Annotated in this window: 57 protein-coding genes and 1 pseudogene (2 of these 58 running past the window's edge); 36 read left to right on the top strand and 22 right to left on the bottom strand. The window is 41.4% G+C overall.

Going from position 1 to position 57671, the window contains the following annotated elements:
• The 5 genes from V7K98_RS02980 to V7K98_RS02960 form a co-directional block, all read left to right on the top strand.
• Positions 1–154, top strand: the 3' portion of a protein-coding gene (locus tag V7K98_RS02980) for a hypothetical protein (RefSeq protein WP_335019336.1). The gene continues 68 nt to the left of window position 1, outside the view; the window shows 154 of its 222 coding nt (coding positions 69–222); its start codon lies off the left edge, out of view; it ends in the stop codon at positions 152–154.
• Positions 155–168: 14 nt separating this feature from the next.
• Positions 169–960, top strand: a complete 792-nt coding sequence (locus V7K98_RS02975) for a peptidylprolyl isomerase (RefSeq protein ID WP_335019335.1) — start codon at positions 169–171, stop codon at positions 958–960.
• Positions 961–968: 8 nt separating this feature from the next.
• A complete protein-coding gene (locus tag V7K98_RS02970; protein WP_335019334.1) occupies positions 969–2120 on the top strand; it encodes a beta-ketoacyl-ACP synthase in 1152 nt (383 codons plus the stop codon).
• Positions 2121–2242: 122 nt separating this feature from the next.
• Positions 2243–3532 (top strand): Glu/Leu/Phe/Val family dehydrogenase, encoded by a 1290-nt coding sequence (locus V7K98_RS02965; protein WP_335019333.1) that lies wholly within the window; start codon positions 2243–2245, stop codon positions 3530–3532.
• Positions 3533–3852: 320 nt separating this feature from the next.
• Positions 3853–5580: a tetratricopeptide repeat protein gene (locus V7K98_RS02960; RefSeq protein ID WP_335019332.1), complete on the top strand. Its 1728-nt coding sequence runs from the start codon at positions 3853–3855 to the stop codon at positions 5578–5580.
• A gap of 126 nt (positions 5581–5706) precedes the next feature.
• Here V7K98_RS02960 and V7K98_RS02955 read toward each other — a convergent pair whose 3' ends face one another.
• On the bottom strand, positions 5707–6369 hold the full coding sequence (locus tag V7K98_RS02955) for a response regulator transcription factor (RefSeq protein ID WP_335019331.1): 663 nt from the start codon (positions 6367–6369) through the stop codon (positions 5707–5709).
• A 150-nt stretch (positions 6370–6519) separates the two neighbouring features.
• Between V7K98_RS02955 and V7K98_RS02950 the strand changes: the two genes are divergently transcribed.
• The 3 genes from V7K98_RS02950 (at position 6520) to V7K98_RS02940 (ending at position 7813) form a co-directional block, all read left to right on the top strand.
• Positions 6520–6756 (top strand): DUF433 domain-containing protein, encoded by a 237-nt coding sequence (locus V7K98_RS02950; RefSeq protein ID WP_334857289.1) that lies wholly within the window; start codon positions 6520–6522, stop codon positions 6754–6756.
• Positions 6753–7106 (top strand): DUF5615 family PIN-like protein, encoded by a 354-nt coding sequence (locus V7K98_RS02945; RefSeq protein ID WP_335019330.1) that lies wholly within the window; start codon positions 6753–6755, stop codon positions 7104–7106. The genes V7K98_RS02950 and V7K98_RS02945 overlap by 4 nt, the downstream gene beginning before the upstream one ends.
• 134 nt (positions 7107–7240) lie before the next feature.
• A complete protein-coding gene (locus V7K98_RS02940; RefSeq protein WP_335019329.1) occupies positions 7241–7813 on the top strand; it encodes a transposase in 573 nt (190 codons plus the stop codon).
• A gap of 327 nt (positions 7814–8140) precedes the next feature.
• Here the strand turns inward: V7K98_RS02940 and V7K98_RS02935 are convergent, their stop codons facing one another.
• On the bottom strand, positions 8141–8458 hold the full coding sequence (locus V7K98_RS02935) for a hypothetical protein (RefSeq protein WP_335019328.1): 318 nt from the start codon (positions 8456–8458) through the stop codon (positions 8141–8143).
• Between the two features lie 228 nt (positions 8459–8686).
• Between V7K98_RS02935 and V7K98_RS02930 the strand changes: the two genes are divergently transcribed.
• The 10 genes and pseudogenes from V7K98_RS02930 (at position 8687) to minE (ending at position 17616) form a co-directional block, all read left to right on the top strand.
• Positions 8687–8959 (top strand): hypothetical protein, encoded by a 273-nt coding sequence (locus V7K98_RS02930; RefSeq protein WP_335019327.1) that lies wholly within the window; start codon positions 8687–8689, stop codon positions 8957–8959.
• 263 nt (positions 8960–9222) lie between these two features.
• The gene (locus V7K98_RS02925) at positions 9223–10152 is read left to right on the top strand and encodes a hypothetical protein (RefSeq protein WP_335019326.1); all 930 of its coding nucleotides are present in this window, start codon (positions 9223–9225) and stop codon (positions 10150–10152) included.
• Positions 10153–10200: 48 nt separating this feature from the next.
• Positions 10201–10437, top strand: coding sequence for a hypothetical protein (locus tag V7K98_RS02920; protein WP_335019325.1), 237 nt, complete (start codon positions 10201–10203; stop codon positions 10435–10437).
• A 27-nt stretch (positions 10438–10464) separates the two neighbouring features.
• Positions 10465–12093 (top strand): annotated as a pseudogene (locus V7K98_RS02915) (CHASE2 domain-containing protein); the annotation flags it as partial.
• Between the two features lie 240 nt (positions 12094–12333).
• Positions 12334–12831: a DUF29 domain-containing protein gene (locus V7K98_RS02910; protein WP_335019324.1), complete on the top strand. Its 498-nt coding sequence runs from the start codon at positions 12334–12336 to the stop codon at positions 12829–12831.
• 41 nt (positions 12832–12872) lie between these two features.
• Positions 12873–13535 (top strand): hypothetical protein, encoded by a 663-nt coding sequence (locus tag V7K98_RS02905; protein ID WP_335019323.1) that lies wholly within the window; start codon positions 12873–12875, stop codon positions 13533–13535.
• Between the two features lie 56 nt (positions 13536–13591).
• Positions 13592–14914, top strand: a complete 1323-nt coding sequence (locus V7K98_RS02900) for a four-carbon acid sugar kinase family protein (protein WP_335019322.1) — start codon at positions 13592–13594, stop codon at positions 14912–14914.
• 244 nt (positions 14915–15158) lie between these two features.
• Positions 15159–16193: a septum site-determining protein MinC gene (gene minC / locus V7K98_RS02895; protein WP_335019321.1), complete on the top strand. Its 1035-nt coding sequence runs from the start codon at positions 15159–15161 to the stop codon at positions 16191–16193.
• A 289-nt stretch (positions 16194–16482) separates the two neighbouring features.
• On the top strand, positions 16483–17289 hold the full coding sequence (minD, locus tag V7K98_RS02890) for a septum site-determining protein MinD (RefSeq protein ID WP_334832052.1): 807 nt from the start codon (positions 16483–16485) through the stop codon (positions 17287–17289).
• 36 nt (positions 17290–17325) lie between these two features.
• On the top strand, positions 17326–17616 hold the full coding sequence (minE, locus tag V7K98_RS02885; protein ID WP_323199038.1) for a cell division topological specificity factor MinE: 291 nt from the start codon (positions 17326–17328) through the stop codon (positions 17614–17616).
• A 134-nt stretch (positions 17617–17750) separates the two neighbouring features.
• On the opposite strand, the gene V7K98_RS02880 is transcribed toward minE, so the two are convergent.
• From V7K98_RS02880 to V7K98_RS02870, 3 genes are all read right to left on the bottom strand, one after another.
• Positions 17751–17957, bottom strand: a complete 207-nt coding sequence (locus V7K98_RS02880; RefSeq protein WP_335019320.1) for a Txe/YoeB family addiction module toxin — start codon at positions 17955–17957, stop codon at positions 17751–17753.
• A gap of 25 nt (positions 17958–17982) precedes the next feature.
• Positions 17983–18342, bottom strand: coding sequence for a type II toxin-antitoxin system Phd/YefM family antitoxin (locus tag V7K98_RS02875; RefSeq protein ID WP_335019319.1), 360 nt, complete (start codon positions 18340–18342; stop codon positions 17983–17985).
• Positions 18343–18730: 388 nt separating this feature from the next.
• On the bottom strand, positions 18731–20050 hold the full coding sequence (locus tag V7K98_RS02870) for a hypothetical protein (protein WP_335019318.1): 1320 nt from the start codon (positions 20048–20050) through the stop codon (positions 18731–18733).
• An 858-nt stretch (positions 20051–20908) separates the two neighbouring features.
• Here V7K98_RS02870 and fmt point away from each other — a divergent pair.
• Entirely contained in the window at positions 20909–21913 is a 1005-nt protein-coding gene (gene fmt / locus V7K98_RS02865) for a methionyl-tRNA formyltransferase (RefSeq protein WP_335019317.1), read from the top strand.
• A gap of 188 nt (positions 21914–22101) precedes the next feature.
• On the opposite strand, the gene V7K98_RS02860 is transcribed toward fmt, so the two are convergent.
• Complete coding sequence (locus V7K98_RS02860; protein WP_335019347.1) at positions 22102–23910, bottom strand: ABC transporter ATP-binding protein; 1809 nt, start codon at positions 23908–23910, stop codon at positions 22102–22104.
• A gap of 615 nt (positions 23911–24525) precedes the next feature.
• Between V7K98_RS02860 and V7K98_RS02855 the strand changes: the two genes are divergently transcribed.
• The 3 genes from V7K98_RS02855 to V7K98_RS02845 all read left to right on the top strand — a co-directional run bounded on the left by V7K98_RS02855 (position 24526) and on the right by V7K98_RS02845 (position 25822).
• Positions 24526–24963 carry a hypothetical protein gene (locus tag V7K98_RS02855; protein WP_335019316.1) on the top strand — a complete coding sequence of 146 codons (438 nt, stop codon included), beginning with the start codon at positions 24526–24528 and terminating at the stop codon, positions 24961–24963.
• A gap of 225 nt (positions 24964–25188) precedes the next feature.
• A complete protein-coding gene (locus V7K98_RS02850) occupies positions 25189–25407 on the top strand; it encodes a hypothetical protein (protein WP_229560327.1) in 219 nt (72 codons plus the stop codon).
• Positions 25400–25822, top strand: a complete 423-nt coding sequence (locus V7K98_RS02845; RefSeq protein WP_335019315.1) for an aspartyl protease family protein — start codon at positions 25400–25402, stop codon at positions 25820–25822. The genes V7K98_RS02850 and V7K98_RS02845 overlap by 8 nt, the downstream gene beginning before the upstream one ends.
• 237 nt (positions 25823–26059) lie before the next feature.
• On the opposite strand, the gene V7K98_RS02840 is transcribed toward V7K98_RS02845, so the two are convergent.
• Complete coding sequence (locus tag V7K98_RS02840) at positions 26060–27190, bottom strand: aldo/keto reductase (RefSeq protein ID WP_335019314.1); 1131 nt, start codon at positions 27188–27190, stop codon at positions 26060–26062.
• Between the two features lie 171 nt (positions 27191–27361).
• Positions 27362–27859, bottom strand: coding sequence for a bifunctional nuclease family protein (locus tag V7K98_RS02835; protein WP_012406891.1), 498 nt, complete (start codon positions 27857–27859; stop codon positions 27362–27364).
• Between the two features lie 340 nt (positions 27860–28199).
• On the opposite strand from V7K98_RS02835, the gene V7K98_RS02830 reads away from it, so the two are divergent.
• Entirely contained in the window at positions 28200–28880 is a 681-nt protein-coding gene (locus V7K98_RS02830) for a riboflavin synthase (protein ID WP_335019313.1), read from the top strand.
• A gap of 81 nt (positions 28881–28961) precedes the next feature.
• On the opposite strand, the gene V7K98_RS02825 is transcribed toward V7K98_RS02830, so the two are convergent.
• Both V7K98_RS02825 and V7K98_RS02820 read right to left on the bottom strand, forming a co-directional pair.
• The gene (locus V7K98_RS02825) at positions 28962–30518 is read right to left on the bottom strand and encodes a M23 family metallopeptidase (RefSeq protein ID WP_335019312.1); all 1557 of its coding nucleotides are present in this window, start codon (positions 30516–30518) and stop codon (positions 28962–28964) included.
• Between the two features lie 90 nt (positions 30519–30608).
• Positions 30609–31430, bottom strand: a complete 822-nt coding sequence (locus V7K98_RS02820; protein WP_335019311.1) for a biotin--[acetyl-CoA-carboxylase] ligase — start codon at positions 31428–31430, stop codon at positions 30609–30611.
• Between the two features lie 78 nt (positions 31431–31508).
• Between V7K98_RS02820 and pgeF the strand changes: the two genes are divergently transcribed.
• A complete protein-coding gene (pgeF, locus tag V7K98_RS02815; RefSeq protein WP_335019310.1) occupies positions 31509–32306 on the top strand; it encodes a peptidoglycan editing factor PgeF in 798 nt (265 codons plus the stop codon).
• A 112-nt stretch (positions 32307–32418) separates the two neighbouring features.
• On the opposite strand, the gene V7K98_RS02810 is transcribed toward pgeF, so the two are convergent.
• The 3 genes from V7K98_RS02810 to csaB are packed head-to-tail and all read right to left on the bottom strand — an operon-like array spanning position 32419 to position 34195.
• On the bottom strand, positions 32419–32814 hold the full coding sequence (locus V7K98_RS02810; protein WP_335019309.1) for an aspartyl protease: 396 nt from the start codon (positions 32812–32814) through the stop codon (positions 32419–32421).
• The gene (locus V7K98_RS02805) at positions 32811–33128 is read right to left on the bottom strand and encodes a hypothetical protein (protein WP_335019308.1); all 318 of its coding nucleotides are present in this window, start codon (positions 33126–33128) and stop codon (positions 32811–32813) included. The genes V7K98_RS02810 and V7K98_RS02805 overlap by 4 nt, the downstream gene beginning before the upstream one ends.
• Positions 33129–33157: 29 nt before the next feature.
• Positions 33158–34195, bottom strand: a complete 1038-nt coding sequence (csaB, locus tag V7K98_RS02800; RefSeq protein ID WP_335019346.1) for a polysaccharide pyruvyl transferase CsaB — start codon at positions 34193–34195, stop codon at positions 33158–33160.
• Between the two features lie 345 nt (positions 34196–34540).
• On the opposite strand from csaB, the gene V7K98_RS02795 reads away from it, so the two are divergent.
• Genes V7K98_RS02795 through hisA form a run of 3 tightly spaced genes read left to right on the top strand, consistent with a single transcriptional unit; the run spans position 34541 to position 36000 of the window.
• Positions 34541–34876: a DUF2499 domain-containing protein gene (locus tag V7K98_RS02795; RefSeq protein ID WP_335019307.1), complete on the top strand. Its 336-nt coding sequence runs from the start codon at positions 34541–34543 to the stop codon at positions 34874–34876.
• Positions 34873–35172, top strand: coding sequence for a DUF3593 domain-containing protein (locus tag V7K98_RS02790; RefSeq protein WP_335019306.1), 300 nt, complete (start codon positions 34873–34875; stop codon positions 35170–35172). The genes V7K98_RS02795 and V7K98_RS02790 overlap by 4 nt, the downstream gene beginning before the upstream one ends.
• A 54-nt stretch (positions 35173–35226) precedes the next feature.
• Complete coding sequence (hisA, locus tag V7K98_RS02785) at positions 35227–36000, top strand: 1-(5-phosphoribosyl)-5-[(5-phosphoribosylamino)methylideneamino]imidazole-4-carboxamide isomerase (RefSeq protein WP_335019305.1); 774 nt, start codon at positions 35227–35229, stop codon at positions 35998–36000.
• Positions 36001–36483: 483 nt separating this feature from the next.
• Here the strand turns inward: hisA and V7K98_RS02780 are convergent, their stop codons facing one another.
• Both V7K98_RS02780 and V7K98_RS02775 read right to left on the bottom strand, forming a co-directional pair.
• Positions 36484–37563, bottom strand: coding sequence for a hypothetical protein (locus tag V7K98_RS02780; protein WP_335019304.1), 1080 nt, complete (start codon positions 37561–37563; stop codon positions 36484–36486).
• Between the two features lie 53 nt (positions 37564–37616).
• Positions 37617–38600 carry a hypothetical protein gene (locus V7K98_RS02775; RefSeq protein ID WP_335019303.1) on the bottom strand — a complete coding sequence of 328 codons (984 nt, stop codon included), beginning with the start codon at positions 38598–38600 and terminating at the stop codon, positions 37617–37619.
• Between the two features lie 465 nt (positions 38601–39065).
• Here V7K98_RS02775 and V7K98_RS02770 point away from each other — a divergent pair, with 465 nt between their 5' ends.
• From V7K98_RS02770 to V7K98_RS02750, 5 genes are all read left to right on the top strand, one after another.
• Entirely contained in the window at positions 39066–39818 is a 753-nt protein-coding gene (locus tag V7K98_RS02770) for a response regulator transcription factor (RefSeq protein WP_335019302.1), read from the top strand.
• Positions 39819–39871: 53 nt separating this feature from the next.
• The gene (locus V7K98_RS02765; RefSeq protein WP_335019301.1) at positions 39872–41191 is read left to right on the top strand and encodes a sensor histidine kinase; all 1320 of its coding nucleotides are present in this window, start codon (positions 39872–39874) and stop codon (positions 41189–41191) included.
• Between the two features lie 28 nt (positions 41192–41219).
• On the top strand, positions 41220–41888 hold the full coding sequence (gene phoU / locus V7K98_RS02760; protein WP_335019300.1) for a phosphate signaling complex protein PhoU: 669 nt from the start codon (positions 41220–41222) through the stop codon (positions 41886–41888).
• A 543-nt stretch (positions 41889–42431) separates the two neighbouring features.
• A complete protein-coding gene (locus tag V7K98_RS02755) occupies positions 42432–43064 on the top strand; it encodes a Crp/Fnr family transcriptional regulator (RefSeq protein WP_335019299.1) in 633 nt (210 codons plus the stop codon).
• Positions 43065–43193: 129 nt separating this feature from the next.
• Positions 43194–44873, top strand: coding sequence for an iron uptake porin (locus tag V7K98_RS02750; protein ID WP_335019298.1), 1680 nt, complete (start codon positions 43194–43196; stop codon positions 44871–44873).
• Between the two features lie 82 nt (positions 44874–44955).
• Here the strand turns inward: V7K98_RS02750 and V7K98_RS02745 are convergent, their stop codons facing one another.
• Positions 44956–45216, bottom strand: a complete 261-nt coding sequence (locus V7K98_RS02745; protein WP_335019297.1) for a hypothetical protein — start codon at positions 45214–45216, stop codon at positions 44956–44958.
• Between the two features lie 269 nt (positions 45217–45485).
• On the opposite strand from V7K98_RS02745, the gene V7K98_RS02740 reads away from it, so the two are divergent.
• Positions 45486–46091, top strand: coding sequence for a DUF3318 domain-containing protein (locus tag V7K98_RS02740; RefSeq protein ID WP_335019296.1), 606 nt, complete (start codon positions 45486–45488; stop codon positions 46089–46091).
• 514 nt (positions 46092–46605) lie between these two features.
• On the top strand, positions 46606–46797 hold the full coding sequence (locus V7K98_RS02735; protein ID WP_335019295.1) for a hypothetical protein: 192 nt from the start codon (positions 46606–46608) through the stop codon (positions 46795–46797).
• A gap of 211 nt (positions 46798–47008) precedes the next feature.
• Here V7K98_RS02735 and V7K98_RS02730 read toward each other — a convergent pair whose 3' ends face one another.
• From V7K98_RS02730 to V7K98_RS02710, 5 genes are all read right to left on the bottom strand, one after another.
• Positions 47009–47413, bottom strand: coding sequence for a hypothetical protein (locus V7K98_RS02730; RefSeq protein ID WP_335019294.1), 405 nt, complete (start codon positions 47411–47413; stop codon positions 47009–47011).
• Positions 47414–47732: 319 nt separating this feature from the next.
• Complete coding sequence (gene cobT, locus V7K98_RS02725; RefSeq protein ID WP_335019345.1) at positions 47733–48905, bottom strand: nicotinate mononucleotide-dependent phosphoribosyltransferase CobT; 1173 nt, start codon at positions 48903–48905, stop codon at positions 47733–47735.
• 184 nt (positions 48906–49089) lie between these two features.
• Complete coding sequence (locus V7K98_RS02720) at positions 49090–49830, bottom strand: DUF2232 domain-containing protein (protein WP_335019293.1); 741 nt, start codon at positions 49828–49830, stop codon at positions 49090–49092.
• A gap of 13 nt (positions 49831–49843) precedes the next feature.
• Positions 49844–50089 carry a hypothetical protein gene (locus V7K98_RS02715; protein WP_335019292.1) on the bottom strand — a complete coding sequence of 82 codons (246 nt, stop codon included), beginning with the start codon at positions 50087–50089 and terminating at the stop codon, positions 49844–49846.
• A gap of 180 nt (positions 50090–50269) precedes the next feature.
• The gene (locus V7K98_RS02710; protein ID WP_335019291.1) at positions 50270–50971 is read right to left on the bottom strand and encodes a Crp/Fnr family transcriptional regulator; all 702 of its coding nucleotides are present in this window, start codon (positions 50969–50971) and stop codon (positions 50270–50272) included.
• 676 nt (positions 50972–51647) lie between these two features.
• Here V7K98_RS02710 and V7K98_RS02705 point away from each other — a divergent pair.
• Both V7K98_RS02705 and V7K98_RS02700 read left to right on the top strand, forming a co-directional pair.
• Positions 51648–55787, top strand: a complete 4140-nt coding sequence (locus tag V7K98_RS02705) for a hypothetical protein (protein WP_335019290.1) — start codon at positions 51648–51650, stop codon at positions 55785–55787.
• A gap of 423 nt (positions 55788–56210) precedes the next feature.
• Positions 56211–56900 (top strand): sugar transferase, encoded by a 690-nt coding sequence (locus tag V7K98_RS02700; protein WP_442940388.1) that lies wholly within the window; start codon positions 56211–56213, stop codon positions 56898–56900.
• A 54-nt stretch (positions 56901–56954) separates the two neighbouring features.
• Here V7K98_RS02700 and V7K98_RS02695 read toward each other — a convergent pair whose 3' ends face one another.
• Positions 56955–57671: the 3' portion of a carbohydrate ABC transporter permease gene (locus V7K98_RS02695; RefSeq protein WP_335019288.1), read on the bottom strand. The gene runs 120 nt beyond the window's last position; the window shows 717 of its 837 coding nt (coding positions 121–837); the start codon falls outside the window, past its right edge — the gene reads right to left on this strand; its stop codon occupies positions 56955–56957.

Raw genomic sequence — 57671 nt, 5'->3', positions numbered from 1 at the left:
CTACCCCTTCTACTATCTCTGCTTCTCATTTTTCCCCACTGGCGTGGAGAGTGGGGACAGGTGGGATAAACCAAGAATTTTTATAATGCCCAATTCCCAATTCCCAATGCCCAGTCGCCAATCCTCCTCAAAACGATTAAGATACTCTGGTTAAATCAGTAACTGGCAATGCGGTTAAAAATTTCACAATTTTTGCTTTCTCTTGTGCTTATCGGTGCTGTGATGCTTGGAGGATGTTCAACACAGCAGGTAGCTTCTAATACGTCTTCTCCAACCTCGACAGCTACCTCGACTACCCAGACGACTGCTGAAGCAACATCTGTATCTCAAACTAGTAGTGAGAGTATTCCTGAAATCGCGGGTTTACCACGTCTTGAAGGCAAGGCTACTGTGGTGATAACGGTTAAAGGTTCGCCCATTACTATCGACGTAGATGGCACTGATGCCCCTATTACAGCTGGCAACTTCGTAGATTTAGTACAGAAGGGTGTTTACAATGGTTTAGCTTTCCATCGAGTTGTGCGCGAACCCCAACCGTTTGTAGTTCAAGGGGGCGATCCAAAAAGCAAAGACCCGAAAATTCCAGCCGATCAACTGGGAACTGGTAGCTATATTGATCCAAAAACGGGAAATGCTCGCTACATACCTTTAGAAGTCAAGCCAAAAGGTTCAAATACTCCGATTTACAATAAACCATTTGATGCTACTGCTCAACCCGTCATATTGCCCCATAAACAGGGTGCAGTAGCGATGGCGCGATCGCAAGCACCAGACTCAGCTTCTGCTCAGTTTTACTTTGCTTTGGCGGATCTAGCCTTTTTGGATGGTAACTACGCCGTGTTTGGCAATGTCACTCAAGGCTTTGATGTCGTGAACAAAATTCAGCAAGGCGATCGCATTGAATCCGCGAAAGTCACCCAAGGGGCTGAAAACCTGAAAACACCAACTCCTAAACCCTAATTTTTAAATTGGTTAAGGTTTGTGTTACCGGTATTGGTTTAATTTCCGCTTTGGGTGGAAGCTTAGAGGATAGTTGGCAAAATTTGCTAGCTGGTAAATCTGGAATTAGTTTACATCAACCATTTCCAGAACTAAAACCACTTCCTCTAGGTTTAATTTCTCAACAACCATCTGAGTTGGCAATGTTAACTGAGATGGTTGTTAATTATGCTTTGCAAGATGCTGGGTTAGTTTCACATGCAGCTGATTGTGCTGTAGTTATTGGTTCGAGTCGCTCTTATCAAGCATCTTGGGAGAAGCTGGCGCGGCTAATGTATGAAGATGCGGAAAATTTCCCCGTTTCTGATTTTGGAAATTGGCTGGATATATTACCTCATATAAATGCGATCGCAGCTGCAAGACAAATCGGTGCATCAGGTATAGTTTTAGCACCGATGGCAGCTTGTGCAACTGGGATTTGGTCTATCGCCCAAGCAGCTTTACTTATACAAACTGGGCAATGTCAACGAGCGATCGCAGGTGCAGTGGAAGCACCAATTACACCCTTAACTTTAGCTGGGTTTCAGCAGATGGGTGCTTTAGCGAAAACTGGGGCTTATCCTTTTGATTTGCATCGAGAAGGCTTGGTTTTGGGCGAAGGCGCAGCTGTGTTTGTCTTAGAATCAGCAGAGTTGGCAAAACAGCGTCAAGCAAAAGTGTATGGTGAAATTCTCGGTTTCGGCTTAACTAACGACGCATATCATAGTAATTCACCGGAACCTGAAGGAAAAAGTGCGATCGCAGCTATCAAACAATGTTTAGAACGTAGTTGTTTGACACCAAATGATATTGATTACATTCATGCTCATGGTACGGCAACCCAGCTAAATGACCAGATGGAGAGTATGGTAATCCAGCGTTTATTTCCTCAAGGCGTGGCAATTAGTTCTACTAAAGGAAGCACAGGCCATACACTAGGAGCATCGGGGGCTTTAGGTGTAGCTTTTTCTCTCATGGCATTAAAGCATCAAATATTACCGCCTTGTGTAGGATTGCAGCAGCCAGAATTTGATTTAAATATCGTTACAGCCGCACGTCTAAGTAAAATTAGGCAGGTATTATGTTTAAGTTTTGGCTTTGGTGGACAGAATGCAGCGATCGCGGTCGCTAAATCTGCATAGCAGAATATAAAATATAAAACTGTAACAAAAACTACAAAATAAATATTTTCCCAAAAAAAAGGATAAGCTAGTTACAGAATGATATCCGGTTCGTAAAGATACCGTGATTAGGAGAAAATTTTATGATTTCAAAGTCATTACTACCATTAGAACCTGCTTCACCAGCGCATATATGCCCATTTGACCAAGCCTGTAGTTACTTAGAAGCAGCAGCTAAAGAATTAAATTTAAATCAGGGTTTGCTAGAAATTCTCAGCCATCCGCGTAAAGTTGTCACAGTTTCCATTCCCGTGAAACTAGATAACGGCGAAATACAGGTTCTTGCTGGGCATCGCGTACAGCACTCCGATGTTTTAGGCCCCTACAAAGGCGGAATTCGTTATCATCCGGCTGTGACATTGCGCGAAGTATCCGCTCTAGCAATGCTGATGACCTGGAAATGTGCATTGCTAGGTATTCCTTATGGTGGTGCCAAAGGTGGCATTCCCATAGATCCAAAACGCTACAGTGTTGGTGAATTAGAGCGAATCAGTCGCCGTTATATCAGCGAGTTGATTAAAGATATTGGGCCTTCCGTAGATATTCCTGCGCCAGACATGGGTACTTCAGCCCGTGAAATGGCTTGGATGATGGACACTTACTCTGTGAATGTCGGTCATGCTGTACCAGGGGTTGTGACTGGGAAACCGCTTTCTATTGGTGGTTCTCTGGGGCGAGAAATGGCAACTGGGCGTGGCACGATGATTATTGTGCGTGAGGCGCTAGCAGATCAAGGTAAATCCTTGGTAGGAGTGCGAGTAGCTATTCAGGGTTTTGGTAACGTTGGTGGTGCCGCAGCTGAATTACTACATCAAGCAGGCGCGAAAATTATTGCCGTTTCAACAGGTGCTGGAGGAATATTTTCCGAAGCTGGTCTTGATATTCCAGCGTTGAAAATCTACGCTGCTGAAAATCGCAAGAGTATTGTAGGTTTCCCACAATCTGTACCAATTAGCAATGCAGATTTATTAGCTTTACCCTGCGATGTCTTAATACCAGCAGCTTTAGAAAACCAGATCACTGAAGAAAATGTGAATCAGGTGCAAGCGCAAATTGTCGCAGAAGCAGCTAATGGCCCACTTACTCTTGAGGCTAGCTTGTCTTTAGAGGGACGGGGCGTGATAGTACTACCAGACATCTTAGCGAATGCTGGCGGTGTGGTAGTCAGTTATTTGGAGTGGGTACAGGGTCTTTCTTACGTATTTTGGGATGAGGAGCGCGTTAACCGTGAAATGGAGCATTTGATGGTACAAGCCTACCAGAGGGTGATTCAGCAGTCGAAAGTGCGACAAATTTCTTTGAGGTTAGCAGCTTACACTTTAGGAGTGGGTAGAGTGGCTCAGGCATTGGCTGATAGGGGTCTTTATCCTTAATTTTTGATAGCGACAATTTATGAGGGAGAATAAATCATCAGTGGGCAAAATTTTAGGCGATCGCTCACTGATGATTTCTCTATAGCAATCATATTTGATTTTTGAACAAAATTAGGTATGTAGGGTGTGTTAGAACGAAGTTCGTAACGCACCATTATCAAGGGTTTGGTGCGTTACGCTGTCGCTAACGCACCCTACTGATGATTTTCTATTAAGTAAGTATTATAAGTATTATTTATGCCGCTCTACTTAAACTTGTTTTAAAAGCTAATACGAGCAAAAACTAACCAGGATTTTTACGAGATATCTATAATTAAATTATGTGGCTAGTAGTAGTTTTTATCTGTTTTGGTTGGATATTATCTTTATGTTTGCATGAATTTGGCCATGCAATAATAGCATATTGGGGTGGTGATACTTCTGTCAAAGATAAGGGCTATTTGACATTGAACCCACTCAAATATACCGAACCGAGTTTGAGTTTGATGATGCCGTTATTTTTTCTCCTCATTGGCGGTATTGCTCTACCTGGGGGAGCAGTTTATATTAATCACAGTCGATTACGCGATCGCAAATGGAAAAGTGCGGTTTCGGCTGCTGGCCCAATTGCCAATTTGATTGTAGCTTACCTGCTATCACTGCCTTTTCAATTTGGTTGGGATGCTTTAGCTCTCGAAAATCCAAATTCAGTTTTATTTGCTTTAATTACTGCCCTAGCTTATATAATTTCCCTAAATATCTATGTAGTTTTGATTAATTTATTACCTATTCCTGGACTAGATGGTTATGGAATTATCGAACCGTGGCTGCCACAACCAATTCAACAGCAAATCAATAAGGTTGCTAAATATGGAATTTGGATATTGATTGGTTTGTTATGGTTTGCCAGACCTTTTAATCAATTTTTATGGAATTTCACTCATACAATTAGCGAATATCTTCATCTCCCAGAAAACTTAAATGTTTTGGCGAATGCAATATTTAGAGAGAATTCGCGGTATTTAGTTATCGGATTAGTTTTAGTTTTATGGATATTTAGAGATCAAAACCAAGAGTTACAAAGAAAGGTTGATAAATTAGTATCATCGCAACAATATGAGCAGGCGATCGCTTGCTATGACAAACTAATTAAGAATAACCCGAAAAATGCTGATACTTGGTATCGGCGAGGTTATGCGCTTTATTCTTTAAACAAACATGACGAAGCGATCGCCTCCTACGATCAAGCAATTAAAATTCAACCAGACTACGCTGATGCTTGGTATTTACGCGGTTATTCACTTTATTTTTTGCAAAGATATGTAGAAGCAGTTGATTCATATAAAAAAGCTTTAGAAATCAAATCTGATGATTCAAACACTTGGTACTATCAGGGTATTGCTCTTACAGATTTAGGACGCGACGAAGAAGCTTTAGCAGCATATAAACAAGCGATTGCAATTCAGTTAGATTTTTATCAAGCTTGGTATAAACAAGGCGAAACCTTGGCAAAATTACAGCGTTATGAGGAAGCGATCGCAGCCTACGATAAAGTAATAGAAATTAGACCAGAAGATAGTAATACTTGGTGGTTACGAGGACAAGCTTTAGCAGCACAGAAAAATTATCAAGCAGCCCTAGACTCATACAATCGAGCAATTACAATCTATTCTGACTTTTATGGTTTCTGGTTAGATCGTGGCAATGCACTCTATTTTCTACAGCAATATGAAGATGCGATCGCCTCTTACGAAAAAGTTATTGAATTAAAGCCAGATAACATCAATGGTTGGGATTACAAAGGTGTCACTTTGATAAAATTGCAACGTTATGAAGAGGCGTTAGTTGTCTACGATCAAGCGATTGAAGTTAAATCTGATTGTGCTGATTACTGGTATAACAAAGCCTGTTGTTACGCACTACAAAACAATGTCAATCTAGCAATAGAAAACCTCCAACAATCAATCAAACTTGAATCAAATAGATTGGAAATTGCGAAAACTGATCCTGATTTTGATGCTGTTAGAGAACATGAGATGTTCAAAATTTTAGTTGACGAATATAGTTAGTGGAAAATAGACACTATTGCATCCCAATTTACTATAGTAGTTTTTTAGACTATATTGCTTGTGCTAGGCGATCGCTACCAAATAACTAGAATCGCCATTAGTGTATTATTACAACCACAATCTAAATCAGAATGATAATAGTTTTTTCTGAATTGCTGTCATACATAAGGCAATACGAGAATTGATATCTTTTTGCTCAATTTCATCGATACCCAATTTTACTTTCAGGCGTTGGATATGATTTTGAACAGCCCTGAGCGATATGTGAAGACGATGAGCGATCGCTTGGTCTGTTAAGGATTCATGACACAAAAGCCTGAGAACTTCCAACTCTCTCTCATTCAAGTGTAATTCTTGACGTAACTCTCTAGGCAGTTTCAATTCTCCATTCAGGGCACTTTCAACCCCTTCTAAAAAAGATTTGCGCCGTTCCATTTTATTCACTACTACAAACCCACCGCAGTGATGATTAATAGATTTGACAAGTTTTATCAACCAACTGGGTTCACTACTATAGATGAGGATATTTAGAGAGGGATAAGCATTAAAAATTAACTCTAACAATTCTAAAGAAGATTTAGCTGACTGAGAGCCAGAAGGAGAAACAAATTGTAAATCAAGGACAATTAAATCTGGTGTCTCTATTTGTAGACGTTGTAGTGCTTCTTGCGGAGTATTAGCGATCGCACAAATAGCAGAGGGGTCGAATTTTCTGAGAAAATCACAGTTATTTTGGGCTACCTCTGGGTGATCTTCTACAACGAGAAACATCTGTGGCTTGGCTTTCATATTTTTAGCGATTTAAACGAAAATCCATATATTGAAAAGTGCCTAGTTTAGCCACATAGGCATCACTTTACCTATATCCCGGAGAACTTTTACGAAGTTGGAGATATAAACTAGACTATATAAATATATGCTTTACAAAAAAACAACAATATGAGCAGCAACCTTTTACAACGCATTACCTATAATCCTGACATTTGCCACGGCAAGCCTTGTATTAGGGGACTTCGTTATCCTGTTGAATTGATACTCGAATTACTTAGCTCTGGCATGACAATTGATGAAATTTTAGCAGATTATGACGATTTAGAACGGGAAGATATTCTCGCATCTCTCCAATTTGCCGTTCGCTTGAGCCAAGTTAAAAGTATATATAAAATTGCTTCATGAAATTTCTTGTCGATGCTCAATTGCCTGTTCGACTGGCTCGATTATTAGAATCTGCGGGTTATGATACAATCCATACAAAAGATTTACTTAACAAAAATGCTACGTCAGATACAGAAATCAATGCCGTTTCAATACGGGATAATCGTATAGTAATTACCAAGGATTCTGATTTTTTAAATTCTTTTTTGACAATTCAAGAGCCTTACAAATTACTACTTATCACCGCAGGTAATATTAATAACTTAGAGTTAGAAGCATTATTCACAGCTAACTTGCAATCCTTGGTGGAGTTATTTAATAGTCACTCTTATATTGAAATGACTCGTGATTCAATTATTGCTCACTTGTAAATAAAATAGAGCGATCGTCTAAAATCATCATCTCATCTGGGAGACTAGATCCCCGACTTCTTAAAGAAGTCGGGGATCTGAAATCCTCACTCTTAATAGGGAATACTAAAGGCAACATCTCATATTCCAAGCTTATGCCGCAAAGACCGGTTTCCCTGCAAGTTGGGAATTTTTACCATGTTTATAATCGGGGTAACAATCGCCAAGCAATTTTCTTTGAGCGTGAGAACTATATTTATTTTCTCCGGTTGGTAAGGGAACATCTCATCAGCAATGCAGTAGATATTGTTGCTTACTGTTTAATGCCCAATCATTATCATTTTTTGGTTTATTTGAGAGATGAAACCCTGTCTAATGCTATGAAATCTCTCTCCCTTTCCTATACAAAGGCAATTAATAAGCGTTTTAATCGCTCCGGCGTATTATTTCAGGGAAGGTTTCAAAGTATTGAAATTTTAGAAACTGATTATCTTGTCAATCTTTCACGTTACATTCATCTAAATCCAGTGAAAGTAGGACTGGTAGAACAACCCGGAGAATGGGAATTTTCCAGTTATTTAGAGTATGCAGGATTACGAGCAGGAACACTACCCAAAACAGAGTATATTAAGACCCAGATTGAGCAAGAGTCAGCTTATCAGCAATTTTTGGTGGATCATAACCTACCTGCTAGTACTGGCTTCAAAAGACTGTTGCTAGATGATTAGCCTGGGAAACTAGATCCCCGACTTCTCCAAGAAGTCGGGGATCTGAATGACCTACAAATAGCTTTAATTAACTCCGACTCTAATTGTTTTGCCACCGCCACCAAGATTTAGACCATCTGGGCTTAGATACACTAAACCGTTTTCAAAAGATGTAATTACTTGATCGTTATTACATACCATACGGTTAACTTTCACAGAGCCTTTATAAACATTTTTGGTTCTTAAACTACCGTCAAGACCTTAACCATCTGGGCTACGATAAATGTATCCTCCACTGTATGCAACAAAAAGAGCGCCTTGGCAGGCTAACATGGCTCTGGCTGTCTGTCATCCCGAATAGACTAACGTAGTCCTTCCACTACCGCCAAGACCTTGACCATCTGGACTACGATAGATTCTACCTCCCTCAAACGCTGTGTAAATTGCACCATTGTAGTTAATAATCTGCGTAGCTTTTCCTGTGCCTTTGTAGACCAGCAATGGATCTCCTCCGGTTGCTGGATAAAATAATATCTGAGTTCCCTGAATTTCATACCGACCGTCAGGAGCTTGTGCTTTGGCAGATGAAGGAATCAAAGAATTTAAAGAGCATATACTCATAGCAGAGATAGCTCCAACAGAGAAAAGAGTTTTTAACAATTTCATACGCTTTTTACTCCGAAATTACTGTGAATTACTAAGTTATTGATTGCGAACTGCGATCGCTCTAAGCTTTTACTGAGATTAGTTTTACCCACCCCAAAAATCAACGAGCATCACCGCAGAAAACTTTGCGAACTCCCGCAAAATAATTTGCAGACTTACGAACCCATCTAAAAACCCAATTCTGATAAGTGTGAGAACATCATTTATCCACCTGTTCAGATTCCAATTATGAAATTCCCCATACAAAGATTGCATATCATCCTCACCACAGTATCTTTGCTGTGGGGACTCAATTCACCCGCCTTTGCTCAACAAATTTGGTCAGGAACAGGCAAAATTGTCAGTGGTGCCGGTGAAGGTGGCACGGTTGGTTTAAAATTAGAAGTTAAAGATAACAATGTGCAATTTCTCTCTGGCCCCTCAAAAAATGAACCACCATTTCAGCTAAATAACTCTACAGATATCAATGGAACTGTAAAGCTGAATGCTGGAACTTGGTAGTTTGTCCAAACAGGGAACGAGTTAGAAATCAGCTTGTCTCAAAATAATCCTTATCGGATTATTCGCTATCGTCTCTTTCCCAAATCGTAACCAGATGTGTGGAGCAACTAATTAATGATAAGCCTTGAACAATAAGAACCCTGACTATCCGTAAATAAATTATAAATTGATGTCAGAAGTTGGGGGTTTTGGTATTGCGATTTAATCGCGCATCAACAAAATATTAAATTAATTTTTTCCTCATTAAATCAAATTAGAATTGAATGACTCGTTTTATCCATGACCAATTTGCCAAACAATATCTCACCGAACTATTAACACCTTATGGTCAAGTAGACATGAGCAAAGATATTACCTCAGAAGTTAGGCAAATTGATGTATTATTTACTCCCGCATCGCCATCTCAAGACAGAATAGAAACACTAGGACTGCTAGGAAGAATGGCTACAAATTCAAGTTATGCCATATTTGAACCATTCCGTAATCCTGTCAGTAAAAGTGAAATTCGCAGTTGCATGGGTAAATTATTTGACATCCATGCAGACCCAGAACGGCAAGGAAAACGCAATAATACACGAATAAATGAAGAAGAATTACCCTATTTATGGATTTTTACTCCTACAGCATCAGTAGACATCCTAGAAAGTTTTAATGTGACTGTAGATGAAAAAAATTGGGGTCAAGGGGTTTATTTGCTGGGAAAAGGATTAAAGACTGTAATTATTGCCATTCATCAACTACTCAGTACACCGGAAACACTGTTTTTGAGAATTTTAGGTAGAGGAAAAGTACAAAGACAAGCAGTAGAAGAATTAGAAGCACTGTCTGATAATAGTCCTTTCCTGACTAATATAATACAATTAGTACATGACCTAATTGCTGTGTTATCTGCACGTCAAGAAAAAGAACGAGATATCGATCAAGATGATCGGGAGTTAATTATGAAATTATCGGAAATGTATCAACAACAATTAGAAGAAATTAAAAAACAAGAACGACAAGAAGGAGAACAACAAGGTTTAGCAAGAGAACGTCGCGCTATGATTGAAAGTATTCTACAAGTACGTTTTGGAGAAGTTGATTCAGAATTAGCCACAATTATTGATCAAGTAATTGCCATCACGAGAGAAGAATTCACTCCTTCCCTTTTGCAATTATCTCGTGAAGAGTTATTAGCCAAGTTTACAAAGTAATGTTGCAACTAGATCCCCGACTTCTTAGAGAAGTCGGGGATCTGAATCATGAATGAACCACCGTTTCAGCATAACCAAATGTTGTGGAGTAAAGGTTGGCAAATTAAGTTTCTCAGCTTAGGAATTAGTTGCAGTGTATTTTACAATTTTATTTTCTCCCAAATTCCTTTAGTTCAAAAATTGGAGTTACAGCTTCAAGATACTTTACTGAGATTGCATCACCCAAAATATCCACCCATAGAAATCATTTTGGTGAAAATTCAAAGCAAAGATTTGGCAAATTAAAAGCTATCTTTAGGGCGAGTTTTCTATGCAGATTTAGTCAACCATCTTTTAGAAGCAGGTACATCTGTCGTCGTTTTGAACCTCCGCAATGACTGGCGAGAACCACAAGAGTTTGAGTACCCAATTAATATTACTGAGCCAATAAATAGACCTCTAAAAAAATTGGTGCAAAATCATGGCAATCAACTTGTTTTAGTGACGCGCACCAATTCAATCTCTAATTATAATAAACCAAAGTTTTTAATCTATAATCATCTTCTCCCTTTTAATGGTGAGCAACTTCAACCTTTAATACCCCCTGAGACTATTCAGGGCTTTTTTGAATACGAACCAGAAGCAGAACTTCCTAGAGATTTAAATAGTACTGCTCGTCGCGCTCATTTGGTTGGTCGATTCTTTGTCTCGGAAGAAATCAATCAAGTTCAAACTTTTAAATCTGCTGCACTTCTAGCTTTGGAAAAGTTTGAAAAGCAAGAGCCAAAAGTTTATCTATCCTCACGATTTACTACAATTCCAACTCAGGTAGAGATTAATTTTTGGGGTAGGACGGGGACTTTTCCTTCTCTGGAACTAACATCTATTTGTCAACCTACTAAAGACAAGAAATGTTTGGTTGTGTCTCGGAGTAAGCTATCTCAACAAGTACGCCATAAGGTCGTTTTCATTGGTTTTGCAGAAGGGAACAACATACACACAATGGCCATGCTGTCGCCTTTCGGCGACAGCATGGCCGGCGTAGAAATTCAGGCCAACCTCATGGCCAGTTTGATGACAGATTCATTTTTACAAATTCCGCCGCAATGGATCGAATTGATAATCGTTATCTTCGGGGCGTTTTTGATCAGTTTTGGTATTTATAATTATCGAAGTTGGCGTTTATTAGGGTTAGTTTTGGCAATATTTTCAGGTTATTTAGGAGTATTTATAATTGCCTATAAATATAATTGGATATTAGCAATTATTCTGCCTTTATTGGTGTGGACAGCAACGGGAATATCTATTTTTCTCTATTTGATTTTGGGACGACAAAAAGAGGTTATTACTCTACAAAACTATCAAATTAGCCAAATAAAGGCGGCTGAACAAGAAGCTATCCTTTGTCATACACGCAAAATCCTTCATCGCACTGCTTCTGATATCCATGATGGGGCTTTGCAAGATTTGAAGCTGGTGATGGACAAAATTGAATTGGAATCTGATTTAGATGTAGATGCAATTTTAAACAAGTTGGCAGCATTAGGACAGGAAATTAGGGAGAAATTGTCTAACATTCGTCGTTTAGCTGAGAAAATGCAGGTGACTCCAGCATTACGAGAAGGGTTAGATGTAGGAATTAATGCTACGCTGCAAGATTTTGTCAAGTCTGGAAAGTTAACTTTAACAGTGATTACAGAAGTTCAGCCTCTCCAAGAACCAGAGTTGAACAGTGTTTGGATTGAACACCGAGAGGAAATTTACCGCTTTTTCCGCGAAGCACTGAATAATGCGATCCAACACGCCCAACCACCTCACGGAACTGCTACCCAAGTGTGTATTAGTTTAGGGCAAGAGGGGGACAGATATATTTTAGCGATCGCCAACAACACCCCAATGGTAAAAAATACCACCTGCGGACGCGAAAAAGGTGGCTATGGCACTAAGATGATGAATGCGTAGACGCAAAGCGGCTTGTCGCAAGACATCGCTTCTGAACTTCCAGATGGTACATGGGAGATGTTAACTTTACCTGATGGACAAGTGCGAGTCACACTGAGTTGGCGTTTATCCTAAGTCGCTCTGGCTAAAGAAATTCATCCACACTAAACCCAATTAAAATAAATACGCAACTTGGACTTCCAATTGCATCAAAGCTCAATTGAGCTAAATTAAAAAAAATAGTAGAAGTTCAGATAGTGTATGGTCAAATCAATAATCCAATCAACAACTCAAACCTTATACGACCAAGATTATTACCTGTGGCTGATGACAACTATAAACCAACTTCGTACTGGTCAGTTTTCATCTGTGGATTTAGATAATTTGTTAGATGAATTAGAAACTATGGGTAGAAGCCAGAAGCGAGCGGTGAAAAGTTTGTTAATTCGACTTTTTGAACATTTGCTTAAGATAACATACTGGGATGTGGAACGGGAGCGCAATGAAGGGCATTGGAAAGCGGAAATTAGGACATTCCGTAGAGAGATTAAGGATGAACTCAAAGATAGTCCTAGCTTAAAGCCTTACATTTTAGAAATATTTGATGAATGCTATCAAGATGCAAGGAAAGAAGCAAGCGATCGCTCTCAACTTCCCATTGACATATTCCCCTTGATATCCATTGGCTCTTTAGAACAAGTTTTAGATGAAAACTGGTTTCCTGAATATAACCACAATCATCAGACCAAACCCGATTAAAATAAATACGCAACTCGCGCTTCCTCAAGGAGTATCAATCCGTGCAGCCGGACTTAATAGGCTTGGAAATTAGTAAGGGGGAACTGAGACGTTTGACTGGATTCGATCCTGAAGACGTTTTCCGTCCCTCTGTTTTGCGAGATAGCAAGAAGCGATTAGGGTTTTTCCTCAATGAAATGCTGGTGACGCTGGCGCTAACACCCATAATTGTGGGCTTTATTTATGCGTTTATTATTCTGCCGACAATCGGATCTTCAATTAAATTCGGAATTCTTTTACTAATTTTAGTGCCAATGCCGATATTAGTGGGGCGATGGCTTTGGCGGCAGTTGAGCTTTCCCGAAGGACTGACAATACTTTTAGATGAAGTTGATAAATATCATGACCTGATTAGCGCTATAGATATTAATGACCAATTGGCAGCATCAGGAAACGTACAAAGCAGCATCCATGACCGAGATAAAGTCACCGCAGCCCTGCAACTGATTAGAGAAGATTTAGTCCGCGCTCTGAAAACGGAACGAATTTTGCGAGATAATAAAAAATTGCTTGCTAATAACCAAGAGTTATTTGTGAATAATTTAGCCAGTCTGCAAGCTTTACAACTTAGTAGTCAGGCTGGCGAATATGCTCAACTGCTAAATCAATCATTGCAAATTGCGATCGATGTACAAGCAGAAATCAGAAAATTGCACAAAGGCTGAGTAGAGTTTTTCTTGACTGATGAATTTCTTAAAAAACAATCGCCCCGTTGACTTAAATGAGCAACAAACCCAAAATAATTGTCCTGGATGATGACCCTACAGGTTCTCAAACAGTCCACAGCTGCTTGCTGCTAATGCACTGGGATGTAGATACTTTACGCATTGGATTGCAGGATGATTCGCCGATTTTCTTTGTGCTGACTAATACTAGATCGCTAACGCCAGAGTCAGCGACATCTGTCACCAAAGAAGTTTGCCAGAACCTGAAAATCGCTTTGGATGCTGAAGGAATTGAGGATTTTCTGATTGTTAGCCGTTCTGATTCTACTTTGCGAGGGCATTATCCTGTTGAAACTGATGCGATCGCAGAAGAACTCGGCCCTTTTGATGCTCATTTTCTCGTCCCAGCATTTTTTGAAGGGGGACGCATCACCCGCGACAGCATACATTACTTAATTATTGCTGGTGTCCCCACCCCAGTCCATGAAACCGAATTTGCCCGTGATTCCGTCTTCAGCTACCATCACAGTTACTTACCCAAGTATGTTGAAGAAAAAACTCAAGGACGAATTAATGCCGAAGCTGTAGAAAGGTTTCTCCTAGACGATATTCGCGCTGGTAGTTTGGAACGCTTGTTAAAACTTAATGGTAATCAGTGCGCTGTCGTCGATGGTGAAACTCAAGCCGATCTCAACCGCTTTGCAGTAGACATATTAGCAGCAGCAAGTCAAGGAAAACGCTTTCTGTTTCGCAGTGCCGCAAGTATTTTAACGGCTTTGGCCGCTTTACCACCCCAACCAATTGCCGCCGAAAAGATGGCCCAGTATGTGCGACAAGGCAAACCAGGTGCGGTGATTGTTGGTTCCCATGTGAAAAAGACTACTCAACAGCTAGAGGCGCTATTGCAAGTAGAGGGAACTCTGGGAATCGAAGTAAATGTGGGGCGATTACTTGATGATGTAAATCAATCTGCGGCACTACTAACTGAAATTCAGGAAAGTACACGGGCGGCACATGAAGCGGGCAAAACACCTGTAGTTTATACTAGCCGTCAGGAACTGAATTTTAAAGATGTCAACACCCGATTGGAGTTTGGGGCAAAAGTTTCAAGTTTATTGATGGATATTGTCCGTGGTTTACCATCTGATATAGGATTCTTAATCAGCAAGGGTGGCATTACCTCAAACGATGTCTTGAGTACTGGTTTAGCTTTAACTTCAGCCCGCTTACTCGGTCAAATTTTAGCTGGTTGTTCAATGGTGTTAACGCCATCCGATCATCCCCAGTTTCCTGATTTGCCTGTGGTATTGTTTCCTGGTAACGTTGGTGATGCTGATGCCTTGGGGACAGTTTATCAAAGGTTGACTAAACAATCTTGAGTGTTGAGTGACGATCGCAATTCTGAACTAGACCTTTTCTGCTAGAAGATAATTTTTTACGTAGACCAAAAGCGGCTTGCTAAAGGCTACCGCAAAGAACGCAAAGGAAGATACAAGTAATCTTATGGTGGGAAGGGAGTAATCTATGCTCCGCATTTTCTGGTCTGACGATGTTGTTGGATTTTCCAACTGATCTAATATTGGTAATGATTCGGAGTGTCCTTTGTCTTTTGGCTAGTACTGCATGACTTCTGATTCTGCAATTCCCGATCTAAAGTCAAATTCTGCACTTCCTAATGCAGAATCAAACTCTATCCTTTCGGAGGTAGAGGTAAATCCTACTGTTTCTGATGTAGAGTCAGATCCTATTCCCCCTGATGCGGAGTTAAAATCCGTCCTCCTTTATTTAAAATCAAATACTGTCCTTGGGGATGTAGAACCAAATCCTGCTAACCCAGATGTAGAGTCAAATTCTGATACCGCATCAGATGATTTTATCCTGACTGATTCAAATCCCAATGAGTCAGCAGTATCAGGCTATCGCGTCAATGACAATACTCAAGTCCAGATAAAAAGTAAGGAGGGACGACTTTTATTAATTCTGCCCCCAGAATCTCAAGTATCTGCCTCAGAACTCAGTTGGTCTGATATTTGGCAACAAATTAGGCAACGTCTGAATGCAGGCGATCGCTTCCGCATAGCTAATACCCCCGTGCATCTTATGGCACAAGATCGGCTAGTAGATGCCAGACAACTCCAAGAACTCGCCGAGGCTTTAAGTGAAGTCGAACTACGGCTAATATCTGTATCAACAAGTCGGCGGCAAACTGCGATCGCAGCCGTCACATCCGGCTATTCTGTAGAACAATTGCAGCCCGTAACTTCCCTAAGTACAGAACCAGAAGCTACAGCTACACCCCAGGCAGATGCCCTTTATCTAGAAACAACAGTCCGCTCTGGAGTAGAAATTCGTCATCCTGGTACAGTAGTTATCTTAGGAGATGTAAATCCAGGTGGTATTGTAATTGCAGATGGAGATATTATTATTTGGGGTCGTCTACGTGGAATTGCTCATGCTGGAGCCGGAGGCAATCGTGAGTGTCTGATTATGTCTTTGCAAATGGAACCTACCCAATTGCGGATCGCCGATGCTGTCGCTAGGGCACCAGAAAAATTACCGATGCAATTTTCTCCAGAAGTGGCACATATTATGCCCCAAGGGATTCGCATCGCTAGGGCTAGTGATTTTTCTAGAAACCAATTTACTAAGAGCAATTAGTAGCCCTGAATATTTACCTAAAATATGAAGAATATGAAGGATGAAATATAGCGGTTTTCATGTAGATAGAATAAACTACTCTAATCCCTATCCCCAAGCGTTGTGTATTTCACACGACTGAGCGTAGATGCAAAGCAGCTTGTCGCCAGACATCGCAATAAAAAAATATTCATCCTTCCCCCGAATTAGGGAGATCAGATATTTCTTCATACTTGATACGATACTTCATACTTTATACTGCAATTTACAGTTTTATATTTCCTGAACCCTCATTGACCGCATTTCTATCATGACTCGCATTATAGTGATTACCTCCGGCAAAGGAGGAGTGGGTAAAACCACAGTTTCAGCAAATCTGGGCATGGCTTTAGCCAAAATGGGTCGTCAAGTAGCCTTGGTTGATGCGGATTTTGGTCTGAGAAATTTGGATTTGCTGCTAGGGCTGGAAAACCGCATCGTCTATACTGCGGTAGAAGTCTTGGCCAGAGAGTGCCGCTTAGAACAAGCCTTGGTGAAAGATAAGCGCCAACCCAATCTCGTACTCCTGCCGGCAGCCCAAAATCGCTCCAAAGATGCAGTCACACCAGAACAAATGAAGTTACTGGTGAATGCCCTCGCCCAAAAGTATCAGTACGTGATCATCGATAGCCCCGCCGGTATTGAAAATGGGTTTAAAAATGCGATCGGCCCGGCAAAAGAGGCGCTAGTTATCAGCACGCCTGAAATTTCCTCAGTTCGTGATGCCGATCGGGTAGTTGGGTTACTAGAAGCACAAGGTATCAAGCGTGTTCATTTAATAATTAACCGCATTAGACCCGCAATGGTGCAGGCAAATGATATGATGTCAGTGCAAGATGTTCAGGAACTTCTCGCCATTCCCCTGATCGGGGTAATCCCTGACGACGAGCGTGTTATTGTATCTACCAATCGCGGCGAACCCTTAGTGTTAGCTGATAATCCATCTTTAGCTGCAACAGCCTTTGAGAACATTGCTCGTAGATTAGAAGGGGAAAGTGTCGAATTTCTGGAGATCGACTCGTCCCAAGACAGCATCTTCGCCCGGATACGAAGGTTGTTCAGGACAAAGATTGTTTAACTTACTTTTCCAGTCTCCGCGCCAGACCTACTTGTAATGATTGAACTTCTAGAAAGACTTTTTTCTCGCGGCCCTGATAGCAGTCGAACTCAAGTTAAACGTCGCCTGCAATTGGTGATTGCTCACGATCGCGCTGACTTAGATCCTCAAACGTTGGAAAAAATGCGGAAAGAAATCCTAGATGTAGTCTGTCGCTATGTCGAAATTGAGACAGAGGGCTTGGAGTTCTCCTTAGAAAGCAACCAACGAACTACAGCTTTAATTGCTAATTTGCCCATCCGCAGGGTAAAAGGAGCCATCCCTGAATGGGAAAGAGGTGATAAGTAAGCCTCTATAGTTTTAATCTTAGAGGATCTTTTAAAAGTCGATGTAGGTCAAAAATTATACGATTCGCTATAGTTACGGCTTGTTATGAAGTTAAGCTAATCAGCATTTAAGTTGCATAAAAGCAGGGCTAAAAGTTAATAATGATAACGAGCTTGTAAAAAATTTATTTCATCATCTTTTACAAGATATACAATTCTATGTTCTTGTGTTAAACGGCGAGAGCAAGTATTAGGATCTAAATATTTTAAAGGTTCGGGCTTACCTTTCCCCTTGAAAGGATCTCGGCAAGTCTGTTTGACAAGATCCAAAACTTTAAGGGTAACTCGTTGATCATTTTCCACCCAAAATTTTAAGTCTTCTAAAAATTCAGGTTGAAATACTGTTTTTCTTTGGTTTGGAGTTGCTGGAATTTCTTGTTCTGATTGGTTTTTGAGGTTCTTCTTTTTGGTCAAATCCTAACTCCTTACTAAGCTCATCCAAGCTTTGAGATTTCACAACTCCTGATTTAGCTCGATTTAAAGCTGTTAGCAAACGTTCAGCATTACGGGGAGAACGTAAAAGATGAGCAGTTTCTAGAATACTAGAAAGTTCATCAACAGCTATTAAAGCTACATTTTCAGCATTACGACGTGTAATGATTACAAAATCGCGTTCTGAAGTAACTTTATCGCACAGTTCAGACAGCTTTGCTCGTGCTTCTGTGTAAGTATAACTATCAGAAACCATAAGTATCAAAAGTTCCGTTTTTACTTGTAAATTGAATTAAGTACATTCTCGCTTAACCTGTACACAAAGTCTGTACAGGTTGATGCTTTTATCATAACATAACAGAAATTGATAAAGTAAATTTTTCAAAAAACCTGGTCAAGCAATTATAACTAATTGGGGTCAAAAGTATTGTAGGCTGTGGATTACAGCGTCTACAGTCTAAGCTAGACTTTCTCCATTTTTTGGCAACGCTTAACCTGACATTGAAACCTTTGTGGAACGGTAGTTTTACTTTTTAGAGGGCAAGATACCTACCCCAGAAGAATCATCCCTATTTTATGCAACGCCAAAAAAAATCCCGTTGTCGGCAGTAACGACAACGGGAGAATATAAAGTTTTTTATAAACTATCGGTAAGCAACTTGCGGCCCTGCCCAAATTTCTGTAACCTTCTTACCAAAAGTAATCGGCTGATCGTCGTCTGTTGTAGTGATAGTCTTGCCATCATTAGCAACTTGCATTAAAGGCCAGTTTTCCTCGCCCAATTCGCCTGCACGGAACAGCGCACGATCTGGTTGGCTTTTACTCCAACCTAACAACACTGCGATTTTTTCATGTTGCTCCTGACTAACAGGAGCAACTGTATTAGCCTGATTTTTTTGCCGATCCCAAATCACTGCACTATCTGTAGAATCGCCTGTGTTAAATATACCTTCAAACTTGCGTGCTAAGAAGCGATCGCCTTTTTCTGACCAGCTAACTGGAACTAATACCCCAATCTGACCGTTAGGATTAGCTTCTTCTGACGACGCACCCTTTACAGCCTTTACCTTTAATAAAGGATCGCTAACAGGGGTAGTTGAAGCCATTACCCACAACTTCTTAGTTTGCATATCTTGGACAAATAGAACGCTAGTAACACGGCTGTTGTACATTTCGGGTTTCACTTCTAGTTGCACCCGGCTATAAACAGCATATTTACCGTCTGGAGAAACTACAGGTACGCTGCGATAGTGACGAACTCCAGAACCACCCTTGGAAGCGATTGCTTCTTGAGTCGTTGTAATCCATTTCCAAGGAATCGGATGAGGACTACCTATAGGATCTATTTGTTCTGCTTGGGACTCGTCAACTGGTTCTACAACACGTATTTCAGTCGTTGTGGTTGGTTGTGATTCTCTCGTAGTTGGTACTACTTGAGTTGCTGTCAATGATTCAGTTAAAGACTTTTCTCTCAAAAGAGAATTTTTTGTTTCTCCCAAAGACTTGATATTAGCGGCTTTGAGTTTTTGTACTAAATTAAGCTGACTAACAGGAACATCTGTTAATGGTGCGAGTTCAACTGCTGCCAAAGTATCAGGAACAGTTAAATCGCTGTTTGAGAAAGAACTATCTGCTTGAGCAAAGGAATGAATTTTATCTGCTAGTAATACTTGCGGTTCCTGGAGAGCAGGATTTTGTGTTGTTACAGAGTCAAATTCTTCTGTTAAAGAGTCAATTTGATCTGTTTTTAATATTTCAGCGTTCTCAGGTTCCCCAACTACAGCTATTTCCTTTGGTACAGAGTCAGAATCTCTAGTCATCGAAGTTAGTTTAGCTACTTCGGATTTTACAGGGAACAAGTGAGCCGATGCCCCTAGCAAGGGTGCAATCAGTATCACAACGACAACGTAATTGAGAAATGGTTGTGCGCGGAACCATCCTGACAGCAAAAGGGCTTTAAGCATTTGTAGACTCTCTAGAGGGGGGTTGCTATGTGAGAAGCAATACCTATGCAGCAATGGGGCAGGCAGTAATTATATGTATAACAACAAACTAAAAACTTTGACGAGATATTTCTTTCAAAGTTTGCAGAGTTTTACAAAAATTAAGTATCATTGTCCACACCTTTTCTTACTCAGGTACTGAATGTTTTTTTGCAAAAATATGCGAGTATAGTAAATATGCTGAGAACTCAGTAATTACTACACGAGATTTAATCCTGCTGTTGCTATACTTGACTACACCAATAATAGGTATTAGTCAAGGAACGTGCAAGTTATAGTTGAAGCGATGACGCTGGAAATCAAAAATGAAATAACCTAGTTATTGGGGATCGTACTAGCGATCGCTAGTACACAACAAAAAACCCAGATTATACATTAAATATAACAGCGCAAACCCTCAAAATGGTAAATGTGAGGCGTTACGTGAGAATTGGGGAAAGCAGAAGCACAATAAATCATACTCAGAAAAACTGCTGTCAGCAACCCAAACTATAAATTGCAATCTCAACTACAAAAATAGCTAGAAGACGCAATAGTTTCTTAGAAACCAAACTGCACTTAATGCCAATTTGGGGAACACAATCGGGAACACAACAAAATTTACTCGGTAGATGCTCTAGCGGCTCGTGACGAAATACCACTAAACCATTAGGTTCACCAAAGGCAGATGCAGTTTATGCTACCTGTTACACTTGTTAACTTAACTATTAAGTTAAATTTTGGAGCCTTTTGGTTTGACTAATAAGAAAATATTGTACCACCAAACAGCCGATATTATTTACCATTAACTAACGAGTAACGATTAACAGCTAATTATTAATGAAAATTGTATTCTTTGGTACACCCCAGTTTGCTGTGCCCACTTTGGAAAAGTTATTGAATCATTCAGAATTTGAGGTGTTGGCAGTTGTCACTCAACCAGATAAACGCCGGGAACGGGGAAATAAACTTACACCATCACCTGTAAAAGCGATCGCTACTGCTCACAATTTACCAGTATTCCAACCAGAACGGGTTAAAAAAGACACTGAAACTTTAACCAAGCTCAAAGAACTAGACGCAGATGTGTTTGTTGTTGTCGCTTATGGACAGATTTTATCGGCAAAAATCTTAAAGATGCCAAAGTTGGGCTGTATTAATGTGCATGGCTCGATTTTACCCAAATATCGCGGTGCAGCACCGATTCAGTGGTGTTTGTATAACGGTGAGAGTGAAACGGGGATCACAACCATGTTGATGGATGTGGGGATGGATACCGGGCCAATGCTACAAATAGCCACTACACCTATCGGATTACTGGATAATACTCAAGATTTAGCCTTTATACTAGCTGCGATCGGTGGGGATTTGTTGGTGGACACTCTGTTGAAGTTGGAACGCCAGGAAATTCAACCAATTCCCCAAGATAATTTGTCAGCTACTTATGCACCTCTGATTCAAAAAGCAGATTATGGTTTGGATTGGTCAAAAAGCGCTATTCAATTACACAATCAAATTAGAGGCTTTTACCCTAACTGCACGGCTACCTTTCGTAACAACTTGCTGAAAATCACCGCTTCGGCTCCCCTTGGTTGTGTAAGCAATCGCAATCTGCCACCAGAATTACAAGAATTAATTCACAAATTGCCTGATTTGTCAAATGCATCAGACACACCAGGAGTTGTAGTGAGCATTGTCAAAGGAATAGGAGCGATTGTCCAAACAGGGGAAGGTTTGTTGCTGTTACGAGAGGTTCAGCTAGCTGGGAAGCGTCCCCAGTCAGGATGGGATTTTGTTAATGGAACCCGCTTAACTGTGGGAGAAGTTTTTGGTGCAGGAAGTTGAGGAGAAGTTAGTCAGATGACTGGCTAGGTGGTTTGATAGAATGAGCGATCGCTATTTTAATTCAAAAGTAACTATAGCAGTTCCCATTCAGATGCGATACAAGATTAATCGTGAAGTGTAAGGGCACGGCACTGCCGTGCCCCTACGGGTGTACCTCACTCGACTGAGAACCGCTATAGCCCTATTTGCTATTTATAACCGGCTGCTTGCAACATAAACAACTTGGCATAACGTCCGCCTAGCTGTAATAATTCTTCGTGAGTTCCCTGTTCTATAACTTCCCCGTATTCTATAACCACGATTTTGTCAGCCATTCGTACCGTCGAGAAGCGATGGGAAATCAAAAGTACCATCTGATTTTGAGTAACAGTGCGAAAATGATTAAAAATCTCAAACTCAGCTTGGGCATCGATTGCTGATGTTGGTTCATCTAACACCAAGATATCTGCTTGCGATCGCATAAAAGCACGAGACAAGGCAATTTTCTGCCACTGTCCCCCAGAAAGTTCCTGTCCTCCCTTAAACCAACGCCCAAGTTGAGTCTGGAAGTTTTGGGGTAATTGGTCAATAAAAGATTGCGCCATGCCTTTTTCAGCAGCAGTTTCCCAAAGGGTTTTATTTTCAAGATGTTCTACATCGCCCACGCCAATATTCTCCCCCACAGTAAACTGATAGCGGACAAAGTTCTGAAAAATCACACCAATCCGACGACGCAGTACATCCACATCCCATTCTTGCAAGTCCAAGCCATCTAAGAAAATTCGCCCAGAGTCGGGGGTGTAGAGTCGGGTAAGTAGTTTAATTAAGGTTGTCTTACCGGAACCGTTTTCACCGACAATTGCTAGTTTCTCTCTGGGTTTCAAATGCAGCGAAATGTTTGTCAACGCTGGCTTAAAACTTCCTGGATAAGTAAATGATACGTTCTCAAAACGAATACCATCTTCAGGATTTAAACCAATGGTTGCGTTACCCCAAGACTTTGGTACTTTCTCTTCAAGAAAATCGTAGAGATTTGATAAATATAGGTTATCTTCATACATCCCTCCAATAGATGTGAGGGCATTGGAAAAAGTAGATTGTCCTTGGCGAAAAACGGTGAGATACATTGTCATATCTCCTAAAGAAATCTTACCTCGCATTGTTTCCAGCACAATCCAAGCATAAGCTAGGTAAAAAGCACCAGTACTAACTAAACCCAGGAGATAGCCCCACACTCCTCGCCGCAGAGTCAAATCGCGGTCTTCGCCATAAAGTTGATCGAACAGGTTGCGGTAACGTCCTAGCAGCATCTCTCCCAACTGGTAGAGTTTGACTTCTGTGACAAAATCTTCTCTTGCTAGCAAATTTTCTAAGTAATGCTGTTGACGAGTTTCTGCCGCACGCCAACTAAACAAGCGAAAGCCTTCTCCAGCAAACTTGGTTTCGGCAATGAATACAGGCATAGCTGCCAAAATTAGTACTACGACCGCCCAAACTGAGAAATTTACTAGCAAAATACCGTAGGTGAACAGAGAAAGAGCATTTTGCACCAACCCAAAGGTGCGGTTTACTAACGAAAGGGGACGAACTGATGCTTCTCGTCGCGCATTGGTCAATTTGTCATAAAATTCCGAGTCTTCAAACTGCCTAAGATCCAGTGTCAGCGCCTTTTCTAAGATGAGTACATTCACTCGCTGACCCAGTAGCGCCCGCAATAACGATTGACAAATAAGGATTCCGCGTTGACCTCCTGCTAGTAGAATTACAGCGATCGCTTCTAATCCTACATAAAATAGCGAGGGATAAATATTGACAAAACCATTATTTTGTGAATTAACTTGAGATGCAAATACTACTGCATCAACAATTAACTTACTAATGTAGGATATCGCCGCCGGTAAAAGACCAGCAACTAAAGTTAAACTCGCTAGAAGAATAGTAAGCGATCGGCTAGTAGTCCATACTAAGCTTAGGGCCCGTCCACTATAGCGGAAAACCGTCAGTGATTGCCGTAGGATATTTCTTTTTTTTTAATCTTCATCTTTATTGCCGCGAGATACACCAGCTTGGGCGGATCTTCCTAACTCTATTTAATCTTTATAAATTTTACATTTTTATCAGAATGTTGGCTGAAAACCCCGAAGTTTAAACCTAAAAACTAGTTTTGTAGGGTGTGTTATGCCGTAGGCTAACGCACTAGGTGTTAACTTTGTACCATTTTAGGTGTTCAAAATTCATGCAAAATATATAATATATGCCAGTAGTTCTAATCAAACGGACTACGAGTATAATATCCAAAATAGGGGTTTAAAAAAGAAGTTTTCCGTATATCCAGAAAGAAGGTAGCTGTAATGCTTGATATATTAGGATTTAGAAAAAAGTTATACGGAAACTTTCCGTATAATAAATAGTTGGACTGCTTTCAGTTATCTGTAAGCGCAGTACATAGAGATTTTCTGCTAGTGTCCTTAGTTAAACTACCTTAATAGCGGTGGTGAGAGATAGTTAAACAAATTCATAAACTAAAATTTGGGTTCAAGAATTGGCAAGGTTACTTGCAAAAAGTAAAATAATAGAGAACAAATAAAGAGGAATCATTTGCTTTTCGTACAACTACTTCTGTGGAGAACATTTTGAGCGAAGCTAAAATAGTGTCTCAATGGATGGTAATTAGTATCTCTAGAGACATAATTCCAGATAAGGCTATATCGGCACTTAACTTTTCTGATGAGTCATTAGATTCTGTATTTGCAAACGGTGATTTGAGTACATTCTTAAGTGAGCTTTATAACGAAACTAATCTTCTCCTCACTGAAAGTGGTGAAACCTCTGTTTCTGGTGAGGATTTTAGACGTTATTTAGCTGAACGAAGATTTGAAGAGGGGCTTTTAAAAAGTTGTGACTTTGCCGAACAATTTACTAAATATGCTGTCGAGGCAATTCCTGCAAATGCCTTAGTCAAGACATACAAGCCAATCAATCCAGAGTATTTCTTTTCCAATCCAGTTTTTGGGAGAACACTAAAATACCTTGTTGTTTGGGATAACCTTTGTAGTAGTGCAGCGGATTGACTTAAGCCGCTTGGATTGGATGCAGAGACTCTAGCAAGCGCTGACCCGAACCGTTATGCGGCTTAACCCGTCAATGGAGGTAATACTACCAAGTTGCCTGTTAGCATTTAGAATTAAGGTACAAACAAGATTGCACTTTAAGCTGCAACCGTGGATGCGATCGCGAGGCTAAAATGAGAGGGCGATCGCTTCCTTTCACCAGCCCTCAGACGAGGAGATTCTCAAATGCCATTAGCTGAACTCATGTCACAAATCCAGGAACTTCCAAAAATTGACAAGCTTCGGCTAATGCAGTTCCTTGCCACAGAACTGGTCAAAGAAGAAGATGCAAACTTCTTTGTTGCGAACCAGGAGTATCCAGTCTGGTCGCCGTACAATTGTTCTGAGGCTGCCAATGTCTTGATGAATCTTCTGGCGACAAAGCAGCAAGAGAAGAATGGTTGACACTCAAAAATTTCCCTACAAAATCATTGATAGCAGCCTTGGCATGGTTGATCGATTGCCATACATACCTTTGACGCTCAGTCTTAATGGTCAATCTCTGAACACTGAAGGTTTATTGGATACAGGTGCAAGCGTTAATGTTTTGCCCTATGAGTTGGGTTTACAACTGGGCTTAATTTGGGAGGATGAAACTCTCTCAGTTCTATTGGCTGGGAACTTGGCTCGATTTGAAGCTCGTGCAGTCGTTGTTGATGCTCCCGTCAGTTCATTCCCCACCATTAATCTTGCATTTGCTTGGACACAAACACCCAATGTGCCTTTAATCTTGGGGCAAGCTAATTTCTTCTTTGAGTTTGATGTTTGTTTCTTCCGTGCGCGTTCTGAATTTGAAGTTCGTCCCAAACAAGTTGGATAAAATGAAGACAGGAGCATCAGTTGGCAGCGATCGCTGAGTTACGGTCTAACAATCCCGTTGCACACCGACCGTACAGAGAGAGTCTCTTTGTTGAGTCCGAGAGGTTGCTTGCGGGGGGTGAACGGGGGCGTTATACGTTATACATATAGGTACATAACGCACCCTACCAGATTCAAGCCAATGTGAATGAGGTTTTCCGACTTGTGTGTACACAGTAAGTCTTTAGACCGGAGAGTGTCAACCCCACAATCTCCTACCGGCTTTTTCACTTAATCTTTCATGAGTATCTTCCAACAAAGCTGGAATATCTAACTTTTCTGGACATCTGGGCAAACAGTCACCGCATTCTGTACATCGGTTGCCTTTCATGCCAGGGAACCAGTGACCAGCATTTTCAAACATACCGTAACGATATTGTCCATAATCTTTCATATCGTATGCTACTGCAAGATTACGTAACCGCAATACCTCTGGAATATTGATATTTTCTGGACAGGGCAAACAAGCATAACACTGGCTACATTTATCAGTTTTTAAAGCAACTTTTTGCTGATTTTCTAATCTCTGGAAAGCAGAATTTTCTGCTGATGTTAACTCTCCATCATCGTCAGCAATTCGCAAAGGTTCCTTTAATTCATCTGGGTTGGCTGGCCCGATACTCAAAGTAGTAATACGGTTATCACTCAGTAAAAAACGATAATTTAAGTCTAGGGGTGAATACGGATTACATAGGTCTTTAAGGGTTTGAGGTGGCGTATACAACCGTCCTCCCTTGTCAGCAGGGGAAATAATGAAAATACCCATATCCTTTTCGGCAGCTAGCTGAATCGCTGGTGCGTGCCGTTGAAAAAAATAGTAATAATGTAGATTGACAAACTCAAATAAATTTGTCTTGATAACTGCCTGAATTAGCTCTAGTGACCCGTGGCTGGAAAAACCAACGTGTCGCACTCTACCATCAGCAACAGCTTCCTCTACGGCTTGCATACAACCATTTTTGGCTTGCACCCACTCCAAATGTTGCCAAGTATTCAAGCCATGAATGCCTAAGCAATCTAAATAATCTAGCTGTAATCGTTCTAAGGATTCGTCGATGTATCGACGCATGGTGTCAGCGTCTGCTGTGGCTGAGATTTTGGTAGTGATATAAAGCTTCGTTCTGGATACTGACAACCCAGCTTTTAACGCCCTACCAAGATACTCCTCGCTTTTGCCGTAACCTCTAGCGGTTTCTAAATGATTAATTCCTAGCGCTAAGGCTTTTTCAATGGTTTGATGAGCATTTTCAAAAGAAACCAAGTAGCGCATTGTTCCCAAGGAAAAAACCGAGAGGTGCAGATTCGTTTTCCCAAAGCGTCGATATTGCATAAATTAAGTGCTGAGTGCGGAGTGCTGAGTGCTGAGTAGAAACACAATTAATATTGTCTGTACAAGAGTGAAAAAGAAAGAATAAAGAAATTTATTTTATTCTCTAGATTCTCTATTCTTTCTCAGCACTCAGCACGGGCTGAACGCCCCGCTACCGCTAACAGAACTCTTTTAGCTGTCGCCATTACCAAAGCGCTTGATCAAATCTTCGGGACGGAGATTGGAAATAAATTCACGGAAGGCTTGCTGTTCGGCTTCATCTGCATCGCGATCAACAGGGATAGAAGCATCAGCAATCACTTCTTCCATCACCCATATAGGGGTATTTGTACGGAGGGCAATGGCGATCGCATCGCTAGGACGCGCGTCAATTTCTTTTTTGACTTCGCCTTGCTGAACGATTAAAGCTGCATAAAATGTGTCCTTTTGCAGGGAATGAATGATCACCTTTTCTAGAGTCATGTTCCAAGTCTCTAGAAGATTCACAATCAGGTCGTGGGTTAAGGGTCTGGGAGGCTTCTGATTCTCCAGCGCACCCATAATTGCCCTAGCCTGTTCCTGACCGATGTAAATTGGCAAAGCCCGCCGATCTGAAGAATCTTTCAAAAGGACGATCGGGCTGCGGGTTATGGCATCTAATGCTATGCCGGCAACTTTCATTTCAATCATTGCCTAAGCCTCTACAATGCTTTGAGAGCCTTGATTGCCTTGTAACAAATAGTACACCTTTTGGGGCGACTTGGTGACAGTAATAAACATAAGCATTCGTTCTCTATAATTGCTTCTATTAAACTCCGAACTTGGGGTGAAAACCAGAGTAAGTCAAATTGGTCTTCTTAGACAATAACCTTCTTACCCAAGTATGCCTTGTGAAGGATGCTAATGTGTTAATATTCCTATACGAAAAAAAGTCAGAAAATATACTTGAGTATTTGAAATTTCTGTGACAATTACCAATTCATTTCAGGCAAATTTAGGCAATAAATAGAGTTAGTTTGACAAAAAAGCCGTGTTTACAGGATTAATCCAAGCATTAGGAACGATGGAACCCTTGGGGGGCGATTCTTGGCAAATTACTTGTGTCAGCCAGTCGAGTGAAGTAATTATGCAAGATTTGGCTTACGGTGACAGTGTTGCTGTCGATGGTGTTTGCCTGACAGTAGAAAAAGTTTTAAAAGATGGGTTTATCGCCACAGCTTCACCGGAAACGCTACGCCGGACGACGCTGGGAGGCGAGCAAATGCAACAGAAATATGTCAATTTAGAAGCGTCGCTAAGGGTAGGCAGTAAAGTTGGCGGTCATTTTGTGATGGGTCATGTAGATGGCATTGGTAGATTACTAGTGTCAGAACAAACGGCTAGTTCTTGGGAAATGACCTTTATTGCATCTGATGCGATCGCACGGTACATTGTCCCTAAAGGTAGCATAGCCATCAATGGCATCAGTCTCACAGTAGCCGCTTATGACTCAGAACTCTCCCAATTCAAGGTGGCAGTAATTCCCCTCACATACAGCGAGACAAATCTTCGCTATTTGGTTGCTGGCAGTTTGGTGAATCTAGAAGGAGATATTCTCGGCAAATATGTCGAAAAATTCCTTTACTCTGGCAGCCCACACACCACAGCCCATGACGACAATAGTTTAGATGGCATTACACCCGCATTCTTAGCAGAACACGGGTATTTGTAATTTGTAATTGGGCATTGGGCATTGGGCATTGGGCATTGGGCATTGGGAATTCCCCTTGTCCCCAGTCCCCAATCCCTAACCTCAGCTACCTGGTTGTTGACTTACCTGAGCAGTTTGCGACCCTCTTACTAACTGGCTAAGGGCGCTTTGTAATTCCACGCCTGGGTCAGTAGCAACCCACCCGTTCGGTGTTAGGTGGCGGACTTCGAAGTGCAGGTGAGGCCCTGTGGATGCCCCAGTGCTACCAACTCGACCGATAACCGTTCCAGGTTGTACCCACTGACCAGGTTGAACAAGGATCTCTGACATGTGACCGTAGAGAGTTTGTTCAGCTGATTTGTGATTGAGGATAACGGTTAAACCATAACCGCCCAACCAGTTAGCAGTTTCGACTTGACCAGCAGCAGCTGCCAAAACTGGCGTACCTGTAGGCGCACCTAAGTCTGTACCAGCATGGAAGCGTTGATTACCTGTGATTGGGTGAACTCGCCAACCAAACAAAGAAGTAATGGGAGCGGGAATAGATAATGGATACATCATTCCCGTACCACTATAAGCGACTGTACCCGTGTAGGGAATTTGCGGCAATACTGATGCTAGTGAAAAGTCGTAAGCGACATTGCTAGGACGGGGTGCAATGTTGCCATCTGCCATTGGTGGCGGTAAAGTCCCGCCACTGGGTGCGATGGGAGTTGCACTCACTCTTGTGGGGCTGAACTCGCTCGGATTGGGGATAAATCGATTCGGGCGATATGCGGTTTTGGTGTCACCACTATAACCATTTTGAGTGGCACGCCATCTACTCGTGTTCCCAGTAGTTGCAACTTGCCGCGCAGTTGGTGGAACTACTGGCAATTGGGCGTTTTGACTTCTTCTCAGCCAAGTAGGTGCTGATTTACCATTAGAATCAGCTACATTGCTTTGGGGTACTTTGGCGCAAACGCCGCCTAATACGCTTTGTCCTGAAGGCAAAATAGCTCGACAACCACTAGAGCGTTCTGTGAGAATTACGGAATTTGGTGCTTGATAAGTACCTGTGGCACCACTGTCATAACTATTAGGATCAATGTAGGCGTTATTATAATCCTTGGTTTTCCCTGACGTTGCAGTAACAGGGCTGTTAGAGTTATTTGATGGTTGAGCAACTTCTGGAAGTTTTTCAGGTAAAGAGCGGGCAGGGGTATTGGGTTTTTCTTGTCTCACCCTTACAGGAGTAACCTGGGAGGCTTCTACCTTGGGTTTTTGTCTGATAATAACAACAGGTTCAGCAGTTTCGATTTTGGGCGTAGATTGCCTAACTGGTTCTTTTGATTGAGCAACCTCTGGCTGACGCAATCTCTGTTTGAGTCTGGCTCGCCGTTGGGAAAATTCCGGTTGCGCTTGAACAGGTTCGGGTGCAACAGCCTGTTTTTTAACTGGATTTGTAACTGCTGAAGGCTTGGAAGTTTCAACAGTGGGAACGATATTATCTATTTGTGTTTCCGTTTGGGCAAACACAAAGCCGCCGCTAAGGAGGCTAACGCTACTCAGCCAGCAGAGGCTCTGGGCTGGTAGTGTTGAAGCAAAACGTTTTTTTGTCAGACCTTGCTGCCATAAGTAATGCAAACGATGTGGGGCAGAATTATTGCGCTGCGTCATTTGTTCTCTCAGTTGTGTGTAATTAGCCTAAAGAGATGATGCTAGTGGTTTGTCTTGCCCAAAGAGCGAAATTTTGAACAAACCTCAAATTTAAATGGAAGATTTATGGTACCCCAAACTGATTGTACCGGGTTGAATATAAATTTCCGGTGTAATTAGTTCCTTTGTATCGTATGTTTCTAAATCAACTCGTAAATTTCCTTGAGGAGTTACTCCAACTACTTTACCTGAAAGATTATTGACGTACACGCGATCGCCCATGTTTGTAAGCAAATCTAGATAGCGAGACAAGAGTATGCTTACTCCTTCTTGGAAAAGGCACTCCATACCGGATTCTATTCCCAGCAAGACGGTAGAGGTGAGCATTTCCAGACAAGAAATTGGTCTGAAATCTTGCAAAGCTTGCCACGATTCCAAATTGATTCCAGTTTCGGGTACTGGATTTGTCCAGTTAATACCAACACCGATTACTGCTTGGGTGATTTGTCCTTTGTTTACTTTGGTTTCTGTCAAAATGCCGCCTAGTTTGCGACCATTTAGAACTAAATCATTGGGCCATTTTATCCCAACATCTATACCGCACTGGCGCAATTGAGACGCAATTCCCCAAGCAGTAGCGAAAGTTAGCTGGTAGCTGTCAGTAGCTTCTATTTTTTGGTCAAATGAAATCGCCACGGAAACGTATAATCCCCCAACTGGAGAAATCCACTCGCGTCCCCATTGTCCGCGCCCAGCAGATTGTACGGTTGCGATTACTACTGTTCCTGAAATCGCCCCTTGGTCAACTAATTCCCAAAGGGTTTGGTTTGTTGAGGAGACGCTTTCAAAAAAGTGAAGGGAAAATGGTAAATATGTATTAGACTTTTGCCCTGTTTTCAAGGCTGTTTCCAAGTTTTGCAGATTAAATCCCACAGCAGTTAAGCCAAATTCCGTTGTTCAAGTTAGCATTGATTGGCTAATGAGTGATTTTGTGTTTAGGTTTGGTTGAAGATGCACACTTGGCACTGGCGCAATTCTGAAGGACTGCCTTTTCTAACTTGTAGTATTCTGGAACATTGGCATCACGGCTTCTTTACCCAGCAGTTTTGGCCGCGATCGCCACAAGTTATCACAGAAGTATTGCAACCAGAGGCATCAGTCTATCGCTTAAAGCAGGTTCATGGCAATACTGTTCTCACACCTCAAGAAGTTGAGAGCTTCTTAAGCTCTGCTGAGGAAGATTTAGCATCGGCGGATGGTTTAATTAGCGAACAGCCTCTACAAGCTATTTGGGTAGCTAGCGCAGATTGTACACCCGTGCTAATTGGGGATGTGAAAACTGGACAAGTAGCAGCATTACACGCTGGCTGGCGGGGGACTGCTCAAAAAATTGTGCCCCAAGCGATCGCTAGATTACAATCTCAAGGCAGCAAACTTGATGATTTACGCATTGCAATGGGCCCTGCGATCGCTGGTGAGGTGTACCAAGTCTCTATGGATGTCGCTGCCGAAATTGGGGCTAGTATTATATCACATAATGAAGAACAAAAAATAATTCAAGCATTGCTTGAATTACCAAATTCACCCTTGTTGGCAGATCCTAATCCAGGAAAGGTAAGGTTGGATGTGCGGCGAGTGAATACCTTACAACTGGAAAATATGGGGATTAGTGCAGAACAAATTGCGATCGCACCTTATTGTACTTTCCAAACTCCAGAGCATTTCTTTTCTTATCGTCGGGAGAAAGAGAAAAAAGTGCAATGGTCAGGAATTGTTAGCGGCAAAAGGACTAATACCAGTTCTGTATGAAGGTGGGCCAAACTATATGAGGAACGAACCGCAAAGGACGCAAAGGGCACAAAGGAAGAAAGAAATAAGAAGTAAAGAAAATTTGGCGCAGTTTCACAAAGAAACAGTAAAACTAGTCTATATTCTCATTACTCTCTACCCTTTCAAGGGTTAATATTCCTTTTGGTTTGTTAACGACCAACTGCATAATGTCCAGCCACAACGAACCGATGATGGTGTCAGGGATGTCATCTCCAACATGAACGGGAATCACAAATTCAGTTCCGTTAATGATAAGTTTGCCTTCATAGATATCGAATTGCGCTTCCCCTTGTGCTGTCCGCATTTCAATTTGTGCAGTCATCAATGACCATTCCAATACTTCTAGGTCTTGAGTATTGATAGCTAACCATCCATCTGTAAACCCAGTATCAAGTAAAGCTTCAACAGAAAATTTGTCATTATTCGCAGCAACAAGCTGAATTTCAAATAATAGTTCGCCATTATCTCCAAACGAACCTGCAATCATAAACTGCCGCAGGTTCCTGTATCGTTGAGTCGGAATATGGTAAGTTTGACTTCGTTAGTATTCCCATAAGCATCGTGGATTTTTTGCATTATCCCTAAGAGTGTTGGGTCAATAAGGTACTGTTCTGTTTCAGGGTCGATGGCAATATGCCAGTTGTAATGCATTTCGATTAAAGTTGGACGTAAGCGCTCGAAAACAGGACGACACCGCATAGCGAGAGCATCACGTTGTTCCTGACGCTGGTGTACTTCTTCAGAGACTAAGGTTGATGCTGGTAAAATGCGGGTGCGTCTTGGCTGGGATATCTGTGTCATATCATTCCCTGTTCATCTCTAACAAAAACTTAACTCAAAGCTTCACTCAACAACTCGCAGTGCATTGAAGCACCATCCACCAAAGATTGAATTTTCTCTGATGATAACGGATCGCCATTAGCATAATGTTCCATCCAAGTCAAACTAATCAAATTGGGATCGTCGGGTAAACTTGACAAATCCCACCCAGGCATTTCCAAGTCTTCCATAAGACGATTTACTTTGGGGTCATAACTGAGAGCAAAGCAACGACAACCTTCAGATGCAGCCATAATTAAACTGTGTAGGCGCATCCCAATTGCCATTTCTACGCCGCGAAATACACCTTTTAAAAGTTGCGGATCTTCCAGACACAAAATCTTGCTAACATCTTTAAGATATGGTTGAATAGATTCGGCAATACTTAAATCTTCACTTTTTTGAAACGGTAGTAGCAAAATAAAAGCCTGCGTAGCTTTTTGAAAGTCAACCAAAGCGCGAGTTAAGTTTGCTAAACGTTTTTCTGTAAGTTGGGGATGCGATCGCAAAGTTACTGCAACTCTCGGCGCAGGTAAATCCCAAAGTCCTGGTACTGGTTGAGATTCCAACGCCCAAACCGGGTCAGGAGCTATAATACAAGGGATTTGCCAATCAGATAATAAAGCAGCACTGGCGCGATCGCGGACACTAACTTTGGTACAATTAGCAAAGGTCTGCCTTGCTAACCAACGAGTTTGGGGACGTACTAACGGCCCAATACCCTGCGCCCAAGCAACAGTTTTCAAACCCATTTTCTGAGCTAATGCCATCATTCCCCCATAATAAAATGGGCTGATAGTACTGGTGACATCTTGAATGAGACTTCCGCCGCCCCAAATCAAGGCATCGCAAGAACGTAAAGTTTGCAGTACAGGTAAGGGAGCCATGCGATCGCAAGTTTCTACATTATAGCGATCGCGTGTTTCCTCTGGATTACCCGAAAGTACCACAGGTGTTACGTGAGATGGTAACATTTGCAAAAGCGTCGCCAACAAAGCCTCGTCACCACCATTACCTTTACCGTAATATCCAGACAATAATGCCCGCATCTTGACCATTTTAGATTTTAGATTAACAGCTTTTTTTATACAGAATATCTGTCATTGCTCAGAAAGTAAGTAAGTGGGTCAAATTAAATATAAAACCTCACTCTGCCTCCGGCTTCCCTCTCCGATACTTTGGAGAGGGATTAATACCTCCGGCTTCCCTCTCCTTAATAAGGAGAGGGATTGAGGGTGAGGTTTAATCTTATATTTAATTACGCCTACCTACTTAGATTCATTCACAAATTCTATTTTCAAACTCCTGTAAAGACGCGATAAATCGCGTCTCTACTCCCACCTTTTGTACAGACGCGATTCATCGCGTCTCTCCTTCTAACTCCTAACTCTCTTATGCACGCCCTATCGATTCCCACCTGGATTATTCATATTTCTAGCGTTATTGAGTGGATTGTCGCCATTTGGTTAATTTGGACTTACGGCGAACTCACTAATAACCGCAATTGGTGGGGATTGTCCCTTGCCATGTTACCAGCTTTAGTTAGCGCTATGTGTGCCTGTACCTGGCATTATTTCGACAATGCCGAATCTCTCGAATGGCTGGTAACACTTCAAGCTACCATGACTTTAATCGGTAATTTTACGCTTTGGGGAGCGGCATTTTTGATTTGGCGTTCTACCAAATCTCCTAACACCATTGAACCAAAACCTATCGAATTAGAGCAATGATTTCTAAAGAAACCCTGTTTGCACTTTCACTGTTTCCCTATTTGGGTTTCTTGTGGTTTCTCAGCCGCAGTCCGCAAATGCCGCGTTTAGCGCTGTATGGATTTTACGGCACTCTCGTCTTTGTTGCCATCACCATCCCAGCCGGAATTTACGCCCAATTGCATTATGGCGAGTCTTTGGCCAATATAGATTGGTTGCACGGTGGTGCAGAAGTATTTTTGACCCTTTCTAACATCTTGCTGGTGCTGGGTTTTGGGCAAGCTGTAAGACAATTAAAAATCAAAAATGAAAACTAAGAACCTTAGCGATCGCTAGAGTTTTGATTGTATTGAGTTATGAGGAATAAGTAAATGGATGTAATTCCAGCGATTGATTTACTAGAAGGTCGCTGTGTGCGACTATATCAGGGAGACTACGATCGCTCGCAAGTTTTTAGCGAAAATCCCGTTGATGTTGCCAAACAGTGGGTAGATCAAGGTGCTACCAGATTGCATATAGTTGATTTAGATGGTGCTAAAGCGGGTAAAGTAGTAAACTTGGGGGCAATTGAAGCGATCGCTCATGCAGTGTCAGTGCCCATTGAAATTGGTGGAGGATTGCGCGATCGCACCAGTGTGCAACAAGTATTCAATCTAGGCATACAGTGGGCAATTCTCGGAACCATTGCCGTAGAACAACCCCAGCTAGTACAACAACTGTGTGAAGAATTTCCTGGACAGATTATTATCGGCATTGATGCCCGTAACGGCAAAGTTGCTACTCGCGGGTGGTTAGAAACTTCGGAAGTTTTAGCAACTCAGCTAGCTGTACAAATGCAAGAATTGGGTGCAGCCGCCATCATTTATACAGATATTCACCGCGATGGCACTCTCATCGGCCCTAATTTAGAAGCTTTGCGAGAACTGGCATCGGTAATTTCCATCCCGATAATTGCCTCTGGCGGGGTAAGTTCTATCACCGATTTGTTGAGTTTATTGGCGTTAGAACCTCAAGGCGTGACTGGTGTAATTGTCGGACGTGCCTTGTATACTGGGGATATTTTACTCCAAGAAGCATTACGAGCGATCGGCCCTGGGCGAATTCAGGATATTCCACCCAATCTAGGTTTTTCTAGTTTTGCTTGATATTTTCTCTGTCTTTCGTAAAAACTCCACACACTGACTCGGAATATCGAGTCCAGTGGTGGCTTTATCAACCAGTCTGGCTATTTGTTTTAGCTAAAAAGTGAACGGTACGCACGACAAGATGAAATGGTTGTTACACTGCAACTCGGCAAATCGACCTTCAACGTATTAAATTAGGGGTAGCATTATTTACTAGCTTTTTCAGTTAAACTTACAATTTTCTGTGATATGTTTCCGTAATCCACAATACCGATGATGTAGATAATATTGTAGTAAATTTTCAAATTCAATATTATGTCCAGTCAAGAACAAAATTCAAACTCACCATCTCAGCAAACACAGGCTACCGGAACAAAGAGGAAGAAACCACAACCTCCCCCAGACATTAAAAAACCAACTAAAACTGAATGAAAAGTTTGATACTCACTTGTAGAGACTTAATTTAAATTAAGTCTCTACAATTTTAATAAACAATAAATCAGTTTATTTATTTTTTGCTTGAGTCTTTGCCTGTTCTAAGGCTATTTCTTTGATTGCCTGATACGAATTAACGTTTGAATTACCTTCAATAGCTTTAACTGCCAAATCTTGAACTTGTTTGAGAGCAGATTCAAGTTGTTTAGAAAGATTTTGAATCCGCGTTTCTTGATTAGTAATGGTTTGTTCTAGAGATTGTAGCCTCTGTTCATAGAAGCGCTTTTGTCCTTCTACTTCCTTAGAATATAAATCTGATTTTACTTTTGCTTGGTAGTGGGCGATGCCTTTACCTTCTTCTATAGCTTTTTTGATAGCTGCTTCTTTATCTTTCGGAAAAGCTTCTACCTTCGCTTTTAATTCTTCAAATTGTTTTTCTCTCTCAGAAATTGCTTTCTCTCGTTCAGCCCACTGTTTCTCTGTCTCTTGTAGTAATTCTTCCAGTTGTTTATATAGTGCTTTCTGCTGTTGTTCGTATTCGTCGCTTTGTAGTTGCCGTTGGAGTTCTAAATTATACTTATACTCTGATGCATCACGTTGCCGAGTTTTATTCAAGTTTTCATTCCGTTCTTTTATCGCCCGTTGCTGTTCCTCCTGTTCTTTTCCCCAAATATTCTTTTGCTCTAGGATTTCTTGCAATAACACTTCAGAACGCTGGCTATATTCTTCCTGATAAGCTTTAGTATTATCTTCATAAGCTTGGATGAGAGTATCCAAGATATCATCAGAAATTTCTAAATTATGTAGTTGTGTTAATTGTTGGATTTCTTCTTCTAAATTCCGCCTAATTTCTTCTAACTTAGAGGCTTTTGTGGTTAGCTGTTCCGATAATTCATTAGCCGCACTGCCAAAACCTAATTGAATCTTCGCCAAGCTTTCAATCGTATTGTTCATTTTCTGTTGGACACTAGAAAGCTGATTCATAGCTGTTATTTGTTCTAATTTAGGCTGTTCTTTAGTTCCAGACTGGTTTTCTTTGGCAACTTTTTCAAGTTCAGATTTCAGCGCCGCTTTTTCTTTAGCTAACTCCTCATACGCCTGAATAATTTCTACCTTAGTATTCTTATCAGTCGGTTTTTTTACCACCACAACAAACCTCCTCTTCAGGAATTAAAAATGGTTAAGATGCTACAGACTCGCAACTATTTAGGATTAGAACTACCAAAAGCCCTCATAGCTAAGTCTTGTGCTTGTTTTAATGCAGTTTGCAATTGAACAGAAATCCCTTCTATTTGCTCAGACTGTTTCTTAATTGTTTCTTCCAGAGATTGAATTTTTTGCTCATAACTCTGTTTATTAGATTCCCATTCTTTCTCAAATAAATCAGCCTCAATCTTAGCTTTTTGGCTTGTTTCTTTAATTGCTTCTTCTCTGGCTTTCTTAACGGCTTCGTCCAGTTCGCTAGGAAATGTAGTTACCTTTTGTTCAAAATCTGCAAAGAGTGGTTTGCGTTCAGCAAATATCTTTTCTCGTTGTATCCAATCTTTCTCTTTATTTTGAGAATTTTCTTGAATTTCCCTTTGTTGTTGGCGCTTCATAGCTTCATAGCTATCTGTATTGAGTTTACGAGTAGTTTCTAACTTATACTGAGATTCTTCTTGTTCTTGATGACGATCTTTAGCTAATAAATCATTATATTCTTGGAGTTTTTCTTCATACTCTTCTTGCTCTTTTTGCCATTCTTTCCGCCTAGTTGTAATTTCTTTTTCTAGTATTTCCCTTTTGCTGATAGTATCTTGTTCTAGAATTTTTAATTTTTCTTGGTGTTCTTGACTTAAAATGTCTAAAGTATCCGCTACAACTCTGATTTGTTGAAGTTCTTGTAAGCGTTGATTTTCAATTTCTATAGCTCGGTTCAGTTCATCTAACTTGGAATTTTCTTGAGCTAATTTTTCAGATAATCCGTTGAGAATACTACCGAACTCTAATTGTAAATCAGCTAAACCTTTAACAATACTATCAACCGTATATACAGAAGCTGCTTGGAGAATTTCTTGACTTTTTGCCTTTTCTGCTTCCTCTTGTTTGGTTGCTATTTTAGAATCCAGCTTTTTTCTTTGGATAATAATTTGTTGAAATGCTTGCATTAGTTGTTGTTTGCTGTCCTTGACTCCAACTGTAGTCATCTTCCAACTCCCTTCAATAGGCAAATGATTTATTGGGTAGCAAGCCATACCAAGGACTACCCCATGCAGACATCAGAGTAGCCTTTGAATCAATATTTTTAACGCAGTGGAAATACTGAAATGATCGACATAGGATACTTAGGTGGTACGAATTTTCCACATATACGTCCCTCTATTTTTCAGATATAGTTTTTCCTTTGAGAAGTAATAGTATTTTTGTACTATATAAATATACCTAATCTTACCTTCTCTTGTCAAGACAAACCTTCATGTAATTCCGTCAGAGAACAAAGTATTAAAAACTGGCAGTTACAGTAATTTAGGAAGGTGATGTAGAACGTATTACTTTTTGTAAAGAAAATCTAAAAGAATTAACCCTAGCAGAAGCGCGGTTGCACTAAGGCGAGATAATAGATTTGATCATGCTAATTGATACAAGCACAGTCCCAGACTTTTGTGATATCAATGTATACCACTGAATCGACCAAATACTCTGCTAGAACGGACATTGGACAAACCAGCCGGGTTCTAGTAGTCGAAGATGAAGAATTAATCCAGGAAATGTTAGCTGTAGCCCTTGAAGAGGAAGGTTACGGGGTGATAACTGCACCCGATGGGCGATCTGCTATGGAGTATCTCAAAAGTTTTGAAACCAACTCAGGGGAAGTTCCCTTTGATTTGGTCATTCTTGATTTGATGCTGCCGCAAATCAATGGGCTAGATATTTGCCGTTTGTTGCGTCATCAAGGAAATCCAGTACCCATTTTAATGCTTAGTGCTAAGGGTAGCGAAACTGACCGCGTTCTGGGGTTGGAGGTGGGAGCAGATGACTACCTCACCAAACCTTTTAGTATGCGTGAGTTAGTGGCTCGTTGTCGCGCTTTACTCCGCCGCCAACGCCTAAGTAATTTACCACAACTACCAGTATTAAAATTTAAGGATGTTACCTTAAATCCTCAAGAATGTCGGGTGCTAGTTCGTGGCCAAGAGGTGAGTCTTTCGCCTAAAGAGTTCCGCTTGCTGGAATTGTTTATGAGTTACGCCCGTAGGGTATGGTCACGGGAACAATTGCTAGACCAGGTTTGGGGGCCAGATTTCGTTGGTGATAGTAAAACCGTAGATGTTCATATTCGGTGGTTGCGCGAAAAATTAGAGCAAGACCCCAGTCATCCCGAATATATTGTGACTGTAAGAGGTTTTGGTTATAGGTTTGGATAATTAGTTTAGATAGTTGTTAGTTTTTAGTAGTCACCAAAAAACTAACAACTCAAATGCTTTTATTGGGATTTTTTCTGGGTTTAGCGGTAGGCATTGGGTTTTGGGTTGGGCAACAGGTTCAACTTAACCGCTACCTGGGGCGCTTACTCCAACCGTTAACCTCCCATTCTTCCAATATGGGACTGCTTCTAACTCCTGGGTTATGGCAGAAAATAGCGATGGTGAAGCAGCAACGGCAAGATATGCAGCAGTCATTGCAAACTTACCAAGACCTGCTAGATTTTGCACCAGTGGGATATTTGCAGGTGGATGAAGAAAATCAACTGCTTTGGTGTAATCGGCAGGCGCAGGAAATTTTGTATTTGCAAAGGTGGCAGCCAGAACAGGTACGCTTGTTATTAGAATTGGTGCGGTCTTACGAACTTGACCATTTAATTGAGCAAACTCGCGATCGCCAAAAACCACAGACGGGAGAATGGATATTTCATCCATCTTTTGATGATGCGGCAGAGATGTCAACAATAAAGTCTTTGGCTTTACGGGCATCTAGTTTGCCTTTACCCAATGGACAAGTTGGGGTGTTTTTAGAAAATCGTCAACCCCTATTAGATATAAATCAAGTACGCGATCGCTCTTTTTCCGATTTAGCCCACGAACTAAGAACGCCCTTAACTTCCATTCGCTTGGTTGTGGAAACGTTACAAATCCGCTTGGAACCGCCTTTAAATCGTTGGGTTAACCGTTTGATGCAAGAAGTTGATCGACTGATTAACTTAGTGCAAAGCTGGTTAGACTTGACTCAAATGGAAGCCAACCCAACCATACAATTACAAGCCAAAGCTGTAGAATTGCGATCGCTCATTACATCTGTTTGGGAAACACTAGAACCTCTAGCACAGCGTCAAAATCTATCTCTTTCTTATTCTGGACCAGAAAATCTCTGGATTAAAGCAGATCAAGCCCGGATTTTCCAGGTTTTTCTTAACTTGTTAGACAACAGTATTAAATACAGCCCTTCTTCTACAAGTATTTACGTTGAAGCGAAAATCTTATCAACAAAAGATCGCGAGCCTACTTCCCCAATTCTAGAAATAAATCTTATTGATTCTGGAGTTGGGTTTTCTGAGGCAGATTTACCCCACGTTTTTGAGCGATTTTATCGAGGAGATAAGGCGCGAACCCATTCCCCACAAGATGGTAACTCCATAGGCGCGATCGTTGGTAATGGTTTAGGTTTAGCGATCGTTGAGCAAATTCTGATCGCTCACGGTGGTTCAATCAAAGCTATGAACCATCCAGAAACTGGTGGTGCGTGGATGCAACTACAATTTCCTCAAGTTATGGCAAACTCCTTAAGCCAAGACTATAGTTAGTAATATCTTCACCTTTAAGACAACAAGTGTGAAAGCTGTCCATGATAATCTCAATCCTCAAAGACCCCAACTCGCACGCGCCATTAGGCGCTTAGAACGAGATGTCTTACGTATGGGTGCTTTGGTAGAACAATCATTTCGCCTCAGCCACCAAGCGTTATTTGCTCGTAACTTAACAGCAGCTGAGCAACTTCCCATATTAGACAAAAAGATCGATCGCTTTTATCGTCAAATCGAATCAGACTGTACGGCGATTATGACGCTGCAAGCGCCTACATCTCAAGATTTGCGCTGCTTGAGTGCCTTTATGCAATTGGTGCGAGATTTAGAGCGCATTGGCGATTATGCTGAGGATTTAGCTGAGATTGCGATTAAAATTTTTCCTTATGCGCCTCATCCGTGTTTATCTGAGATTGAAGCCATGTCTCTACACGCCCAGTCGATGTTAGCAACTAGCTTGAAGGCTTTGGGAGATTTTGATGAAGGCGGTGGTCGCCGTTTAAAGCACCTAGATGATACCGTAGACGATGCTTACGATCGCGTTTATCTAACTTTAGCCCAACAACGGGATGTGCCTGGTGTAGTCGAGCCAATTGTGCTGCTAGCACTGGCAATTCGTTGTCTAGAACGGATGGCAGATCATGCAACTAATATCGGTCAGAGGGTAGCATATATCGTTACAGGGCAACGATCTTAATTGACGTGCTAGATCCCCGACTTCTTAAAGAAGTCGGGGATCTAAATCTATGTAAAGTAAGGGTAATTTTCCCCTGGCATCTTCATAATTATAGGAATCCGGTTTGATTTCTGAAAATATCCGTAGGATGTGTTAGCGACAGCGTAACGCATCAAACCCTTGATAATAGTGCGTTACGAACTCCGTTCTAACACACTCTACAATACCTAGTTTCGTTCAGAAATCAAATAGTAATCCTATATCAGAAAACCCTCAAGAATTAAAAATAAGTTAACTCAATATTTTACTAAAAGCTTACCTATTCTTAAACTTACACAATTAAAGTAACAAATAAATAACTGAAAAATTATGGTCTATCTAACTGATAGATAGATACATTAAATAAGAAGTTGTTAATAACACCAGAAGATTTAGAGTTAGTTTCTAGCTCTAACCAACAAGAATACACTTTCAAATATACAACTAAATTTTGATACAAATTATTAGAGTTTCTTAATCATTCTAAATAGCAAAGATTCCCTGATAATTATGTAGTTACGGTTAATGATGTATTCCACAACTCCCACTTCAAACTCTTCTGCCCTGTCAAATAATTCTGCTTTCGACGGACAATTACACCAGCAGATATTTAGTCGTAGGGAAGTAATTCCACTTCAAAACGATGTACTTTGGCGGATTGAACACGGTGCAGTTCGTACCTTAACATGGAGTGAAGATGGAACATTCATCACTCTCGGTTATTGGGGACTAGGGGATTTAATCGGCTATCCTTTGTCTAAAGTCAAACCCTACCAGATTGAATGTCTCACAGGGGTGGAAGTGAGTATTGTACCACCTCATTTATGGCATCAAGATGTTAACGCTTTGTTGTCTCACATTCAACAGGCAGAGGATCTATTAAGCATTGTGCATCGAAAACCAATTTCGCTACGCTTATGGCAATTTTTAGTGTGGTTAAGCGAAAAATTTGGGCGTGATGTAGATAAAGGCAAATTAATCGATCTAAATGTTACCCATCAAGATATTGCTGAAGTGTTAAATACCACAAGAGTCACAGTTACCCGGCTCCTACAACAGTTAGAAGAAGAAGGAACAGTGTTACGTCATAAACGCCGCATTATTTTGCGCTTACCAAATCAATTAATCAAAAATTATGGTTCAGCAATATCTAATTGAAATTGCTTGTAATAATCACAGGATGTAAGGTATAGTCATGACTGTGATTGTGTGTAGAATTCCTGAAAGTAAAGTGCTATAAGCATTTTATCATTACTGGATTGTATAGGTGTGAGTGAGAGTAAAAACATGACAAAACGATTCTGGAATGTTATTAAGATTAGTCCGGTTGTTGTAACTGCGACCTTTTTAGCTGCAAATAGCGCTCTAGCTGCTGATGTAAATGAAAAGATAACAAATGTTGCCCAATTATCTGAAGCTCAAAATTCTAACAGCATAGATCAAGTAACATCAGTTTCGCAATTTTCGGATGTGCAACCCACAGATTGGGCATTCCAAGCTTTACAATCCTTGGTTGAGCGCTACGGCTGTATTGCAGGTTATCCCAACAGTACCTATCGTGGGAACCGTGCTTTGACCCGTTATGAATTTGCCGCAGGTTTGAATGCCTGTTTAGACCGGGTTAACGAACTGATTGCTACAGCTACTGCTGATTTGGTTAGCAAACAAGATTTAGCTACTTTACAGCGCTTACAAGAAGAATATGCTGCTGAACTAGCAACTCTGCGCGGTCGTGTGGATGGATTAGAAGCCCGCACTTCTGAACTAGAAGCCAATCAGTTCTCTACTACCACCAAGTTGGTTGGAGAAGCAATTTTCAACGTGTCTCAGCCTTTTGGTGGTGACAGAGCAGATCCTCGTGCTACTAATACGAGCGCAAGAACCAAATTGAATTCTAACACCACTTTTTCCGATCGCGTTCGTTTGAACTTGTATAGCAGTTTCACTGGTAAAGACCAGTTGCAAATTCGGTTAACTGCTGGGAATATCGTCAATAATAATACTGGTACTGGGGCGACTGGTACTAACATGACCCGCTTGGGCTATGACGTGGGTACTGCGGACAACAGCCTTAGCATAGATAAAATCAACTATGCTTTCAATTTTGGTGATGCAATACGTGTCAAGATTGATGCTAGTGGTGGTGAGTTATGGGAGAATACGAATAACTTCAACTCCGACTTTAGCAGTTCTGGTAAGGGCGCTCTCTCTCGTTATGGACGTTTCAGCCCTATCTACCGTCAAGGTCAGAATGGTGCTGGTTTGACTGTTACTTTGAATCCTAACGAAGCTATCAGCTTAACTGGTGCTTATTTAGTGCCTTCAACTAGTAATGGTGCTTTTGGTGCTAACAATCCCAACAATAATACTGGGCTGTTCAATGGTGATAACACTATCTTTGGACAGTTATCTTTCAAACCCAACAAAGCCTTCAATATTGGTCTAACTTACGCCCACACCTACCTGGCTGGCAATAGTACCAACAACCTTTTCCAAAGTACAGGTAGTGGTTTTGCAAATAACCCCTTTGGCAGTAGTAATACTAATGGTACTCGTATTGAATCCAACAACTACGGTGTAGAAGCTACCTTCCAATTTAGCCCTAAGTTGGCTCTTAGTGGTTGGGGGGGTTACACAACTGCATCTACTCTTACTGGTGCTGCTAGAGATGCAGAGATTTGGTACTACGGTGCAACACTTGCTTTGAAAGACCTTGGCGGCGAAGGCAACGTTTTAGGTATTATCTTTGGCCAACCACCTAAAGTTACTGGTGGCAACATAAGAAATGTCGGCACCAATGGTACCCTTGACAGAGATACCTCTTATCATTTAGAGGGTCTTTACAAGTACAAGGTTTCCGATAATATTCAAGTCACTCCTGGTTTATTGGTAATCTTCAATCCAGAGAACAACAATAATAACGACACTGAATATGTAGGTACTCTACGTACTACCTTCAGCTTCTAAAATTGGTGATGGGAAATAAACCTCAGAATTAGATAAGCAAAAGCCCACCTTGAGGTGGGCTTTTGTTCAGGAAGAAAATTAACTATGTGGGACTATAATCTGACCGATCGGATAAATCTTTAGGGGGGCGATCGCTACTCCAAGCCCACCACACAGTACCACAGTGGCAATAATAGAACTCTTGCCATTTACGACGACGATCTTCTGTAAGCACAGGCGATCGCCGATTTAGCCAAACTTTCTCAGCTTCTCGGCTAGTTGAGTGGCAATTAGGACAGCAAAATTCGTAGGCATGTATTGCCTTATTTGTCCATTCAGGCGGGAGGGTAGCAAAAGCGTCCATGTCGTTACAAATGTAGTATCAATGGTTATCCAAAACTCTGAGGTTTTGAACTTGGGGGCATACGGATACTATAAAATCCCCCCACACTATCGAACTGCTTATCAATATTCTTATGGCTTTGTCTGAACTATTTACAAATCACTATTTAAAGAGGTTTTCCCTAATAGAATAACCATTTATAAAGATTCTTGAGCATCTCACAAATCAAAGGTTAACACGAATGGTAACTAAAATAATTACTATGCACATTATGGCTAATAATTATATTTATGGAGCCAAATATTGAAATTCGCCGTTTATTAGATGTAATGCCTGCTTCTGGTCGAATGACGACAAAAATTGTTAGTAAGCCGGAACAAGCAAAAGTGATTAACGCCTCCTTTCCCCAACCCTGGAATCAGGCGCGACCGATATATATTAATTTCGATTTGTGGCCTCGCCTAGCAAAACCGCAACGAGACTTACTGCTGTTGCAGATGGTTAGCTGGTTGACAGGGGTAAAATGGTTTAAACCTGACATTTATCAGGGTGTAGTAGTAGCGGGGCTGTTAGGCGGCATATTAGAAGCATCACAATCAGATGTAGTGGGTGTAGCTGTAGCTGGGGGATTAAGTGCGATCGCAGCCTTTCGGATCTGGCGGACTAATAAATCTCAAGAATCAGAGTTAAATGCCGATGCAGCCGCAATTCGCATAGCACAACGGCGTGGTTATTCAGAAGCTGAAGCAGCGCAACACCTGTTGTCTGCAATTGAAGCGGTAGCCAAAATTGAGGGGCGTTCTGGTTTAAATTTTACTGAGTTGATTCGTTGCCAAAACTTAAGAGCGATCGCAGGGTTATCACCAGTGGGTATACCAGAAAGTTACGATGGGTAGTAGATTAAACGTCTCTGCTACCCATTTGTAGTAATTTGTGGGTTTTTGATAGCGATCGCTCCCAAAATATCTAAAATTAAGATGAGATTTTGGTCTTATCTAAGCTTAATTTGTACTTTTTTCTCATTACAGCAAGCTTTTAGTCATAAATACGACTTTGTGCATTTAGCTCAAAGCTTCTAACAGATTAGAATAGATGAGCTTCCAAGTAGCTGCAATGCATGGGGCTATTCTACACTGGAATAAGAGAATGTATGTTTAACTGACTTAGGAACGTGGATTAAATAAAATGCAAAACTTCATCCTGTCTCTAGCTTCCCTCTCCTTATAAAGGAGAGGGATTGAGGGTGAGGTAAGCGAGGGACACAAACCTGTATGTTATTTAATTCTTATTCCTTAGATGTAAAAAAAATGGAGAATTTTATGATATTTTCTCAGTGTTGCTTATGAAATGCTTACCTTGTGTGTTAAAACTTAACTTAAATTCTGTCAGTTACTAACGGAGTTGATAGGAATGGGTAACTTTATTATTTTTGTCTTGATAGTGGCTTACGGAGGCGGCGTTTGGAAGTTTTGGAATGGGTTTGGACGGACTAATTTTAATCCAACTTTGACCAATCGCATTGGTTTATCGTTGCTATGGCCAGCTTTGTTTATTACAAATCAATCCTATCGTCGAAACTTTAAAAAGGCGTTGAAAGGTTAGAGTTTAGTATTAATTCTAATGTCCTCTGAGGGTAAGGTTGGCATCTATCTCAATATAAATCTAACCCATCAACCCCCTTTCCATACTATGGAAAGGGGGTTGTATTTGCTCATCCTAACAAGGAGATAAATTAGGCAAAGGATAAGTTCGTAATGTTAACAAGTGCAAATTGCTAAGTGTTGGGAAGTACTTTCACCGATCAATTTAGAAATTATTTACCATTGGTCAGCAGATGGATTGCTGCGCCGACAGCTGCACCATCAACAGCATTCCCAAGAGTATCTCTCTTATCGCCAGTAACTACGCCAGTCACTGCGCTAGCACCTGCACCAACTCCGACATCTTGACCAATATTCCGGTGACGACGATTGCGAGTGTTTCTCAGACCATTTGCACCATTGACGGCTGCACCAGTGACACCACCTTTAACAGCGTTGCCTAATACATTACGCTTTCCTCTAACGGCTCCGGTGACGACATTGGTAACAGCCCCAATACCTGCATCTCTTAGTACTTGGTCATCAGCAGCAGCTGGTTTAGCAGGAACCAAGGTTACACCAGCTAGACTTGCAGCCATGAGGCTGGGTAGGAGTGTGCGTTTTAGGATATTATTCATTGTGTTACCTTCTCAATACATCAAACAATTAGCTAAAAACCGAAGTTACTGAGGTTGGACAAAATCTAATTTTTTATCGGAACAACAGCAACTATTTATTGTTTGAGAACATATACATAATCGCATTTATCAAGTCATAACTGTATCCTCTGAAAGCATGAATATAGATTAAGCCTTGAGAAGGTCTTTCTGATTTCTTAGGTGATAGTGGAGATTACACATTGACAAAATCAATTAAATATGAATTAAAATCTGTCGCTACGAAACCTTCATTTTTTCATTACTAGCAGCTATTTTATGAGGATCAGCCGTATAGTTTTCACTCTATAATTAGCCGTTCAAGCTGGGATTCAATGGCTGATAAAAGTTGGTGTTGCTGCCAATCTTGGCTCAAATGGGCGGCTATGCAAGCTGCTCCAGCACCCATACCTTCTTTCACAAAGCCCTGTTCATAAGCTCTCAGTTGGGGATAACGAGAATCAGCAAAGCTCAGATTGGTTGCGAATAGGGTAGGAGTTCTTGCACTCTGAGTTAAGTTATCTTTTCCTAAGCTGAGGGCTAAGTCAACTGTAGCGCCAGTGGGATCTTCTGCCACCCAACGGGTTGTGCCTACAACTACTGCTTCTGGTTGCCATGATAAGGCGTAAGTTTTAGCGATCGCACCGATCAGAGCATAAACCGCCAGCATTTGCGTTCCACCAGCCAGCATTACACCGCAACTACGACTAGCTGCGATCGCCATTCCAGCTACCACTACTTGCATGGGATCGCCCACGGCAGCGACAAGTTTTAGAGGATCTACAGAATTTTGGATTGAAGATTGCAAATTTATCTCCCCCTGCTCCCTGTTCCTCCTCATCTTCTCTAGCCCAGCTTGCACTAATGCCCACTTTTGCCCGTGGTTACAGATAGGGTGGCTACTGTTAACTTTTCCCGCAGCATTTATACCCAAACCAGTTAAGATTGCCAAGGCAGTTGTAGTGCCTCCAACGACACACTCACCGAGAATTACATACCCTTCTTGCATATTGGCAGCAAGGCGTTCTCCCCAAAGTAACCCTTGTTCAAACAAGTGGTGTACCACTGTAATTTCCATAGCAGCACCTCCACTTAAACATTTAGCAGGAGCGCCACCCAAATCAATTACTGGCACAGCAGGAGGTTGGGGTAAACCAGCATTAAACAAATTAACTGGTATATTTAGCGACTCAAATACCGCGCGAGAAATCAGCACAGGTGAAGCCCCAGCCGCTAATGGTGGTAAGGGATATTGGGCTTTATGTTCTGGGCCGTAATACAAAAACTCGGCATCAGCACAAGCGGTATATTTTCGATCCTCTGGAGTGCGACCGGCGGCTGAAATCCCTGGAATTAAACCAGTTTCAGTAAATCCTAAAACACAGGCAAATAGGGGTAGACAACCACGATACCGTCGAAGCCATTCTTCACCCTGTTCTTTTTGGGTGTAAATATGAATTTGGGCATTGGGCATTGGGCATTGGGCATTGGGCATTGGGAATTGGAAATTGGAAATTGGGAATTGGTGATTATTTACTAGTTAGGACTCATTATTTAACTGTGTCAGCGCGATCGCTTGCTCCAAGCAGTTGCAGACCCTTTTTCAGCGAAGCAAAAAGGGGTACTTCACCCAAGGACAAATGACAAATGACAAATAACTATGATTCATAATCCATTAGAACTTGTACCCAGCGAGGTGGACGGGGAATGGGGTTGCCTAGACGCTCAAAAAGCAACCATGCTGCGAGGTGTACAACAAAAAGGTAGATAAAATTGTTAAGTAAAATTAAAGCGATCGCTCCAATTTGAATCAAAAACACATTGGGACTAGCCAACAAACTCAGCTTCAAAAATACCCACTCAATGAACTCAGTCACTTGGGTAATCACATAAATCCATAGGTCTTCACCGGACAAAACAGACAGCAACCACAGCCGAAAGAAAACCCCCAAAGTACCCAACAGCGTACCCAAGGTGATAGAGACAATCCAGGGAACACGACGACGATACCATGTCGCTCCTAAAAGCACGCCCATAAATCCGTAGGGCATCACAAACAGCAAACTGCGGGCTGGCCCCATCAGTACCGTCAGCAGTAACCCAGAAGTGAGTGCTGCCATCCATGCCGCCCGCTTACCCCAACGCAGATAAACTAGAGCGATCGGCACCGGAAAAAATATCCGCAAAACTGGCCCCAAGGGAAAGTAGAAATTAATAAACCAAATTAAGCTAGCGGTACTGGCTAAAAATGCCGTTTCTACCATCCTTAAGGGTGCATCAGCTTTGAGTTTAGGAGGCATTAATTGCTGTTCTTTGTCTAACCAATGATTGTGGGGAGTTGGAGATTTAGGCGATGGATCTTCCTCCGGTTCATCTGGGAGAGAATCTAAAATACTCATATTTAACAAGTTCTTAACGAATCACACTCCCCAGGCTCAATGTACTCATGGGTGGGGATTGTGAGCGGGTGATTTCTCTGGTAAAATAGTCGCGGTCTTGACCCTCCGGGTTCAAAATCGCTCTTTGAGGGAAACCCTCAAGACCGCGTTTTTCACCATCAATGCCATAAGCAAAAACCAAGCTAACAGGTGAGGCACTCCGCCCTTGCGGTTCCCCGACTTGAAGGAAGTGCCGAACCCGTAAGGGTACATGTTGCAAGAAAAAGATTTTGGTCTTGTCTTGAAAAGTTCTGCGCCCGGAAACCGGGACGCACAGACTTTTCGCTGGGAATCAGGACTCCTGCCCTTGGAGGGAATGCCAGACTTTCTAGTACTACGGAGTGCTGGAGGCTATTCCCGATGAATTGGGAAGCCCCGTCCGTTTATACGACAGGGCAGTTCACACGATCATTCTTTCTAAAGCTGACAAGTCTGGAATACAAACAGTGTCTTGATCCCGTCTAATCAAGCCTTTTTTTTCTAGCCTTGTCAACACTCGTGTTACAGTTTCTCGTGCTAGTCCGCTCAAGCTACTCAATTCCCGATGAGGTAAATTCGGGATTTCGGTTCCTGTTTGCCCTTTTTTTCCCTGTCCTTCTGCCAGAAATAGCAACGTATCTGCCACCCGTGACTGGCTATCAGATTCCCGCAACCGCAATCGGCGATTTACTTGCCGCAAACGTCGCGCCATTAGTTGCGCTAATCGAACTCCTGCCAAGGGTTCTATATGAAGTAACTTGACAAAATCCTGAGCAGGCATACTGCCAATTACTGTCGGGGCCAAGGTAATCACATCTGTGGATCGAGGGACTTCATCTAGCGCTGCCATTTCACCAAACAATTCCCCTTTACCAAGAATATTCAGCGTTACCTCTTTTCCTTCCAGATTGTAGGTGCGAATTTTCACCCATCCGTCCATAATAAAATACACAGAACCACCCCAGTCATTTTCTAGCAGAATCACCTGATTGGCTGGGTGAGTGCGGGTGACAAGATGAATGAGGGCTGATTCCACAGCAGGTTCTGGCAACCCTTGAAAAAAGGGAGCCGAGGCGATCATCCAGGGATTAGCCTGTGCTTGCAAGCTATATCGGTCTTCCATTAGGACATTTTTATTCAAGCATATACACACAACAAACAAGAGCGCCATTTTCAGCCTAAACCATCAAGGCACAGCTCCCTTTGAGAGAGAAAACTAAACTATGCTACATAAGAAAGCGACAAGAACGTTTTTCTAAACAATCTTTACCTATAAGTAAAAACGGGGTAAAAGTTTTGCAAAAAGTAGTTTATAGCCGGCAGTTGTATTGCTTAGGGGCTAGCTGCACTGCAAACTTGATTAGTTAAAAATATAGGCAAACAACATCAATGATACTAAAGGGAGTAAATTATTGCTCAGGTATTTTACCGATTTTCAAAAATAAGCAACCAATGAGCGGCAAAACTTCTAAAGAAGGCAGGAAGCAGGAAATTGGGATTTATCTGTTACTCTCAACTTCATCTAATTGCAAGCAAGCTACAAAATTGCAGATTTTGGCGCGAGACTTAAATTCCTGTTGGCTTACTTTGGTCGCTGCAAGAGAGAGAGAGTAGATTCTTCTCTCTTAAACTACCTTTTTTGTTAACCAAACCCTGACTGAAGATTGCCACGACTCCCAGTAATCCATAACATAATGACAGTCACAAGTCCAAGCAGTGGCTCTTGCTACTCAAAACCTTGGTGATTGTAAAGTAATTGTCACATTAGTGAACATACATTTTTAGGTAAGGTAATAAAAGTGACTTCCAGTGCAGATGAAATTCAAAAGCTGATCGCAGACATTGACAACTTACTTGCCAGTGGGGGCAAGCGTTTGTCTAGATTTCTACCTGGTCAGGCGCAGGAGCCTAAAGAGGTTTTAGAACGAATTCGCAACTTCTTGGTGAGGCTCCAAGAAAAAGAAGCATTAGAGAGCGGCATCGCAAATCAGTCTTCTGAAGAACCGCGATCGCCCTTGGCGTTGTCGGAGCGATCGCCTTTATTAACAAAATTTATCGATCGAGGTTATAACCAGTATCCACTACCGCCTCTCGAAGCCAATCAGGAAGAGAGTTCTGTTGTAAGCGGACAATTAAAAAATGAATTTTCGAGTTTGATCCAGCCATTGCGATCGGAATTAGAACGGCTGTTGCAAGAGCAAGCCACTCTCATACAAGAAATTCGGCAGCTAGAGCAAAGGCGATTGCAAAACTACTCCTTAGCGCAGCAGTTGACAAACCAGGATCAAATGATTACCGAGTTTTTACAAGTACTCATGAGTCGCCTTGTGCCAACTTTAACGCCACTATTAGCACAAACGGGGGAAAATTCTGCCATTTCTTCAGGAGTAATTAATCAGGTAAACTCAGAATCAGCAACCTCTGTAACTCAACCTTTATTAGAATCAGCAGACCGTGTGGAGCAGTTAACCCAGCTAGCTAGAGAGTTAGATCAACGCTTATTATCACTAGATGGAACTGTGAATGTAGTATTTGAGGCACTACAGCGCAATATTAATACTTATTACGAATCACTGTCGCAAGCACTGGCAAGGATGCATGGCAAGGGAATGGAAGGCGAACAGTTGATGTCTAGCTTTCTCAATAATTTAACCCAGCATTTACAGCAACAATCCCCTAATTCTCCATCATCTATCTCAGTAGGAGAATCTGATATATTACCATCATTGCCTGAGCTAGCCGCGATCGCTCCTGAAACTGCGCCCCAACCTTTGGAGCAAATCCTGCCAGAAATTTCATTTCCACCGATAATTAATTCTGAGCAACAGGATACGACCCTCACAGATGATTTAGATGCAGTGCTGTTGCAACTTGGTATAGACTCGTCTCAATCTTCTGAAACCCCGACCGAATTAACACAAGATATTTCTGCATTAGTTGGTGATGAAGTAGACCAACTTTACGCCAGTTTGTTTGGTACTGGTGATTTTAATAATCTCAGTCTTGATGTAGCCACAAACGACTTATCTGCTTCCACAGCTTTCCAGAATATCGCTGAGAGTCCATCTATCCCTCCAACTGGGGATTCTGCGGTTGTGATACAAGATACAGGTATTTCAGCCCAAGAGACTTTAGTAGAAACCACAGATTTATCACCACAGCCACAGGAAGAACTATTTTTTGAAGAGGATACTGACCTCGATTCGCCTTTTAGCTTTCCTACACCACAAACAGACAGTTCCCCCACGGAACTCGACCCTCAGATAGCTAGTTTTTTTGAAGAGGATACTAACTTCGATTCGCCTTTTAGCTTTCCTACACCACAAACAGACAGTTCCCCTACTCAACTTGACACTCAGTCACCAGCTAGTGTTGATACAATTAATGCCCTAACTGAACTATTGCCTGATACAGTTAGTGAGCAAGAAGTGGTGGAAGTCGAAATTTCATCCTTTGTGGATAGTGGTACAACTACAGCAACAGTTACTCCAGAAGTACCAGAAATTGCGTTAGCAAAGCCTACCGTTGACGTAGCCTCTCCAAGAGTTGGTATCGCTCCACCAGAAATATTGATCGACAAGGATCAGCCAGAACCGTTTGTAGATAACTACATTGCTGCTTCGCCTCAAGAAAACTTGCTCTATGTTGAGTCAAACCAGTCTCCAGCCATACCTGATATTTCTTTAGATGAAGAACAGTTGCAGCAATTAGATCGGGATTTAGCTAATTTTGATCGGCAGCTAAATTCTGAGTCACAGCCATCTACCAACTTTGATATTTCCTCGGAACTGATTGATAAAACTCAAGACACAATCCCCACAACTCCCCCTGAGTCGCAAACAGAAAATACCTCAACTGCGACTTTATCCAGTTTGGCAGTTCCCCAGGTCGAAACTGAAGAAAAAAAGGAAGTCACAACTCCCATTCAAGACAGTTCTTTACCTTCAATTTCTAACTCCACCAACAATCCAGAAGTTTCGCTCCATGTTGGAGAGTCAGTTTGGTATTTAGGAATTGATTTAGGTACAACAGGAATTTCTGCTACATTATTAAATCGCTCTACTTTTGTTGTACATCCTATATACTGGTCAGCAGAAAATCCGTCAAAAACAAGTCCATTTCAGCAATCATTTCGTTTACCAACAGAGGTTTATCTTCCTACAGCTTCTATACCCCAGGGAGAAAATGAAAGCATTGAAGTCCACGATCAGACAGTACCTGCGGCTGTTGCTCAAGATAAAACGCCCGATCACTCGGCTACTACTCCTACAACAACTAGATCAACAGCAGATTCGACAACAAATAATCTCTACTCGGCACAGTTGAAGCCCTATTTACAAATAGCTATTCCCTACAAGAGTGAACGGCAAAAATGGGAACCTGTTTTGCAATTAAATGAATTTTCGGCAGGGCCTTTAATTTGGGTTGTGCGATCGCTCTCTAAGCTACTGTTAACCCTAAAATCTGAAAAAACAAGTACCACCCCTAATTTAATGGCTGCTGCCCTTGGGATCGGCGAACAAGATTTTCCGCAGATTATCAATAATATTGCTGGTGTAATTTGCACCTGTCCATTTAGTTGGTCGGAACAATACCGCTTTAACGTCCGGGAAGCTTTACTTACTAGTAAACTTATCCAACATCCGCAGCAAGTCTTTTTTGTAGAAGAAGCGATCGCTAGTTTACTCCCAGAACTCGATGCTGCTAACGGTGAGCAAGTAAAATTAAGCCAATCTCAAGGTTCTCAACCTGCAAAAACTAGCGAACATTCCATTGTGGGTAACACCCTGGTAATTAACATTGGAACATCTGCCACAGAAATGTTGCTAGTCGATGTCCCAGAAAACCTACTGCAATTGACATACAATGATTTCATGCTCCATAGTTTTGCTTATGCTGGCAAAGGAATTGAGCAAGATATTATTTGCCAGTTGTTATTGCCACCCAAATCTCGGCAATCACGCAGAGAAACACAAAGCAATAACAAAACTACCAGCAGTAATCCTTGGCAATGGCAACCCTCAATTCCTGGTTTAGACCAAATGCGTTGGCAGAGTTTAGGGTTGGAAGAATTAGGACTACCTAGAGTCGGAGAACCAGATATCACGGCACGGATTCGCCTCCAGCAGCGTCTAGAGAGTTCTCTACTGGGACAGGCCGTATTAGAGGCGGCACTAGCCATAAAGCTAATTTTGCAACACCAAGAATCTTTTACTCTAGAATTAGCCGATCAGCAATGGATTTTGCAGCGAAGAGACTTAGAAAGCCAAGTATTTATCCCCTTTGTGCGCCGCCTGAATCGAGAACTCAACAAAATATTGGTAGCTCGTGGCATCCCCACAGAATCCATTAATCAAGCTATATTGACTGGTGGGGTGGCTTGTGTTGGGACAGTAAACCGTTGGTTAAGGCAAAAACTCCCCAGTGCCAAGATTATCCAAGATTTATATCTGGGCGAAAATGGTTCTCCTAATTGCAGCCGGGTTGCTTATGGTTTGGCGATGCTGCCTTTACATCCCCAGATATTAGATATACCCAGGCAACAGTACACTGATTATTTCTTATTTACCGAATTGCTGCGACTGCTACCAGAACGCCCCTTATCTTTCGGTGAAGTTATCCAGTTATTTGAGGGTCGCGGAATCAATACTCGCACTTGTCAGGAACGCCTGCTGGCTTTTTTGGAAGGTGAACTGCCTTCGGGATTGATACCTTCAGTTACAGATTCAACTTGGCTAACCCAGAGTTCACAAGAAAATCCTGACTATGAGGCGATCGCCACAACACCACTTTTTGAAAAACAAGGGAGTCTCACCTATCGTCCCAATTCCCAACAACTGTTATCTCTGCGTCGTTATCTAGATGCGATCAAGGCTAGTAACCAACAATCACTCAATGAACCATATAAAGTGAATTTTGCTTTAGAGGTTGATTATTGAGATTAAGTCAATGGGTCAAATTAAATATAAAACCTCACCCTCCCTCCGACTTCCCTCTCGAAAGTATCGGAGAGGGATTGAGGGTGAGGTTTGATCTTATATTTAATTACGCCTAGCTACTTAGTGCATCAAGGTGGCAATAATAATACTAGTCAAAATTCAAAATGCTCATGTTGTAAGCATTTTGAATTTTGTAAAGCACCACTGGCAATTCACTTTTTGGAACTTTAGCAAAAAACACTATCTTCTTTATTTGATGAGGAAAATATTGTAAATTTACAATATCTTAGCTTAATTGAAAGATTCTGTAAATTTTGGATTTGCAGTGTTTGTTTTTCTGAAATTTTGTGTACATTCATACTCAGTAGTAAAAACAGAAGCAGTGAAAACGGCCTAAAAATTATCTCTATGTCTACACTACTAATGCAAAATTCCCTGTTAGAAGATAAGTTAGCCCTTGTGAATAATCTTTCTCTTTATTCAATTAATTGTTTGCAACAGCCTTTACATCCGTCAACCTTAAGCGTGAGAAAACGGTTAATTGACATCGTTGGAGCTATTGTGGGGCTGATTATTACATTTATAGTAGCAATTCCTGTAGCGATCGCTACCTTTATTGATGAGCCAAGTCCAATATTTTATTCTCAAATTCGCTGTGGTTTGAACGGAAAAACTTTTCGCATCTGGAAATTCCGTTCGATGATCGTTGATGCCGATAAATTCAAGCATTTGGTTAAAAACCAAGCCAAAGGTCACATCTTTAAATCTGTTGACGATCCTCGCATTACTCCTGTGGGTAAGTTTTTGCGGCGTACCAGCTTAGACGAATTTCCCCAATTTTGGAATGTTTTGGTAGGAGATATGAGTTTAGTTGGTACTCGTCCACCTACTCCTGATGAAGTCAGCAATTACGATCCACACCATTGGGATAGATTACGAGTAAAACCAGGCATTACCGGAGAATGGCAGGCTAATGGACGTTCAAGCATTACAGACTTTGAAACTATTGTAAAGATGGATCTAGATTATCAACTCAAGTGGTCTGTAACTTATGACCTGAGTCTGATTATTAAAACTATCTGGGTGGTATTTAAAAAGACTGGTGCTTATTGAATTTGTCATTAGTCATTAGTTTTTCTCCGTGTTCTCTTATCTCTACTTTCTTATTTAACCCTTGACACCGCTACCAGTTTCCGTGGGGACAATGTAACGTTGGAGAAATAAAAATAATAATAATACTGGTGCGATCGCAATTACAGAACCCGCAGCTACCAACCTCCAGTCAAGGGAAAATGTTCCTGCTAGCTTGGCGACTCCTAAAGGAAGAGTGTATAAGTTTTCGTCTTGGATGACAATTAAAGGCCACAAAAAGTCACTCCAAGCACCAATGAATACGAAAATAGCTAAAGTTACCAATGCTGGGCGAACCGCCGGTAACATTATATGCCACCACAATCCTAACTCTGAACTGCCATCCATTCGGGCGGCTTCTTCTATCTCTTTGGGGACACTCATGAAAGCTTGGCGTAAGAGAAAAATGCCAAAGGCAGAAGCCAAACTCGGAAAAATCATCCCTAAATAACTATTTCTCAAACCCAACTGGACTGTCAAAATATAGAGGGGAATCATCACGATTTGGAAAGGAATCATAATCGTGGAGACAATCGCTACAAAAATCCAGTCTCGCCCCACAAACGACAATCTTGCCAAGGGATAGGCAGCTAAAGCGCAAAACAGTAGATTTAAGCCAACCGTCAGCACTGACACCAAAGTACTGTTATACAGGTATTGCCCAAAAGGTAGAGAGTTCCACACACTAAAAAAGTTATCTAGTGTCGGTGATGCAGGCAATAGCTGTGGCGGCGACTGCAAGATATTTTCAGT

It is taken from the genome of Nostoc sp. (assembly GCF_036917435.1).
In the GTDB taxonomy this organism is placed as follows: domain Bacteria; phylum Cyanobacteriota; class Cyanobacteriia; order Cyanobacteriales; family Nostocaceae; genus Nostoc.
The sequence above is the reverse complement of the archived record's forward strand: the minus strand, read 5'-3'. Positions and strand labels throughout refer to the sequence as shown.

What these genes read in the sequence shown, in the direction of transcription:
- minC (WP_335019321.1), top strand. Translation starts at nt 15,159, where the DNA reads ATGACTTCTGATTCTGCAATTCCCGATCTAAAGTCAAATTCTGCACTT.
- V7K98_RS02745 (WP_335019297.1), bottom strand. Translation starts at nt 45,216, where the DNA reads ATGGACGCTTTTGCTACCCTCCCGCCTGAATGGACAAATAAGGCAATA.
- minE (WP_323199038.1), top strand. Translation starts at nt 17,326, where the DNA reads ATGATTGAACTTCTAGAAAGACTTTTTTCTCGCGGCCCTGATAGCAGT.
- pgeF (WP_335019310.1), top strand. Translation starts at nt 31,509, where the DNA reads ATGCACACTTGGCACTGGCGCAATTCTGAAGGACTGCCTTTTCTAACT.
- V7K98_RS02975 (WP_335019335.1), top strand. Translation starts at nt 169, where the DNA reads ATGCGGTTAAAAATTTCACAATTTTTGCTTTCTCTTGTGCTTATCGGT.
- V7K98_RS02810 (WP_335019309.1), bottom strand. Translation starts at nt 32,814, where the DNA reads ATGATTGCAGGTTCGTTTGGAGATAATGGCGAACTATTATTTGAAATT.
- V7K98_RS02750 (WP_335019298.1), top strand. Translation starts at nt 43,194, where the DNA reads ATGACAAAACGATTCTGGAATGTTATTAAGATTAGTCCGGTTGTTGTA.
- V7K98_RS02775 (WP_335019303.1), bottom strand. Translation starts at nt 38,600, where the DNA reads ATGACTACAGTTGGAGTCAAGGACAGCAAACAACAACTAATGCAAGCA.
- V7K98_RS02740 (WP_335019296.1), top strand. Translation starts at nt 45,486, where the DNA reads ATGGAGCCAAATATTGAAATTCGCCGTTTATTAGATGTAATGCCTGCT.
- V7K98_RS02930 (WP_335019327.1), top strand. Translation starts at nt 8,687, where the DNA reads ATGAAATTCCCCATACAAAGATTGCATATCATCCTCACCACAGTATCT.
- V7K98_RS02850 (WP_229560327.1), top strand. Translation starts at nt 25,189, where the DNA reads ATGCCATTAGCTGAACTCATGTCACAAATCCAGGAACTTCCAAAAATT.
- V7K98_RS02825 (WP_335019312.1), bottom strand. Translation starts at nt 30,518, where the DNA reads ATGACGCAGCGCAATAATTCTGCCCCACATCGTTTGCATTACTTATGG.
- V7K98_RS02955 (WP_335019331.1), bottom strand. Translation starts at nt 6,369, where the DNA reads ATGAAAGCCAAGCCACAGATGTTTCTCGTTGTAGAAGATCACCCAGAG.
- V7K98_RS02965 (WP_335019333.1), top strand. Translation starts at nt 2,243, where the DNA reads ATGATTTCAAAGTCATTACTACCATTAGAACCTGCTTCACCAGCGCAT.
- V7K98_RS02795 (WP_335019307.1), top strand. Translation starts at nt 34,541, where the DNA reads ATGCACGCCCTATCGATTCCCACCTGGATTATTCATATTTCTAGCGTT.
- V7K98_RS02700 (WP_442940388.1), top strand. Translation starts at nt 56,211, where the DNA reads ATGCAAAATTCCCTGTTAGAAGATAAGTTAGCCCTTGTGAATAATCTT.
- V7K98_RS02950 (WP_334857289.1), top strand. Translation starts at nt 6,520, where the DNA reads ATGAGCAGCAACCTTTTACAACGCATTACCTATAATCCTGACATTTGC.
- V7K98_RS02840 (WP_335019314.1), bottom strand. Translation starts at nt 27,190, where the DNA reads ATGCAATATCGACGCTTTGGGAAAACGAATCTGCACCTCTCGGTTTTT.
- V7K98_RS02960 (WP_335019332.1), top strand. Translation starts at nt 3,853, where the DNA reads ATGTGGCTAGTAGTAGTTTTTATCTGTTTTGGTTGGATATTATCTTTA.
- V7K98_RS02875 (WP_335019319.1), bottom strand. Translation starts at nt 18,342, where the DNA reads ATGGTTTCTGATAGTTATACTTACACAGAAGCACGAGCAAAGCTGTCT.
- V7K98_RS02805 (WP_335019308.1), bottom strand. Translation starts at nt 33,128, where the DNA reads ATGACACAGATATCCCAGCCAAGACGCACCCGCATTTTACCAGCATCA.
- V7K98_RS02730 (WP_335019294.1), bottom strand. Translation starts at nt 47,413, where the DNA reads ATGAATAATATCCTAAAACGCACACTCCTACCCAGCCTCATGGCTGCA.
- V7K98_RS02925 (WP_335019326.1), top strand. Translation starts at nt 9,223, where the DNA reads ATGACTCGTTTTATCCATGACCAATTTGCCAAACAATATCTCACCGAA.
- V7K98_RS02935 (WP_335019328.1), bottom strand. Translation starts at nt 8,458, where the DNA reads ATGAAATTGTTAAAAACTCTTTTCTCTGTTGGAGCTATCTCTGCTATG.
- V7K98_RS02735 (WP_335019295.1), top strand. Translation starts at nt 46,606, where the DNA reads ATGGGTAACTTTATTATTTTTGTCTTGATAGTGGCTTACGGAGGCGGC.
- V7K98_RS02835 (WP_012406891.1), bottom strand. Translation starts at nt 27,859, where the DNA reads ATGATTGAAATGAAAGTTGCCGGCATAGCATTAGATGCCATAACCCGC.
- hisA (WP_335019305.1), top strand. Translation starts at nt 35,227, where the DNA reads ATGGATGTAATTCCAGCGATTGATTTACTAGAAGGTCGCTGTGTGCGA.
- V7K98_RS02710 (WP_335019291.1), bottom strand. Translation starts at nt 50,971, where the DNA reads ATGGAAGACCGATATAGCTTGCAAGCACAGGCTAATCCCTGGATGATC.
- minD (WP_334832052.1), top strand. Translation starts at nt 16,483, where the DNA reads ATGACTCGCATTATAGTGATTACCTCCGGCAAAGGAGGAGTGGGTAAA.
- csaB (WP_335019346.1), bottom strand. Translation starts at nt 34,195, where the DNA reads ATGCGGGCATTATTGTCTGGATATTACGGTAAAGGTAATGGTGGTGAC.
- V7K98_RS02920 (WP_335019325.1), top strand. Translation starts at nt 10,201, where the DNA reads ATGAATGAACCACCGTTTCAGCATAACCAAATGTTGTGGAGTAAAGGT.
- V7K98_RS02900 (WP_335019322.1), top strand. Translation starts at nt 13,592, where the DNA reads ATGAGCAACAAACCCAAAATAATTGTCCTGGATGATGACCCTACAGGT.
- V7K98_RS02720 (WP_335019293.1), bottom strand. Translation starts at nt 49,830, where the DNA reads ATGAGTATTTTAGATTCTCTCCCAGATGAACCGGAGGAAGATCCATCG.
- V7K98_RS02755 (WP_335019299.1), top strand. Translation starts at nt 42,432, where the DNA reads ATGATGTATTCCACAACTCCCACTTCAAACTCTTCTGCCCTGTCAAAT.
- V7K98_RS02845 (WP_335019315.1), top strand. Translation starts at nt 25,400, where the DNA reads ATGGTTGACACTCAAAAATTTCCCTACAAAATCATTGATAGCAGCCTT.
- V7K98_RS02910 (WP_335019324.1), top strand. Translation starts at nt 12,334, where the DNA reads ATGGTCAAATCAATAATCCAATCAACAACTCAAACCTTATACGACCAA.
- V7K98_RS02870 (WP_335019318.1), bottom strand. Translation starts at nt 20,050, where the DNA reads ATGCTTAAAGCCCTTTTGCTGTCAGGATGGTTCCGCGCACAACCATTT.
- fmt (WP_335019317.1), top strand. Translation starts at nt 20,909, where the DNA reads ATGAAAATTGTATTCTTTGGTACACCCCAGTTTGCTGTGCCCACTTTG.
- V7K98_RS02770 (WP_335019302.1), top strand. Translation starts at nt 39,066, where the DNA reads ATGTATACCACTGAATCGACCAAATACTCTGCTAGAACGGACATTGGA.
- V7K98_RS02765 (WP_335019301.1), top strand. Translation starts at nt 39,872, where the DNA reads ATGCTTTTATTGGGATTTTTTCTGGGTTTAGCGGTAGGCATTGGGTTT.
- V7K98_RS02940 (WP_335019329.1), top strand. Translation starts at nt 7,241, where the DNA reads ATGCCGCAAAGACCGGTTTCCCTGCAAGTTGGGAATTTTTACCATGTT.
- cobT (WP_335019345.1), bottom strand. Translation starts at nt 48,905, where the DNA reads ATGCCCAATGCCCAAATTCATATTTACACCCAAAAAGAACAGGGTGAA.
- V7K98_RS02790 (WP_335019306.1), top strand. Translation starts at nt 34,873, where the DNA reads ATGATTTCTAAAGAAACCCTGTTTGCACTTTCACTGTTTCCCTATTTG.
- V7K98_RS02945 (WP_335019330.1), top strand. Translation starts at nt 6,753, where the DNA reads ATGAAATTTCTTGTCGATGCTCAATTGCCTGTTCGACTGGCTCGATTA.